Below are 57671 nucleotides of genomic sequence, written 5' to 3' on the forward strand. Positions count from 1 at the left end.
GGTTCATCGTGTTGGAGCGCGCCGCTCTTGCACGGCTGGCCGAGGTGGCAGAGGCGCGGGGCAAGGCGCTGGGGCTGGACGCTGAACAGATCGCCAAGGGGCGCACCCAGTATGATCAGGGTGGTCTTGCTGTGGCGGTGATCGAAGTCCAGAAACCGTCAGAGAAGATCCCCGCGCTGGAGCAGACCTATTCCGCTGGCGCTGTCTGTCTGGCCCTGCTGAACGCTGCCCTTGCCGCCGGATGGGGTGCGAATTGGCTCAGCGGCTGGCCCTCCCATGACCGCGGTTTCATGCGCGACGGGTTGGCCTTGGCAGACCATGAGCGTATCGCGGGCATGATCCACATCGGCACCGAAGGGGCCGTCCCGCCCGAGCGCCCCCGCCCTGACATGGACAGCATCACGACATGGCAATCGGCCTGATCTTCAACGCTTTCGGGCTGGCCGTGGGCCAGCTCAGCGACCGCCCGTTCCGGCGGGTGTTCTTCATGGGCATCGCATTGGCATTGCTGCTTTTGATTGGTGCCACGGCCGGCTTTGCATGGCTGATTGAATACATCACACCCGAAGAAGCCTGGCTGCCCGTTTTGGGAGAAGTCCGCTGGCTGGATGATCTGTTTTCATGGGGCGCGGCATTCCTGCTGGCTTTCCTGTCGATCTTTCTGATGGTGCCGGTCGCCTCGGCGATCACGTCGATGTTTCTGGATGATGTCGCCAACGCGGTAGAGGCCAAGCATTATCCCGCCCTGCCACGCCCCACGCCTGTGTCCTTTGGCGATGCGCTGCGCGATACGGTGAACTTTCTCGGCGTACTGATCGCGGCCAACCTGCTGGCGCTGATCCTCTATCTGCTGTTCACGCCGCTTGCCCCGGTCATCTTTTGGGGGCTGAACGGGTTCTTGCTGGGTCGGGAGTATTTCACCATGGCCGCCCAGCGCCGCATGAGCCGGGCGGAGGCGAAAGCCCTGCGCAGCAGACATGTCGGCACCATCTGGGTGGCGGGGGCCTTGATGGCCATTCCGCTGACAGTGCCTCTGTTAAACCTGCTGGTGCCCATCCTGGGCGCGGCGACGTTTACTCACCTGTTTCACGGCCTGACCACGCGCCAGCCCTGAACAGGCTTTCGACATCATCCACGCTGATCCAACCCGACAGGATGATCGTCGCGACGATGGCCCAGATGATAAAGGCGACAATCGTGGTCCAGAACACCTTCTTGCGGATGTGATGATGCTCGGGCGAGCCGGCATGGGTGCCCGGCACGATCTCTCCCAGATCGCCTTGGGTCTGAATGCGGATCGGCAAGGCGATGCAGAAGGTCAGCGACCAGATCACTGCAAAAAGAACAAGTCCGGAAACGACCCCCATCGCCTACACCTGTTCCAGCTCGACCAGCGCGCCGTTGAAGTCCTTGGGATGCAGGAACAACACAGGCTTGCCATGGGCGCCGATCTTCGGCTCTCCGGTGCCCAGCACACGGGCGCCGGTGGATTTCAGATGATCGCGCGCGGCAATGATGTCCTCAACCTCATAGCAGATGTGGTGAATGCCACCTGCGGGGTTCTTGTCCAGAAACCCCTGAATGGGAGAGTTTTCCCCCAAAGGATACAACAATTCGATCTTGGTATTGGGCAGCTCAATGAAAATGACCGTGACGCCGTGATCCGGCTCATCCTGCGGCGCGCCGACAGTGGCACCCAGCGCGTTGCGGTACTGGTCTGCTGCGGCCTCAAGATCAGGCACGGCAATAGCAACGTGATTCAAACGGCCAATCATCTTTCACATCTCCCTTTGATGGTCTGGGGCACCATATGGAGCGAATAAACCTTAAGAGCAATGCGGCACGTTAACGTGCTATTAGCCATCTGCCTTTAACCATGGTGTCCTAGCCAACTCTGGAGCGACCCATGGACCCCAAAGACCCACTTGCGGCAAACCTGCCGGCCCCGACTGCAACGCGGCCCCTGCTGGGCCTGACCGTTCTGGTGGTAGAGGACAGCCGCTTCGCCTGCGAAGCCTTGCGTTTGCTGTGCCTGCGGTCCGGCGCCCGGATCAGACGTGCCGATTGCCTGCGCTCCGCACGACGCCACCTGCGGGTTTACCGCCCCTCTGTGGTGATCATGGATCTTGGCCTGCCCGATGGCGACGGATGTGGGCTGATCACTGAATTGAACGAAGCCCAGCCGCGGGTTGAGGTGATCCTCGCCATCTCCGGTGATCCCGACACGGAAGCCGCAGCGCTGGCGGCTGGTGCGGATGACTTCATGGCCAAACCCATCATATCCATGGCGAATTTTCAGGAAAAGCTCCTGTCCCTCCTCCCAGAAGACCGCCGCCCACAGGGGGTGCGGGAGATATCCGATGTCCAGATTTCACCGGACCGAATCGCCTATCTGGACGATATGGCCCATGCAGCCGATATGCTGGAAGACATACAAAACGAGGCCGCCATTGATTATGTCGCCCAGTTCCTGACCGGCGTTGCACGATCGGCTGAGGATGGCGGCATGGAGCGCGCCGCACAAGCATTGGCGGCACGGCGTGCCACCGGTCAATCCGCCGGGTCAGAGACAGCCATCATCGCAGGGCTGATCCAGGAACGCCTGTCGCAACGCATGGCGATCTGAGCGGCCTTGCTCACAACGCTGGATCAGACGCGACCCGAACCAACCCGGTCAGATCCCCCAAACGCTCACGCTGCTGGCCTGCGTCATCAAAATTCGCAGGGGCCAACCATGCCAGAAACGCTTCCTTCAACGCGGGCCATTCGCGGTCGATGGCCGCGAACCACGCCGTATCCCGGTTGCGCCCCTTCACGACTGTTGCCTGCCGAAACACACCTTCAAAGCTCAACCCCAGCCGCTGCGCTGCGCGTCGGGAGGGTGTGTTGAGCGCATCACATTTCCACTCATACCGCCGATAGCCTGCATCAAACGCCCATTGCATCATCAAGAACATCGCATCTGTCGCCGCTCGGGTCTGCTGCAAGGCGGGGCTGAAATTGATATGGCCCACTTCGATTGATCCGGCTTCGGGTGCCACGCGCAGATAGCTGGCCACACCTTCCCATTGACCGCTCTGCAAGTTCCGCACCGCATAGAAGAACGGGTCTGGCTGCCCTGCATGATCCCGCACCCACCTGTGATACTGCGCAGCAGATGAGAACGGGCCGTAAGGCATGTAGTCCCACACATGGTCCTCGCCCGCGTATGTCCGGAACAGCAATGCCGCATGGGCATCTGCCGACAAGGGGGTAAGTTCGGCATATTGCCCGCGCAGCACCTCTCCTTCCGGACGGGGTGGCACCTGCCAGTCAGGGAGAAGAAAACCCACGGGGCGATCAGAAGAAAACGTGTTCATACACGCCACGTTAGGGCCAACTGCGGCGCAGGCCAAGTCAGCAATTGTACCATCCGCACCGGCGAAAAAGCCAAGAAACCGGCATCCGACTTACCCATTTCCGCCACATTCCACGGACATCCTTGACAGGTAAGAGTGCCAGACGCATGCGCCAGCGAAAGGATCAGTACCCGTGCAAAAGTTCCGCGATTTCTTCCGTGAAGACCCTGATGCCATCACCGTAGACTGGATTGTGCTGACAGCCTCCCTTGTGGGATTGGCCGTCGTTGTCGCTGCATCTTTCCAGGCTGGTTCAGACGGTCTGGCCGCGCAACTGCTGCAACAGATCGCCCCTGCTGACGGCTACTGACCCCCGCTAAAGCACGATGCCCGGATCCCTGCCCATGTCGAGGCCGGGGAAAATCATCCGCTCAAGCGTGGCTTGATCCAATCCGGTCGCTGCCCGCATCACCCATGCAGCCGGGGCGCGCACATCCGCAGTCGGCATCAGATCACGCCGATCATATAGCGCAGCCTCCGCCACACCGGGCCATTGCCCCAGCACCTGCCCCCCCCGCAGCGCGCCGCCTGCAAACAGCATCGCACCGCCTGTTCCGTGATCCGTTCCGCCTGTGCCGTTCACCGCAGCAGTGCGCCCAAACTCCGTCATGGCAAGAACGGCTGTTTTGTCCCAGATTTCAGCCCCCAAACCGTCCCGCAACCCCAGCAGGGTCTGGGACAAGGCGCGCAGGCTGCGGGGCAAGGTCCGCCGCTGAACCCGGTGGGTGTCCCACCCGCCCAGTGAAAAGGCCGCCACCCGCGATGCCCCGCGCAACCGCGCGGCCGCAAACTGTGCAATCTGGAGATGGGCGCCGCCACGGCGCGGCCCTTCAAGCCCGGCATCAGACAGCATCTGCGCCTCCGCCAGGGCCGCATGCAGCGCCGGATCCCGTTCCATCACCAGTTCAGCCAGCCGCAAAGCCTGCGGGCTGAGCCCCAGCTTCGCCTCCGGCGTCCAATTGGCAACCGGTGCTTCACCGTCCAGCACCCGCACTTCTGTCGTGCCAATGGCGTAAGCCGTCTCCGCCTCCAGCCCCGGCACCTGTTGCAGCATTCGGTTCAGCCAGCCGTCGCGCACGCCACTGTCAAGCACCTCCGTCCCCGCTTCCAGCATGTCCTGCCCGTCAAAATGGCTGCGTTTGTCACGATAGGGCGTCGACACTGCGTGCATGAAACCCAACTCCCCCGCCTGCCAAAGCGGCATCAGATCGCGCAACGCCGGGTGCAACGCGAAGTATCCATCCAGATCAATCCCGTCGCTCAGATCCATCCCTGGACGCAAGGCGGCAAAAGCCGGGTCGCCCACCGGGCGCACCACATCAAGCCCATCCATGCCCCCGCGCAGGATGATCACCACCAACCGCATGTCCCAAGGCGCCTGCGCAAAGGCCACAGGTGTGACCAACGGACTGGCGGCCAGCGAACACCCGATGATGCCTGCCCGCTGCAACACCCCACGTCTGGTGAATTTCGCTGACATACCGCCCCCTCCTACCGCCGCTGCATGGCCGGAGACGCCAGCACAAGCCCAATCGCCACGGCCCGGTTTTCCGCAGCACCCACCGCGAAGTCCAACTCGGGCGGGACCACCTCGCCCAGCGCCTTCACGACATAATCGCGGGGGTCCGGCAATTCGGACAGCAACCGCACAGGCGCGTTCACCGCCCATTCCAGCCGCGCGGCCACCCCCTGCGGCGTCACCCAGGCATCGTCTTCCTCCGGCCAGCCGTCCGGTCCGCCGGGCCTTTGATACTCAAACCCCATCACCCGCAGCGGCTTGAGGAACAGCGTGTTCAAATCGCGGGGCCGCAGGGCGGCAAACGTGGCGTCCGGCACAGCCAGAGAGCGCAACGCAGTGCTGATGAACTCCAGCGGAGGACGGATATTCACCGCCTCCGGCTGCCACGCGGCGGAATGGTCGAGCAGCGCCTCGTATGTCGCCATCAGTTCGCCACCACTGGACAGATACGCCGATGCCACATGATCAACCAGCGCGTCAGGCGGCGCGTCCGACACAAAATGCACCGCCAGCTTGCGCGCCAGATGCCGCGCCGTCGCAGGATGCACTGCCAGATCCTTCAACGCGCGGTGAATGGGTTCAATTGTACCGGTATGAGGATAAGTCACGCCCAGCACGGTCTTCGACCCCGGCTCCACCATGTTCTTGCGGAACCTGAAGCCGAAATCCCGCGTGCCACCAAGCCCCGTCAGCAGGTTGGCAAAGGCCCGCACATCCGCCTGGTCATACGGTCCTTCGACCCCCAGCGTGTGCAGTTCCAACACCTCACGCGCAAGGTTTTCGTTCAATCCGCGTTTGCGCCCCGGCCGCTGCGCTGCCGGGCTGTTCTCCCCGGCTGAGATGTTCTGATCCAGATAATGCAACATCAAGGGATGCGTGACGGCAGAGATCAGCAGATCGGAAAACCGCCCAGCAATGAAGGGGCGCACGGCTTCTTCCACATAGAGGGGTGGCGCGCCAACGGTCAGCCCGGCTTTGCCAATCGTGGTGAAATGATCCGCCCAGAACGCCGCCAGTCGCTCGTGGAAAGCCGCAGGCGTGTTGATCCGCCGCAACATCGAATGGCCGAACCATGCCAACCGGTCCAGCCGCATCTCCCGCCGCAAAGCCTTGACCTTTTGTTCCGCCGCCTTGCCTTCTTCCGTATCCGGGTTTTCCCGCGCGTATTGGCGAAACCGGCGGTTGCGCACCAATTGTTCGCGCAGATGCCGGTAGGGTGGCAGCGGATAGCGGGCGCGCATCGTATCCTGCCCGGCCACCCCGTCCAGCATCGCCGTAACCGACGCAACAGGGGCCACCACAGGGGACAACCCGTATCCAAATCGGCGCTCGGCAAAGGTTGGATCAAAGGACAAAGGGCGGCTCCACGTCAGGTGTTCACCGTCCAATCTAAGCAACAACGGCCCGGATTTCATCCCGGACCGTGTGTCAAATGCAAAGCTGCGCAGGCCAGCCCGTGGGTCAGTCCTGCGGGATTACCCGCAGACCAAGCTCCATCAACTGATCGCTTGTCGGATCGCTGGGCGCGTTCATCATCAGGTCTTCGGCGCGCTGGTTCATCGGGAAAAGGATCACCTCACGAATGTTCGCCTCATCCGCCAGCAGCATCACGATCCGGTCGATCCCAGCTGCACAACCACCGTGAGGCGGGGCGCCGTATTGGAAGGCGTTGACCATGCCGCCAAAGCGTTTCTCAACTTCTTCCTTGCCGTAGCCTGCAATTTCAAAGGCTTTGAACATGATCTCCGGCTTGTGGTTCCGAATGGCGCCCGACACCAGCTCATAGCCGTTGCAAGCCAGATCATACTGGTATCCCAGCACCTTGAGCGGATCACCTTCAAGCGCTTCCATCCCGCCCTGCGGCATGGAGAAGGGGTTGTGCTCAAAGTCAATCTTGCCGGTTTCTTCGTCCGCTTCGTAGATCGGGAAATCCACGATCCAGGCAAAGGCGAAGCGATCCTTATCGGTCAGGCCAAGTTCCTCACCAATGACATTCCGGGCGCGGCCAGCAACGCCTTCAAACGCTTTGGGTTTACCGCCGAGGAAGAACGCCGCGTCGCCGACGCCGAGGCCCAGCTGCTGGCGGATGGCTTCGGTGCGTTCTGGCCCGATGTTCTTGGCCAGCGGTCCGGCGGCTTCTTCGCCCAAAGTGATCTCACCCGCCTTGATCAGTGCGTTCACCTCTTTGACGGTGATCCCACGCGCCTGCGCGATGCTGTCGGGCGATTCCTTGCGCCAGAAGATATAGCCCATGCCGGGCAACCCTTCCTTCTGGGCGAAGGCATTCATCCGGTCGCAGAACTTGCGGCTGCCCCCCGTAGGCGCAGGGATGGCGCGCACCTCGGTGCCCTCCTGCTCCAACAGTTTGGCGAAAATCGCAAAACCGGAGCCTGCGAAATGCTCGCTCACCACCTGCATCTTGATGGGGTTTCTGAGGTCCGGCTTGTCTGAACCATACCAAAGGGCTGCATCCTTGTAGGAGATCTGCTCCCACGTCTGATCCACTTTCCGGCCTTTGCCGAATTCCTCGAAAATGCCACCAATCACCGGCTGGATCGTGTCGAACACGTCCTGCTGGGTGACAAAGGACATCTCAAGGTCGAGCTGGTAGAAATCCGTCGGCGACCGATCCGCGCGCGGGTCTTCATCGCGGAAACAGGGCGCGATCTGGAAATACTTGTCAAAGCCTGAGACCATCAGCAGTTGCTTGAACTGCTGGGGCGCCTGCGGCAGGGCATAGAACTTGCCCGGATGCAGGCGGCTTGGCACCAGAAAGTCGCGCGCCCCTTCAGGAGAGGATGCGGTGATAATCGGCGTCTGGAATTCCTTGAACCCCTGATCCCACATGCGTTTACGGATGGAGGCAACCACGTCAGAGCGCAGCACCATGTTGTCCTGCATCTTCTCCCGGCGCAAATCGAGGTAACGATAGCGCAGACGGGTTTCCTCCGGGTATTCCTGATCACCAAAGACCATCAACGGCAGTTCCGCCGCCGCACCCAACACTTCGATGTCACGGATGAAGACCTCGATCTCACCTGTCGGCAGCTTGGGGTTGATCAGGCTCTCATCGCGCGCCTTCACTTCACCATCAATGCGGATACACCATTCTGAGCGGACCTTCTCCACGTCCGCAAAGGCGGCGCTGTCGGGGTCACAGATCAACTGCGTCATGCCGTAGTGATCCCGCAGATCGATGAACAGCACCCCACCATGGTCGCGCACGCGGTGCACCCACCCGGCAAGACGCACGTTCTGTCCCTTGTTCGAAAGGTTCAGATCTGCGCAGGTAAAATCACGATAGGCGTGCATAATGGGTCCCTTCCTGGGGCGAAAAACAATGGCGCAGATACACCGTTTGCATGTGTCAAAGTCAAGGCGGTGTGATGGAAACGATTTGTCGGTTTGGTTTAGACATGGCCGATGTGGCCGGCGGCGCACACCCGCGCAAGCCAGACGGCAGCACCAGCCACGCCCCGGCCCCATAAAGCCGCGCCGCGACATCTGCCCGCGCGCCGATCACTGTCACGCTCACCGCGTTTTGCGCAACAATCGCCACATCCTCCGGCAGGGCCGCCAGAAACGCCGCATCCGGCAGCATCACAACCGCAGCCGGTGCCCGGTCTGACAGCACCATGACCGATGCCAGAACAGCGATCCAGCCACCCACCAAAGCAACAGCGCACAGAAGCGCCCTAATAATCATGGATATGCTCCACCTGTGCCGGACCTTCCCCAAACCGCCGAAGGGTTGCCAGCAGATCCGTCACCGGGACCATGAACAAATGGCGGTAGTCCTCATAGCCCTGCCTTTGGAAGCTGAACAGCGCACCGGGCATCTCCGCCTGATCGGACAGGGCGGTGAACATGATATCGTCGTTGCCCGCAATCTCGGCCAGATCAATGCCGCGTGCCGCCATCTCGACCAGCACCCGCGTCAGCGCCCGGTAACGCGGTGCCTCAACCACGATGACATCGCCGCGATGTTCAACCACGCTGAGGCCATCCAGACCATCCAGCACCGCCGCATCGGGTCCTTTGACCACCATCCGCAGGCTCAGCGCATCCCCGCCGACGCTGTCCACCGCAGCGGCGATCACTTGCGCATAGGCCGCCTTGGCCGCGTATTCTCCGCCCAGGGCAAACCGGCGTTCCAGATCACGCGGGTTGTCTGTTTGGGCTGCGCGCAAGGCTGCTGCATCTGCCGGGAAGTCGTATTTATACCACGGCACCTGCTGAAGAAACGTCGCATAGTCAGCCGCTTGCCGGGCAGAAAGCTTGTCGAGCGGGCTCAACCGCTCCCCCCTTACAAGGGTCGCAAGCCGGCCCAGTGTTTCTTCATAGAGGGCCTTCATCGCCATCTCTGCCGAAAAGCTGACGCCGATGACATAGACCAGCTCTTTGGTCGCACGATCCACCCCTCCGTGGGCCGCGGCCTGCTCTTTCAACGCACAAAGGGACGTCCAATAGGTTTTGACCGCATTGAAGTAGCCAAAATCATGGGGATCGTCTGTTTCAATAACCTCGGCATAATCGTCATAGGCGTGGACGATATGCCACTCCGGATAGGTCAGCAGCGTGCGCGCCTCCGCCCTGTGATCCTCTGGCGGCAACAACGCATCATAGGGCTGCGCAACACCGTTGCCACGGCATGCGACTTCGACCCAGGCGACCGGAGCCACCAGCACTGCACCCAACACCACGGCCAGAACAACCAGCCGCAGGATCCAGCGCAAGAGCCACCGCATCAATCCCGCTCCACCCGCACACCGGCCCAGAGCGCGAAGGCCCCAAGCGCCAGATGCGGGAGGTTGGCCAGAAAACGCACCAGCGTGAACGACATCCCTTCGGAGGCATTGGTGAAAATCCCCAGATCGAGGTAGCCATAGCCTGTAAAGAAGCCAAACACCCCATCTCCAAGATAAAGCGCCCCGAAGATCAGCAAGAACGACCGCGCGGCGCGCTGCGAGATGAGCGCCGCCGCCAAGGCCCACAGGGCAGAGGCCACGTGCAGGGAATCATCAAAGATATCAAGGGCAAAGATACCAAAGGCCAGCCCCTGCGCGTCCGTCAGCCCCGGCACGTAGTTCAGTGACGCCGCTGCCAGCAGCACCACCATATACCCCAGACAAATCTTGCGCAGCGTGGTCATAGTTTCTCCAGATAGCTGTCCCACAGATTGTTCCGGAATATAAGGTCCGGGTCCATGGCGCGCTTGGCTGACGCAAAGGCAGCCGCGCGGGGATAGGCACGTTCCAGCTGAGAGACCGTCGGATGTGGACGGTACGGCAGGTAGTAGGTTCCGCCAATGTCGATGATACCGTCAATCAACGCCCGTGTCATGCGGGCCATGTCCGCTTCAGCCCGCGCGGTCATTTCCTGAGAGAACGACATCACGGCCGCAATCCGCGGTGTTGTCGCATAGGACAGCCAGCTTTCCGCATCCGTGTTCACAAATCTGAGCGTCACGTTCAGGAACTCCTGGTACGATCCCGGAATGACCTGACGGCACAGCGTCAGGAAGTCCGCGAAGCGTTCTGGCGGCACAAAATACTCGTGCAGGATGTCCGTGCGGGTGTCGTCCCGGTCATCCAATGTCACCACGGGTTCGTTGATCACCGTGTTACGTGTCGTATCGCCACCGCCCAGCGTGGTGCCCAGATCCGTTTCAAACCACCACCGCACGGATTTCATCCGCTCATTGCCCAATTGCGCGCGGTACACATGGCGCGCAATCTTGGACATGAAGCCGGAACCCGGCGCAGGCGGCAGATCCTCCTGATCCTGCGTAGGCCGGTAGGTGATCATCAGCGCTTCACGGAAAAATGCCCCGCGCTCCACGTTCAGCCGCCCGTAGGCCATGGTCACATCCGGGTCTTCCAGCGCAGTGATGAACGCCGTGCCAAAATCCTCCGCAGGCATCTTGTCGAAGGTCGGTGCGATGCGCGCGTTCTTCTCCATCTCCACTTCAAGCGCGATGATCGCCCCGGTCAGGCCATAACCGCCCATGCTCTGGTTGAACACATCCGCGTTTTGGCTGCGGGAGCAGGTCACCAGCGAACCGTCAGGCGTGATCAAATCAATACTGCGAACCGTCGCGCCCATCGGACCAAACGGCACCGGCCAGCCATGAGCATTCACACAGAACGTCGCAGCAACGCCAAAATCGTTGTTGGATTGCATGACCTTAGGCGAATACCCGATGGGGTCGAGCGCCGCGATCACCTCTTGCCACCTTGCACCGGCGTGAACCCTGTAGGTGCCCTTGGCTGTGTCCGGCTCCACCATCGCATTGTCGAAGGTGATCGCATGACCGTCCCGTGGGATGGCCTGCCCGCCCATTGAATGGCGCGCGGCACTGACGTTCACAGGACGACCCGCCGCGCGGGCTTCCTGCATCTCTGCCCGGATTGCCGCAACCAAAGCCTCACCCGCGTCCTCTTGCAGGGTGATATGCTTGTGAACCGGTGTCGCGCTCAACAGGCTCGCGTCGTTCAGATGCCCGGCGGCAGTCGCTTGGCCGACCCTCTGTGTGCCTGCCAAAACAGGCTGTTGGCGTGCCAATCTGCTGTTGGCAAAAGCGCCTATGGCCGCTCCGCCTCCCAAAAGCGCTGCGCGTCTTGTCCAGTTTCGCATCCTGTTTCCTTCTTAACACCCACACATTGGCACGGGAGCCTCGTACATCAAAGCGCCGCTGCCCCCTACTGATGTCCCATGTCGGGAGCGCTGCGTTCCGCTGCAAGGTCAGGAAATCCAGACCACGTCCCTAGAGGTCAGCTGTCACACGCGGATGATTTTGCCGAATGGCCGTCTTTACCCAATTTGGGGGATGCTGTGACCGGATGTGAAACGCAAGATGGGCGTCATAGATATACAGGTCCTTTTCGTGGTCGACGCATTTTCAAATTCCGATGGCTTTAGCTTCACGCAAGTGCTGGCCTTCATTGGTCTTATCATATGCACGATCAGCACGGCAGTCATTCCAATAGGCCGCTGTGTTATCTCAAGCGCGGTGCATTTCTACCGCAATTCTCTGGCGGCGACACCAGTCGCCGTCAGTCTCATATCCGGCTGTTCACCAATACGCTCTTTCAGCCGACCAACATGATTTTCCTTCGGACGTTTCCGCGCAGTTTCCTTGCGAAAACACCCGATCCCGAACACGGAGAAAGCCCTTTTGACGGGCTGACCCTCCAAACGAATTGATCTCTGCTCACGGGGGTGCTGTTTCAGTATCTGCGTATCGCAATTGCGGCGATCAATCGCCCGGTTTGCTGCGTTCTCGACCAACACAGCATATTTGGCGTCAACCGCACTGTCCTCCGGCGGTCTCTTCCCCGTCAGGCAGTGTCGGCCCCGCTCTGCCTTTCCGCGGAGCGGGGACAAGCGGCTTTGGCAGATAATTCACCCATCACCTACGAAAGGACCGCTGCCAAAGGGTTGGAGTGTGGCTGCGGGATTGGTTGTCACGAGCGCGCGTAAACCAATGCCGAGTTGGTTGCACAAAGAACTGCATCTCTCTAGGTTGAAACGGCGATGATTACGTCGGCCATTGGGAAAATGTCGGTGCCGTAGCAAGCCCACGATTGCTTCTCCGGCACGGTACGCTCGCACGTTGGGCAGCAGGAAAAAGCGATGAAATTGGTAATACTTGCGGGTGGCCTCGGGACACGTATCAGCGAGGAGTCGCATCTCAGGCCCAAACCAATGATCGAAATTGGCGGGCGTCCCATCATCTGGCACATCATGAAGCACTACAGTGAGCACGGGATAGATGAATTCGTGATCTGCTGCGGCTACAAGGGCTATATGATCAAGGAGTATTTTGCGAACTACTTCCTGCACATGTCAGACGTCACCATAGATCTCGAAACCAACAAGATAGAAACGCACACTCAGCGGGCCGAGACGTGGAAAATCACCCTCGTCGACACCGGAGAGCAGACCCAGACCGGAGGGCGGATCAAGCGTGTTGCGGATCACCTGGATGGGACATTCTGCCTGACATATGGCGATGGGGTCAGCGATGTCGATCTGACGGCGTTAATCGCACACCATCGCGCGCAAGGGTCCGAAGCAACCGTAACTGCAATACAGCCCGCCGGACGTTTCGGCGGCCTTGTGATTGACGGTGAGCGGGTCTCCCGGTTTGAGGAAAAGCCTGAGGGCGATGGCCGGTGGATCAACGGTGGTTTTTTTGTCTGTGAGCCCGGCGTCCTCGACCGTATTTCAAACGACTTGACCGTGTTTGAAAAAGAGCCACTGGAATCTTTGGCGACAGAGGGCCAGCTGTCGGTTTGGAAGCACCCCGGCTATTGGCAGTCCATGGACACGTTGCGTGACAAGAACGCGCTGGAAGAGCTTTGGGCAAAAGGCCAGGCGCCGTGGAAAACCTGGGCATGAGCAGTTTCTGGAACGGCAAACGTGTTCTGGTAACGGGTCATACAGGGTTCAAAGGAAGCTGGCTTTCATTTTGGTTGAAGAGCCTCGGCGCTGATGTTGCGGGTATGGCTCTCCCCCCGAATACAAACCCCGCCCTATTCAACCAGCTTGGGATCGAAACGCTGGCCGATCACATGATTGGCGATATTCGCGACGCTGATCTGGTTGTTCGCCGTGTGGCTGAGGTGGAACCTGACGTCATATTCCACCTCGCAGCGCAGGCACTTGTCATCGAATCCTACGAAACGCCGTTAGAGACCTGGCAAACGAATGTTATGGGTTCTGCCCATATCATGCAGGCTGTCCGGCATCTGCCCGGCCGCTGCGCTGTCGTCATGGTAACCACCGACAAGGTGTACGAAAACCTCGAAGACGGACACCCATATAACGAACATCACCCGCTTGGCGGCCACGATCCCTATAGCGCCAGCAAGGCGGCGATGGAGATTGCTGTGTCGAGTTGGCGGCGCTCTTTTCTGGGCGGGACGGATATCAGGGTTGCCTCAGCAAGGGCCGGAAACGTGATTGGTGGTGGCGACTGGGCGGCGAACCGGATCGTTCCGGACATCGTGCGGGCGCTGACGCATGGGCAACAGATTGAGGTGCGCAATCCGCACGCTGTGCGCCCCTGGCAGCACGTTCTGGAACCGCTCGCCGGGTACCTTACACTCGCAGAACGGCTTTGGTCTTCGGATGATCCGGCGTATCAATCCGCTTTCAACTTTGGACCTGACCCGAAAGACACGCGGCCGGTCGGTGATCTGGTGACCGAAGCCTTGCGCCATTGGCCGGGGCACTGGACAGATGTATCACCAACGGCCCCTGTACATGAGGCGGGTCTTCTCAGCCTTGATCCCTCAAAAAGCGAAACGGTTCTCGGGGTAACGCCCCGCTGGACGTTCGAAGAAGCGATCGAAAAAACCATCAGCTGGTATCGTGCGGTCGCTGGCGGGGCATCGGCGACAGAGGTCACGGAAACCCAGCTTTCAGCCTTTGGTGCGGTATGATCTTCACGCCACTCCCCCTTACCGGTGCGTTTGAGGTTCTGTTGGAACCCCGAAAGGACGCGCGCGGCTTTTTCTCAAGGTTCTATTGTGAGGATGAGTTTTCACAGCACGGCCTCAATACAGATTGGGTGCAGATGAACCTTTCCCTCACCCGCGGGCGTGGATCGTTGCGCGGCTTGCATTTTCAGCGTGGAGCAGCCGCTGAAGTCAAACTGGTGCGTTGCCTGCGCGGACGGGTCTATGATGTCATTGTCGACCTTCGGGAAGGGTCCACCAGCTACGGCCGCCATGTCGGGGTCGAACTGGATGCGGAGCGGCGGAACTCGATCTACATCCCAGAAGGTTTTGCGCACGGCTTTCAGACACTGGAAGATGAAGCCGAACTCCAATACTTCCATTCCAAACCCTATTCACCGGGTCACGAGGGAGGCGTCAACTTGATGGACAACGACTTGGCAATCGACTGGCCCCTGCCCCCCGCCCAGATGTCTGAACGGGACGAGAACCTGCCACCCTTCAAGGAGGTCTTACCTCTATGACGCAGCTTTGCCGTCACTGCGCCGCGCCGCTGAGCATTCGGTTTCTGGACCTCGGATTCGCTCCGCCATCGAATGCGTATCTCACCCCTGAGGACCTGCAAAAACCCGAAGTGACGTTCCCGCTGCGATTGCTGGCATGCGGGACTTGCCGTCTTGTTCAAACCGAAGACTTCGCGGCGGCGGATGCTTTGTTTACAGAGGACTACGCTTACTTCTCATCAACCTCACAAGGCTGGCTGGATCACGCGGCGCGCTATGCAGATATGGCAATAGAGCGGTTTGGATTAGGGCCAAAAAGCCACGTGATGGAGGTGGCATCGAATGATGGCTATTTGCTGAAAAACTTCGTTGCCAAGGGCATCCCATGTGTCGGCGTGGAGCCAACGCAAAGCACCGCAGACGCCGCACGCGCGCAAGGCATTCCTGTTGTGCAGGACTTCTTCGGTATGGAGTTGGCTGCGACGCTGGATCAGGCAGACCTCATTGCCGGAAACAATGTCTACGCGCACGTGCCAGACATCAACGATTTCACCGCAGCCCTGAAAGCAACCTTAAAGCCGCAGGGCGTGATCACGCTTGAGTTTCCCCATCTCATGCAACTGGTGACCCTTCGACAGTTCGACACCGTGTATCACGAACATTTCTCCTATCTGTCCCTGCTTGCCGTGGACCGGATATTTGCTGCCGCCGGGCTGCGCATATTCGACGTTGAGGAATTGCCAACGCACGGCGGCAGCCTGCGCATCTTCGGATGCCACGACACGGCGGATCATGCGCAACACGGTTCCGTTGCTGCACTGATGGAGCGGGAGCGGGCAAACGGTATGGACGGTGATGACTTCTATCTGGCGTTCCAGTCGCAGGCGGATGACGTCAAGAACGACTTCCTCAGGTTTCTGTTGCAAGCCAAGGCTGAGGGCAAATCCGTAGCGGGGTACGGTGCCGCAGCCAAGGGCAACACCATCATGAACTATGCAGGCGTGCGGCCAGACCTGCTGCCGTTCATCTGTGACGCAGCCCCAGCCAAGATCGGCAAGCTGATGCCTGGCAGTCATATCCCGATACTGGCCCCTGCGGCCTTGCGGGAGAACCGCCCGGACTACCTCATCATTCTGCCATGGAACATCGCGGCGGAGGTCAAAACCCAGTGCAGCGATCTTGCCGCGCTTGGCACGCGTTTCGTGACCGCAGTACCGAAACTTCAGGTGTCGGAATGAGCCGCATTCTGATGACCGGTGCCACGGGTTTTGTTGGGTTTCCTGTGGCGCAAAAGCTTGCCGCCGAAGGGCATCCTTTGACCTGTGTGGTCCGTCCGGGAACTGAAACCCTATTGGCGGAACTGGATACGCAGATCATCCTCTGCGACGATGTATTCTCGCAATCCTCGGACTGGTGGGCCAGCACCCTGTCTGACATCGACACGCTTGTGCATCTGGCATGGTATGCGGAGCCGGGGAAATACCTCACGTCCGGGCTTAATCTGGATTGTCTGGCCGGAACGTTGTCGATGGCAAAAGGCGCCGCTGCGGCCAACCTGCGGCGCTTCGTTGGTATTGGCACCTGCTTTGAATATGACCTGAGCGCAGGCACGCTATCCGTCGAAACGCCGCTCGCCCCCAGCACGCCCTACGCAGCGGCGAAGGTTGCCGCTTTCACCATGTTGAACGCATGGTTTGCCACCACGGATGTCGCGTTCTTGTGGGCGCGTCTGTTCTACCTCTATGGCGCACGCGAAGACCAACGACGCCTCGTGCCCTATCTACATGCGCAATTAAGCAGCGGTCAGGCGGCAGAACTCACCAGTGGGCAAGCGGTGCGCGACTATCTGGATGTGGAGGAAGCAGCGGAGATTCTGGTAAGGGACATCCTTGGAAACCGCACCGGCCCGACAAACATTTGCAGCGGCAAAGGCGTCACAATCCGGGCACTCGCAGAGGAGATCGCGGACCAGTATGGCCGCCGAGACCTCCTTCAGTTTGGCGCACGCCCTGACAACCTGACCGACCCGCCGATTGTCGTCGGCCAAAGGACGGAAGAGACACCATGACACAGACTGCCAAAACCCGTTTGCTTTATGCGCAGGACGACTTCCCGGTCTTTCAAAACCGAATGTACGCCACCGCTGAGGAGGCACGCCAATGCCCGCGCGGCAACATTCGCCTGGTCGAGGACCTGACATCTGGACTGGTGCGGAACGAAGCTTTTGATCCTGACCTGGTCGACTACGATTCCGCCTACCAGAACGAACAGGCCAACAGCCTGCCATTCCGCCAGCATTTGGAATGGGCCGCTGATCTCATTTCCGAGGAAATCGGTTTGGATGATCTGGTCGAAGTTGGCTGTGGCAAGGGGACGTTTCTGGAGATGCTTGCCGCGCGCGGCGCCTCAATTACCGGGTTTGATCCAACGTATGAAGGGGATAGCCCGCTGATCCAAAGGCATTATTTCGGACCTGAACTGGGTCTGTCAGCAAAGGGCCTCGTGCTGCGCCATGTGCTGGAACACATTCCCGATCCCTATGCCTTTCTGTGCCAGTTGCGGGATGCAAATGGTGGGAGCGGATTGATCTATATTGAAGTGCCTTGCTTTGACTGGATCTGCAAAGAGCGGTCGTGGTTCGATATCTTCTACGAACATGTCAATTACTTCCGGCTGTCTGATTTCAAGAAGATGTTCGGGAAGACACCTGCCCTTGGGTGGTGTTTCGGAGGACAATACCTCTATGTCATTGGCGACCTGTCCAGTTTACGCGCGCCTGAGTATGACCCTGCGAACCCCGTGCACCTGCCCGATGACTTCACCCCATCGCTGCATGCGGGTGCCACCCCGTCGACAGATGTTGTCTGGGGCGGTGCGTCCAAGGGGGTGATCTATGCGTTGATGCGCGAACGGGCCGGAAATCCGGTTCAGGCTGTGATTGATATCAACCCGAACAAACAGGGCCAGTATCTGGCCGGTACCGGCCTGCGCGTCAGCGCGCCTGACGAAGTTCTGCCGAATGTGCCAAAATCCACAAGGATCCTTGTGATGAACCCGAATTACTGCGACGAGATCAAAAAAGCGTCGAACAACCAATTTACCTATGTCGAGGTGGGAAATGACTGAGTTCAAAAAAGAGATCGAGACCCGTATCTCGGACATGATGGAAAACAAACCGCTGAATGATCTGGCTATGTCATTTTTGCAGGCCACGACCCAGCCAAAGTACTCCTACAACTTCCACTGGCAGGACCGGCCGATCATCCAGTACCCGCAGGACATTGTTGCCATGCAGGAGCTGATCTGGAGCGTCAAACCCGATCTGATCATCGAAACCGGCATTGCCCATGGCGGATCGCTGATCTTCAGCGCGTCAATGCTCGCCCTGCTGGATATGTGTGAGGCGATTGAAGGGGGAACGACGCTTGACCCTGCCAAGTCCGCCCGAAAGGTATTGGGCATTGATATCGACATTCGTGCGCACAACCGGACCGCCATTCTGGAGCACCCCATGGCCTCTCGCATCGAGATGATTGAAGGCTCCAGCGTTGATCCCGACATTTTTGCCAAGGTCAAAGAGGCGTCGGAGGGGTATCAGCGGGTGCTCGTCTGTCTGGATTCAAACCACACCCATGATCATGTCCGAAGTGAGCTTGAGCTCTATGCGCCGCTCACATCAGTCGGAAGCTATTGCGTGGTCTTCGATACCCTGATCGAAGACATGCCCGCAGATGAATATCCCGACCGATCCTGGGGCCCCGGCAACAACCCCAAAACAGCCGTTTGGGATTATCTTGAGACCCATCCGGAGTTTGAGATCGACAAGAGCATTCCGGCAAAGCTGCTTGTCACTGTGGCCCATGATGGATTTCTCAAACGGGTCCGTTGATCAAAGCTGGCGTTTGTATCCTGTGGACCGGCGCTTGGCCAGTTTCCAGGCCGCGCGTTGTTCCATCTCGCCGGACAGAACCGCTCCGTAGTCCTCTCCCAACAGCCCATCCAGTGTTTGGGCTGCAGTTAGGATGGTGTTTTCGCCATCCCCTGCGGCGGACACTCTGAAACTGTGCAACTGCCCCCGCGCGCGAGCGAGCCGTTCAGTGAGGCTACGCTTGGATTTTGGCGGTGCAGAGAGCGCGGCGGACAATGCGTCAGATGTTCGCGTGGCGGCTGCATGATCACTCAAAATGCCGCGCAGTTGCTCTGCGAGTTGCGGATTCTTGCGCGCAGATCCAAGCACAAAGCGATACCAACTGACATAGTCAGGTTGAAACTCTTCCAGCGCATGATTGCGCCGCAACGTCTCCAGTGTTGAGAAGAAGGCCAGCGGCACCGATCCTGCATGCGGCACGACATCGCTCATGACATCTGTTTTGTTCTCTTTCGCAAATGCCTGACTGCTGCCCGTCTCTGACCGGTTCTTCTGCTCGGCCCCATGGCCACCCCCCGTGCTTGCAGGACTGTATCCATTGATGGAGAACGGGTGATCGACCCCGATAAAGTTGCCATCTTTCAAAATCGACCGATAGGTCAGATTGACGTCGGGTATCGCACTATCGAACACCGTTTGCGGGTTCATTGCAGTCTTGAGCATGTAGGCGCGTGAAAGGCAGCCGTGATAGATATCGGGTACCGGACGCAAGTTGGCCACGTCAGCTGTCAAAAGCTTGGACAGGTTGTCTGAACCTCGAAAGGGGCTCGGCAAGCCGAAGCAATTCCTGCGATACAAGCGCACCCCACCAGTTTTCTTCCCATACCCTTCGATGGGCCAACCATAGGTTGCCTTGATCCAACTCAACCCATCAGGTCTGTAGGTTTCCAGAAGCTGCCGGAGAAACCTGAACTGTTTCGGCAACATCCCGTCGTCGTCCCCGAAGAAGATCAGGTAATCTCCAGTTGCCGCTTCGAACGCATACTGAAAATTCTCCCGCATCGACAAGCGGGCGCCTGTGTTTACGTAAACCAGCCGAGGATCATCAATATCCTGAACCAGTTCTTCTGTCCCATCCGTACTGGCATTGTCGCTGACGACGATCTCAATGTCAGCGTCGTCAATCTGTAGGGCGGTCTTGATTGAATGCCGCAAGTATTGGCTGCGCTCCCGCGTTGGAATGACGATGCTGATTTTCACTTGTCTGTTTCTCTCTGTGCAGCCTGGCGCGGGGCCACTTGCTGGTGCTTCATCCAAATTAACCGATCAGCGCTGTCTCAAGCCGCTCAATCTGAACGAGTTCTAGATCAAGAACACCAAGGTTTGTAGCTTGAATAGGATAAGGAGCGTACCCGACAGACGGGTCATTGAATTGGTTGGAGAATTGGCTGGTCTTTTGACCCTTGGCACAGACAGGAACGCCCGCAGCGATTATGCTGCGGGCGGTTCTGTTACATTGGTTGCGGGAGGGCGCAACCATCTTAGCCTACTAATCATTGCACCAGATTTCTCGGCATGGCGATACGCTTCATAAATGACTGTTTTACTTGAACATTCAGGATTGGAAGTTGTTTTCGCCGCCATACCGGGTCCGAAGGAGGACCGATATGGCTCAACAACTCTACCCCTCACCCTTCTCTTTACGCCTTACATTTGAAGAGCGCGCAAAACTTGAACAAGATGCTGCTGGCCTGTCTCTCGGCGCATATGTTCGCCAGCGCTTATTCGGAAAGGATGTTTCGCCACGACATACACGTGGCAAGTTTCCGGTCAAAGACCATGAAGCGCTTGGGCGAGTTCTGGCGGCGCTTGGTGCCTCCAGAATTTCCAGCAACCTCAATCAACTTGCCCGCGCGGCACACACTGGCTCCTTGCCAATCACACCTGAGACGGAAGAAGACCTTGCTGAGGCATGCGCTGCGATAGTGGCGATCCGAGAAGAATTGCTGCGCGCACTTGGTACGCGCGCATGATTTTGAAAGCGTCACAAAGAGGCAATCCAGGCCAGTTGTCACGACACCTTTTGAACAGCCGCGACAACGAACATGTAGCGTTGCACGAAGTGCGCGGGTTCATTGCCGAAGATTTACAGCATGCACTTGAGGAAGCAGAAGCCATTTCCAAGGGCACACGGTGCAGCAAATTTCTATTTTCCTTGAGCCTAAGCCCGCCAGAGAAAGAAGACGTTTCAATCGATGCGTTTGAAGCAGCAATCGAGATGACTGAGCAACATCTAGGATTAGACAACCAACCACGCGCCATCGTTTTCCACGAAAAAGAAGGCAGACGTCACGCCCACGTAGTTTGGTCGCGCATTGATCCTGAAACGATGACGGCCCGAACCCTGCCCTTCTATAAAAACAGACTCATGGACGTGTCGCGTGAGCTCTATCTCGAAAACGGGTGGGACCTGCCAAAAGGTTTGATTGATCGATCTATGCGCAACCCACTCAACATGAGCCGCGAAGAATGGCAGCAATCCAAGCGAGCAAAGCAGGACCCACGCTTGGTAAAAGCGATGTTTGGCGACTGCTGGCAGTCTTCCGATTCAGAGAAAGCTTTGAAGGAAGCTCTTGCAGAACGCGGCTACACATTGGCGCGTGGTGATCGCAGGGGCGTTGTTGCCGTTGATTTTCGTGGTGAAGTTTTTGCCTTGGCTCGTTATGCTGGCGTCAAATCCAAAGACGTCAAAGACCGCATCAAAGAGCCTGAAAAACTGCCCTCGGTTGATCAGGCTAAAGCCAAAATTGCTGCGCGGATGACGCAGCAATTGAAGCGGTATGTGAAAGAGGCGGAATCCGGTCACAGGCGTCTTTCTCCAAGTTTGGAGATGCGATGTCAAAAGCTTGTCGAAACTCAACGTGCTGAAAGAAAAGAAATTGAAAAGAAGCACGATGCCCGCAACATCCAAGAAACGAAAGATCGCGCGGCCCGTCTTCCCAAAGGACTTGGCGGCCTATGGAGCCGCATGACTGGTAGATACGGCAAGATACGGAGGCAGAATGAATATGAAGCCTGGGAATCCCACCTTCGCGACCGTGAAGAAAAAGACGCACTGGTCTCCAAACATCTCGAAGACCGTCAGGCATTACAAAAAACCATTCTGAACGTTCGCTCTGAACGCAGCGCGGAGCTTAGCGCACTCAACGCCGAGATTGCTGCGTATTTAAAAATGGATGGCAAAGCGCCCAATGCAGGAAAGGCTTTTAAGGATACTGCGAAAGAACGTCCGGTCCGCAACGTCAGGAAGAGAAACAACACGCGCAACGACCCCGGCCATGATCTTGAGAGGTAGTCACTAATTTTTTAGGCACTTTTTCAGGCCTCTGGCCGTCTCAACTCTTTTCAACATCAGTGTTTGGTGGCTCTATGATCTCTGAGAAATAGGATAGAGATTCAGCTACTAAATCTAGGATCAAGCCGTAAGCTCTAGCGAGATCGAAACCAGCCTCCAACCCGAGGCGGCTCGCAGAACTAGCAATCAACTGTGCCTTCCTTTCGGCGGAAGTCAGATGAGAGTAGGCAATACGAAGATCGTAAAGTACATAAAATGGCAAAAGCATTTCGCTGATTTTTCCGGATGCATCGAATATCTCCAGCAAAGCCTGCAATCTCTTTAAGGAACCAGAGCCCCTCGAGGTAGCTCCAAGACCTGTCATAACTTGATTAAGTACGCTGTTGTCCAAAGCTTCAAGAAAGATGCGATTGAGGCTATCAAACACGTATCGTCGCTCTTTTTCAGTGTCGATCACAGGTGGCCTAAGGGCAGAAATCGTATCAATTAATTGTGAATCAAGATGCGCCAACTGGACGCCAAATTTCTTATTAAAGTTCCCAATAAATTTTGACCTAGCTTCTAGGACAAGCTTCTCTTTGGTTAGTTCGGTGAACTTGCATTCTATTTGACCATCATAGAAATCGCTCCCCAAAGAATGATCTGATTCCACGTTTTCAGAACGGAGATAAAACTGCTCTGCCTCAGGCAATTTGGCGACATCCCCTAACCACATAATGATCTTTCCGAAGCGGTTAATGCCAAATGGAATCGCATACTCGGCAGCATCGATCTCACCATAGGTCGGAGACGCAAAAGTAACGCGGTAATCGGGAGAGTTATCGTACTTGATCAGAACAGCGCTGTTAAAAAACAAGGGAGAAAGGAAGCCTACATCATGTTGCCGGTAGAGGCCTGGAAGATAAAAATAGTCGTCTGCATCAATGAGAAACGGAACATTTGAGAACTTATAAGTAACTTCCTTCTTATTCCGAACGGTAGTTACGCGGTCTGATCCCGCCTTGGTTGCTTGTTCATGTAAATAAATGACCGCGAACCGCGAATCATCCGGCAAATATTCCTTGTCGCAGTGTTCGCAATGCAGAGTTGGTAACCCTTTAATGCTCATATTAATGCCACTGACACTTTCGGAAAAGTGGATAAATCTCATATCCATACTTGCGCCGCAGTCTTCGCAATATAAGGACTGAGGCCTACCTCCTGATGGAAATACTTCAGACAAATCCATTAGATATACTCACTTTCAACGGGCCGACTTTGCATTCAGCAAAGGTAAAGTTGGCAGTAGCTCATCAATCGCTGCCCTGACGTCGTCAAGCATCGGCAAGGCATCTTTTTCACGCTTCCAGAGCGATGCAAAGTCGCTGGCGGTTTCTCGCGCGACATCAAGAACCATTTTCTCTGGCAGCGCAGCTTTCGCGGCAAGATGAGAAATTTCATCTTCATCAAAGGCCGCAAAATCCCGAACGCGGCTGTAGTTCAATGCGAAGCTGTCACCCTTAATGTAGGGAACTGTTGATACAAAATCATAGGCTGGCGAAAGAGCGGCGGTGCGTCGATCAGGATAGATCAGCGACCAGTTCTTGAGATGCATGTCCCCGTTGCCAATCAGCGTGCTGAACGTCAGGCGACGTATGAACTCTCGGATGTCTTCGTCCGATCCCTCCGCCGCGATGACGGCAGCAATGTTTCGCATGCTCGCTTTCTTATATTTGTCTTCGCCATAGACGCCAAAGACTTGCGCGAAGTCCTCGATATGCACACGCTCTCCGATAGGATGCCGGTCAAAGCGCTCGATTACGAAGGCCTTAGTTCCAAAGCGATCAGTGCCGTCAGGCAGATTTGCGATACTATCGATATCGACTAGATCAATACGAGGCACGTCCATGCCGAGCATGCTGGCAAGGCGCATCATCGAGAATTCATTTTCAGGAACACCCATGTATTCGCGTGAAGGCAGTTTGACGATCCAGTCACCGCCAATGCCCGAGGCCGGAATGGTCAGGCCACCGCTTGCGGCCTCAACGGCTGAGAATTTCAACTGAACACCGGCAAGAGAGAACCGAAGCATGTTGTCTTTGGATTTTGGCGCGTTTTCGCCATCCACATGCGCGGCCTCTGGTGGCCAGATTTCGCCATCCGCCGGTTTGATTGTTATCGCGCCAGGAAGGTCGCGCCCTAACGCCCAAAGCAAGAAGAATTCGCGCTCGGCATTCACCCCTGCTTGTTCTGCGAGGTACTTGCGCAAGTGCCCCTCCGGCAAGAGGTTGGAAAAGAATGGCATGACCTGTTTTTGGACAGGCTTAAATTCTGTGCGCAGTTCGCCAAACTCATCCTTGAAGAACAGGCCAAGTGTCGGGCGGTCAGGGTTCTCAATATATTCTTCGTTGAACGCGAACAGACTGCGATCCCCTGCGACGCGTGTCAGCGTGCCGATAGCCTCCCCATAAAGCTCAACATTTAGAACAGAAACATCAGCCATCACTGTCATCCTCGTCCAGGCTGTAGGCCGGTCTACTGGTTGGTTCGTTGATCATGTGTGACGGCACACTGTGCGCCAACATATTGCGGAGACGCTGAGCATCTTCGGCGATTTTTTCGAGGTTCTTTAGACCTCCAGAATTCTCGACAGCCTCAAGTGCGCTGCGCATATTCCTGATCGCGTCAGTTTCCTGCAAGATGTTGCGGAAATTGTTCATTTCTTGAAATTGTCTTTGCAGCGTTTCCATCGCAGAGCTCTCGTGCAAAGCTTTGGGCAGTGTATCAAGAGCACGTTGCGCGCGCGCGAGCTCGCGCAGTGCATCATTGTTGCTTTGAGGTTTGTGACTGCCCGTACTGCGCACAATCGATCTGACTGCCGGTGCCGATTTTCGTGGTATCATCGTCAGTTCAAGGTCAAGCGCATGGGCAAGTGACGCAAGGCTTGAGAGCCGCAAATCGACCGCGTTGCTCTCGATCTTTGAGATATGCGATTGCGGCACGCCTGAGCGAGCGCTAAGCTCTCTTTGGCTTAACCCTTTGTTTTCGCGCGCCGACTTCAGGGAAGCGGCGATGTTTTCGCTAGCGTAACTCATATTCTGATCTACTTTCACACATCAAGAACTACTCTTGATATAGAATAATGTATCATATCTTCAACACGCCAGGCAAGCTATGATCTACAAATATAGATCAACAGAAAGCCTTGATCTGCAATAATAGATCAAATTTCTGCACCTATAATGCAAAGGTGTCCCGTGCCCGAGGACACAGGACGAAACCTCGCTGGCAGGATGCGCTCTAAAAGAGCGACATCTGACGCGAGGCATCTTCGCGTTTTTTCCATGCGTCGCTATCGGCTTCATGGTCGAGCCAAGCGAGAACATAAGCTTCAGGCCCGCCATGCTCTTCGACGATTCCATCAGGCAAGAAATGCGAGCGATAGCCGGTTTCTGTGATGGGGATTTGTGCGTCATTCATGGCGGTGATCTCCAAGTGATCAAAGTCTGAATTCCAGCGACGCTTCCGAAAAACGATGCATATCGTTACGCCGCGCCAGTCGATCTGGCTGGTGATGGGGGCGCTCATGCGCGCCCCGCATCGTCAGAAGGTTCGGAGGTGTCTTCAAGAGGCGCGCGCAGAACGATGCGGCCATTGATCGGTATAGTTTCAAGTTGAAGCGTGTAGCCTTTGGCGTCTTTGTGCGACCACGCCGCTCCGACTTTGTTCCAGAAAGATTTGTCGCCTTTTTGGACGACATGCCAGGCCAGATAGTCCGGTGCCTTGTGCTCTTGGTTTTGGTTTTCGCGTGCCATGATGTTTCTCCTTTGTTTGGGTTGGCTTGCTAACGCGCTCCCAAAGACCGGATGCAAAAGATCAGATGTCATTTCCAACACGGGTGAGCGGCACGCGAACTGGTGCGGGCAGGATATTGAAAGCTGATCTGCATCCGGTCAGGGATTCCAAGCGTCTCTATGCAAGCCACCTCAGACAAAGACGTCAGAACAGCCAGCGGCAGAAAACCTATCCAAAGCACTGCGCCGCCACCAAGGGCATACAGTCCAGAACGTCCAAATTTTCCAAAGGATAGAACCAAGCGCGCAGTCGCACAGTGCCAACAGGCAACGGCATCAACAAACCCTGATCAGGCCAACCAACGCCAGCACTACCGCAAGATACCGCATCAATGACGCGCCGCGTTTTTGAGCGATCCACCAACAGCCAAGCAAAGCAGACCTACCGAACCATCAAGCGCCTTTGATGTGTGTGCGGGCCGAAAGGCCCTGAGTGGTTCGGGGCCTCCTTTTTGAGTGGAGGATCACATGAAACTCGTCTCACGATTTGAAGCAGCATCGCGCAGTACATCGGAGTTGCATGGCCTTTTCAAAGAAGCGTTCCATACTTTTGCTGCCGCGCCACGCGGCTCAGAAGATCGCCGAGCGGCTTTAAGTTCATTGGAAAATATCGAGGCCGAACTGGCATCCCGCCCGTCATATCTATGACGGGTCGGCGGCTGGGTGTCAGTGATCTGCGACTGCTTAATGCAAAGCACGGTCCAAGTCTGAGCTTGGCTCATTAGGGATACAGTCAATAACAAGGTCGCAAGCCTTTTCCCAACCCTTTTTAGTGTGCGGCTTCGGCATCCATTTCGGACGCTCACTTGGAGAGGAATCAGGGATCATTCCGTCTGCTTTTGCCGTCGCGAACGCTCTTCTCAGTTCCTCGACAGTAACATCGTCCAAGTTCTTGCCGTGGTCTCCAGCCTGTTCATGAACAAAGTCCAACCCTACCATAACAGCCACGGTTAGATATGCGCGCCGTCGAGCCACCACTTTTGAAACTTCTGAAGAGCGCTTGACGTCTTCTTCAAGGGCGCTCACCGCCTGTTTAAACTTATCAATCACACTCATAGAAACGTAACTCATTACTTTTAAAAGAAAATAAAATACCTCAAGGATTGAGACCTGTCAAAAAATCTCTTTTGAAATCATTGTCGGTTGCAAAGAGATCGGCCAAGCCATCAAGGCTTGGCCGAAAATTTTCTTCATGCAATAGCTTGCTTCGGCTCTTCCCCTTCTCCCTGAAACCCGTTCAAGAAATCCGCCGCGCGCTGCGCGTGCGCTGCCGCACTAAAGATCGCGCGCTTGTCGTCTTTCAGGACTTTGAGCCAGCTTTGAATATAGGCCGCATGATCGGTGCCAGGTTCCGGTGTCAATGCCAGATCAGCACAAAGAAAGGCTGCGCCAAGCTCTGCGACCAGTTCCTCGCGGGCATAACCTTCATCGCCCCACTTTTTATGCCCAAATTCACGGTCAAGACGGCTCTTGTGCTTCGTCCAGTGGGTCAATTCATGCGCTAACGTGGCATAATAGGCTTCAGGGCTGCGGAAACTTTCGAAAAACGGCATCTGCACATGATCGCTGCCGCCATTGTAAAATGCGCGGTTTCCGCCGTGGCGAACATCTGCGCCCGTTTTGGCAAAAAAGCCGTCCGCATGATCAATCCGCAAGACAGGATCAATGATCTTCGGCGGCTCGGCATAGTAGTGTTCTGGCAAGCCTTCGATCTGATCCACATTGAACACTGAATAGCCCTTCATGAAAGAAATTTTGCGCTCTTCCTCGCCGCCGTCGCTGGTTTCTTCGGTCTTGGTGATGGTGTTGGCATACACGACCAGATTGCCGCGCTCGCCCTTTTTGACGTGGGCGTCAAATTCCTTGGCCTGTTTGAAGGTCATCCAGTAGGGCGATGCATATCCGCCTTCCATCGCTGCACCCCACAGCATCAAAATGTTGATCCCGCTGTAAGGCAAACCGTTATGACGGAGCGGCTTGATGATCCGCCCATCTGTGTTTGCAGAGCTCCAAGGCTTCAGCCAAGTGAGCTCCCCTTGCTCCAAATCTGCAATGATCTTGTCGGTGACTTTCTGATAAATATCTTTTTTCATTGGCTTTTCCTTTCCTAGATAGCCGGTTGCGCATGCAACCGGGACTAGGCCCGCGCCAATGAGCGGGGGATGGCGGTCAAGACCCGCACGGCGTGAGGGGGATCACCCGCCCTGCACAAACGACGAAGGAGTGCGGAAGGACGGGGATACACGCCGTACGCGCCCCAAAGGGCGTTCAGGTCTTGATGGCCTGGGGGACGCAGACCCCACTTTAATTAGGGAGAAAAGTCAGCCCTTTAGGGTTGGCAGATTAATCGCAGGGAATCAAAGCCGAATGGCTGAAACCGCGTAGCGGGTACCTGACCACTCTTGGGTGGGGTGAAGATCAGATCGAAGCGCGTGGTAAAGAGCTTTTTGAATTTGCGCAGAAAATTTGGTCTTATCCCGAATTCTAACGCGCTCATCATTCGCTTGCTAAAAAATAAGTTGGTGATCGGTTAGCTAACTGATCAATGAATTCCGAGTTTGTGGAAGAAAACGCTGTTACGCATTTCTGCGTCTCGGAGGACTTTGTCCCAGCTCAGTACTTCCATATATAATCTAATGTTTCCAAACCATTGAAACCACCCCATGCCATCTGGCATCGGCGTGAATTGCTTTTCATTCTCTAGCCATTTTTTGACTTTTTCAGAGGTTTCACACATCACATATCCATAAAATGGGGTGTTATCTGCAACTTGGATAGGCCGTCCCGTGGGGGTCTTAAATTTCCCATCTCTGACGCTGTTCACATATCTTACAATCTGCTGCACTGGGTCTTCTTTTGACGAGGGATTCACAAAGTCGTCTCGACCAGGTCTTTTGAACTCAAAAACAGTGATTGGGTTGCTTGCTTCGTTGTCGCCTCTGAAGAGCACAGGGGTATCAAAAACCAATAAATCAGGACGCTCCGAACTCCCACCGTCCAGTGGTTTGTCCGAGCTCACAAAATTTGTGAAGTTCAGGCGCTCGTCTATGATCCAGAGATTGTGATCTTCTAAAGCTGTCGCTGCGGTGTCTCCCTTGCGAGGGAAAATAATATCATGAACCGTGCCCTCAGACGGATATTTTTGATCAACCGAAAGCTCAAAGCTCTTGCCAAAGAGCGTGAGCACATGCTTGCGCAAAGCAATGTAGTGGATCAAATCGTTTCGACTGGTTTTGGATATCTGATCGATTATCTTGGGTAAGCCATTGTTTAGGCCGTCCGCATCAGTTTCATTGAGCATCCGATCTACTTGCTGCCGTATAGCAACCTCCTGGCTAAATTTCTCCTTCTGAAACACCGTCTCGATCTGCTCTGGCGAAGGGTTATACGGCATTGCAGACAGCTCAATGTCCGCGGCAATTGTCCGGTGCCACGGTGCCGAAATTTCAACGTAATCCTGAACCTGCACCCGTTTCTTCTCTTGGCGCGCCGTGATCGTATCACCTAACGCATTGCGCGCGATATATGCGGCAGCCTGTTCAATCTCGGCTTGCGAAATAGCATGAAGGAGGTCATCCCCTTTAGGAAATTTGAAGTCACCACGTTCTAGCGAGACGTTCGCATCGAGGTATGTCCCAAATACATATGCTTTAACGATATAGTTGCGGTCTCGATCATCGCCTTCAGAAGATCGCTCTTCAAAAAACTCATCGGCAAATTCTGGCACAAAACTGTGAAGGGCCGTGTCCGTCACTTCTCGTCGATCCGCCACTAAGCTGACTTTACTTCTTTGGTTTCTAGGTGAAAAGAGCTTGAATACACGAACCTGAAATGTTTGTGCTTTTTCACCAGTTCCGAGGACAATCGTCCCGTCTTCAAGTGGGATCTCCTTTATGGTTGCTGCAAGTTGGTTGCTCACAAAGTCATTCAAAATGATCCGGCCAGTGCCATCTTCTTCGGCAATTCCAATCTCGGGGCATTGATATTCGGAATCAATAAAGTACGGCAATAAGCGCTCAATGAGCGATCGCGCTATTGTCGTCAATTTTCTATCAGGGAAAGCTCGCTTAGCCTTAAGCATTGTGACTCGCGACCCAATGATTCCTTCGGCGCAATCCTCAACACTCTCATTGACGATAATATCGGTCTGCTTGCCCATCTTGAAAGAGCGTTTCTTGCGGCCAGACTCATCCTCAAAGATGCTCTCGATTGTTAGATCATCGAAATATTTCAGGCAGGTGAAACGCCCAAAACCTTTACCGCCTTGAGCGATTTTGTGATCTGAATAGAGGGTATCAAACGAATCCCGATTTATGTTATTAAAACCAATTCCATTGTCGACAACAGTGAAGCTCTCGACAGATGGTTGACCGCTGCCGAGCTCCTTTTGATTGGACCGCGCCACTGAAATATCGACGCTGCCCACTGCATTTGGTCCAGCTTCAATCGCTTGAATGGCATTCACTATTGTTTCAACAAGCGGTGTATAAACATTTGTTCCTGAACGAATATTTTCGACGGCTCTTCGAACGTTGATATTACTCATTCGCACCTCTTCTAGACAATTTGGCCCGCTTAGGATCGTAAGAGTACCCAGAAATCGTCCCGTCTTTGATCTTTTCGACCGCTTCTTTGATTACAAATAGTGGCACGAGAAACCACTCGCGCGGCACAACAGGCCGCCCAAATCGATCCATGATCTCAATCTCAAGCCGCGCAGGCTCAAAAATGCGATGGATCAGGTTTTCCAGCTTTGTTCGGTTGATGTTGTAGAGCTCATATGTCGCAACGACATCGACATTTGCCATCAAAAACGTTGGTTGAAGATGTGCGCCAGCAATACGTTTTTCGACACTCATGTTCGTCACGCCGATCTTATGAACAAGCTCGCGGTTTTCGGCGACGAGTGGATGATCAGACTTGCTTCGCAACACATAAATCGTGCCGCTCGCTTCGTCGCCATCGATAGTCTGGTCAGAAAACAATGGACCAGCACTCGGCTCGGTAATCCGACGCCCAGCATCACCGTCAGCGTTCAACGCCCTTTGGAGTGAGCGCATGAGCATGTTGCTCTCGGTGCCATTGTCAAAAATGACGCGGAGCCGTGCATCAGTGCGGCCTTGATCGGTTAGGGTGGTCTCCCCCATTTCCGCAACATAGGCTTTCTGACCGCCGACAATGAAGAAGCGACCCGGTTCAATCTCAGCTTTAAGTTCAAACTTTCTGGTTTCACGAAGGCCTGTGTCGAGCTCTTTTTGAATTTTCTCAAACAACGGCTTGAAGGTTTCGAAGTCCTCGCACTTCTCGCGGTTAGCAATATTCTCAGCAGCCTTCTTTTCGGCTGTTGATCGGACATGCTTGAGCTCTGTGATTGGCGGCGCTTCCACCTCAATGCCAAGCTCAGCAAGCAAGGCATCGTCGTCGAGCTCGTCGGCATCACTTGGCTGTGTTGCTGCTGATCCGGTAAGAAGGTTTTGGTGATCAAGCGGCCCTACCAGATCGCGGCACTCTTGAAGCTCGCGGATGCGATCCAATCGTACGGCATAAAGCCGTTCAAAAATATCGCGCTCTTCACCGTACTCGGGCGCACGGCCATGTTCTTCAGTAAAGCGCTGTGTTTCTTCAAAACCAGCGATGATGCGTTCTTCGCGCGGCGTGCGAGACACCGCTTTTTTGACTTCAACGTCAACACCAAGCTCAGCTAAGAGTGCATCATCGTCTGCGGTGAACGATTTAGCCATTGGCGGCCTCCTGCTTCATACGCGCGAGGTAAGCCACACCTTCGGCCATCTTCTTTTCCCAAGCATCGGCGGATGTGATGGATGGCAAACGCCCTCTCTCTTGTTTGAACTTCACGGCACGCCGCGCCAACTCGCGCGCTTCTTCAGGTGAAAGTTGCACCTTCTTTGCAGAAATAACCGCCTGAACCTGCTTGAGACTTTCTTCGCTCATGGTCTTTGCCAAAATCGCGTAGGCCTCACTGAAAGGGTTGATCTGATCGATCAGGTCGATGTCTAACTCACGCACGTCCATCGCAAACTTCCGAACGCCATCTATCAGCGCAGTGTTACCGCTTGTCTGTGCATCATCATCGGGCGCGGAAAGAGCAATCTCCTTCGCTTTCTGGGTCAGATTAAGCGCTGCGATAGCATGTTGCCGAACAGCCTCCTGATCGTCAGCATCCAGCTCGGGGAACTTTGCACCGACGATCTTGCCCATACGCACCTGCGTCAGCTCTTCGGGCACTAGCTCTTCATCAAACAGCCCGCGCTCAATCGTCGTTTTGTCTTGAACGAAAGCTGTGATGACCTCGTTCAAATCTTCTTGGCAGATGCGTGCGGCTTCCTTGCTCTTGGGCTCGGCCAGCCCTTTTATCTCGATTTGAAACTGACCACTGTCCTCGTTGAAACCAACGTTTTCTTTCGCCGGATCGTAGCCGCCTTCACCATAGTCGAAACCCTCAACTGGCCCACTCTTCGGGCTCTTGGGTGTGAAATTGAAGCGTGGGGCAAGCACCTGCTCCATGAGAAGGCTGGCGGCAATGGCTTTGAGCGTATCGTTTACCGCCTCTGTTACAGCTTCTTCGGCTGCATCGGGCTCAGCAATGAGGTTTGTGAAACGCGCGCGTGACTTACCTTCTGCATCGCGTGTCGCGCGGCCAATGATCTGCACAATCTCTGTCAGGCTCGCACGATAACCAACCGTCAACGCGTGCTCGCACCAAATCCAGTCGAAACCTTCTTTGGCCATGCCCAGCGCAATGATGATATCCACATGGTCGCGGTTGTTCTTTTCTGCGGGGTCCTTCAAAGCCGCCGAAACCTTATCGCGTTTGACCGCCTCGTCATCCACAAGATCAGCAATCTTCAGAACGCGCCCGTCATCTGTCTTCACAAGCTGAAATCCTGTCTTTGGGTCTGTGCCCTGCCAGTCACCCAGAGCATCAATGATGTGCTCCACCTCGCGATGCTTGTCCTTGGTGCTCTCACGCGAATTCACATTGGGGATGTGCAGGATCGTCTTCTCGTTCGCATCGAGCACTTTCAGAATGTCGTCTGCATAAGAGCCGGAATAGAAGAAGTAGCCAATATCAAGCGTCTTCAGGTATTTGTAGCCGTTCAACTGCTCGTAATAGGTATAGGTGACAGTATCGAACTTGGCCTCGTCCTCGGGCGAGAGAACCGCCTCGGCGTCACCGCGAAAATATGATCCCGTCATGGCAACCATGTGCGCTTTGTCGCGCGCCATGAAGTCGCCAAGGTGCTGGCCGAGTTTATTGTCGGGATTTGCTGAGACATGGTGAAATTCGTCCACCGCGATCAACCGATCATCAAATGCCTGTACCCCAAACTTATCGACGGCGAAGCGGAAAGTGGCGTGTGTGCAAACGAGCACTTGATCATCACTTTCGAGAAACCTACCGACCGCGCCAACTTTGCCATCGTCCCCGCCAGGTGCGTTGCACAGGTTCCACTTTGGCTGAACGCTCCAGTCTGCCCAGAAGCCAAACTTGCTCAGCGGCTCATCGGCAAAACTCGATCCAATGGATTTCTCCGGCACCACCACGATTGCCTGCTTGAGCCCTTGATTTTGCAGCTTGTCCAACGCGATGAACATCAGCGCACGGCTCTTGCCCGAGGCAGGCGGCGACTTGATCAGAAGATACTGTTCGCCTCGTTTCTCATACGCGCGCTCTTGCATCGCCCGCATGCCAAGCTCGTTGGATTTGGTCGAGGCACCATTCTGGGCGTAGGTCACAGAAACTGAGGGAACGGACTTAGTCATCTTAAAAGGTCTTTCGTTGGTTAAATCTACGAAGAAAAAGGCGCGCGGTCACCAACGATATCTGGAGCCTAAAAGTTGCGTCTTCCTCTTCTGATAGTCCTGGGTGGCCACCATGTGGGTGCATGCGGCTCAGAAGGCCCTGAACATACTGAGGTTTTTGGTTATTTGCGTTCCACTCATTGTAGTCTGACAACAGAAAGTCGTTCTGCCCTAGAAAATCTCGCTTTGCCTTGCTATCGCCTGAACCGATGAAGCCAAGACTTGTGGCAATCTCATTCAAGTAGCTTTCGTAGAAGTTTCGAAGTTCCCCATTCGCAGATGACCATTCGCCTCTTTGGAAAGCGGATACAGCCTGCCGAAGATGACCTTTTGCTACGCTAAAGCTGTGGCGATCCAGTAGAGTAACAATCTCATTTTCTGCCTCGCGGAAATCCAAGCCGGGAATATTTGTCGGGAGCATACGAACAAGTGCTGAAAATTTTTGAGTCTTGGGATCACCCCAAAGGTTTTCACCTTCGACCTCGCGCTCCTCCTCGACGACTTCGAAACCATCAAATCTCAAGCCTGCAAGCAGCTTTTTCCAATCGGGCTTTTGTTTCGTATTATCAGGAGCTTGAATCGCTTTTTCGACTAAAGCACGCTCCAATGGAACAATCCCCACTTCTGTCATCACTTGGGGCTTTATGTCTGCCGCGACTTGAGCCCAACTCGCCACGCGAGCCGATTTACTAGATGAGCTGGAAAACTTTTGAATATCCCACTGGACTTCTAGAACACTCATATCGCTATGGGATTGAAAGTCAGCAATAACTTCAGTCGCTGCAACAATTGTCATTCGGTTAAACGCGTTTTCTTTGGGCTCGAACAAGGTCATGCTGCCCCCTTGGTTTTAGTCATCTTGGTGTAGAGATCGAAGAGCTTTTCCAGCCGTTCGGTGTCATTGCGGAAGCGGCGACCGATGTAGATACGTTCCAGCGTCTCGTCGTTGCGATCATGAACCGCGCGCAGGTCAGCGGGCATCTTCTCGGGGTCGTAGAGATCGGCGATGGTCGCGGGGAAATGCGCCTCGCGCGCCAGAAGGATGTCCTCGGCGCAACGGGTCAAGTCTTCCTTGTTCTTTTCAGTCAGTTTGGGGACGGGGAAAGTGTTCCAACCCATTGTGTTTGAATAGCGGAAGTCTGTCTTCATCTTCCCACAAACAGTGGCAATCCAGACCATGTGTAAATTTGATGCAATTAGCGCCATACTCCAAAGCGGTGCATCATAGATCGCAAAAGCCAGATTGCTGACAATCGACCTCCCCGGAAGAACACCAACCGGCAAGTATGGGCGCTTTTCCGAACTAACTTGTGGAATAATCATCGTCACTCTATCAGCTATGGCTTGAATCTGCCTGAAGCGATGGGGGTAAGCTGCAGCAGGTCGAGTTTCCGCAGCCTTGCTAGCAGATCGGAACTTTGCAACTTCATCAAACCTAATTTTTATCGGTGGGATATGACTGGCAATTGCCACCTCATCATCTTCAACCCACAAGCAAAACCGGCTCTTTCCCTGAATAAACTCAGCAGCTCCTAGGAAAGGCCGAATAAATCGTTCCGCCTCGGGATACGAGCTGAGAATCTGCTCACGTTCATCTTGTGACACAACGAGATGACCACCATCTGTAGGCTTATTGCCCCACACCATTGCACCACGATCTCTTGGAGTGCGGCTCACCTTCTGAACGACTACATCTGCTCCAGGAACCAGATAGGCATTGATAATCTCCGCTTCTTTTACAGCGGTCTGACCTTCTTCATCTTGGGTGAAGAGCTTCCCTGAGCCTTTAGCTTCCCGAGTAATTCCAACAATTGCAACGGTCACTCCCGCATTGTGGCTTGCTAGGTTAGTCCATTTAAAACTGGTGTGAGCAAAAAATATTCTATGCCCCGTTCGAAAAATAAGTGGCCATAACAGTGGAACCTGCTCCCCTTGGCAAATTGAGTTTGTGGAAACAAATGCGGAATCTGCCTTTGTGTTCAAACCGTAATCAGCGGCCTTCAAAAACCAACCGGCAACGTAGTCGAGAGATTTCCACCCTTTACAGCGATCTCCGAAGAGTCGCTGCATATCCGACTTTTGCTCGGGACTTTGCCAAGTAAATCCCAGGTAAGGTGGGTTACCACATATGTAGGTCTCCCCACCTTCGTTCTCAAAGTCGATCTCCGCTTGATCAACCGGCGACATGAATAGGTCATCGGCATGATGCTTTACCCCTGTACCCGTGGGCGGGCAGATGCTCAGCCAGTCGAGTCGCAGGGCGTTGCCGCAGGTGATCCAGTTCATAGCGTCAAGCGGTAGGAACTCGGCCAAAGCTTCCTTTTGACCACGATAGGTCACGTCACATTGATATTCAGCGATGATCAGCGCAAGTCGTGCAATCTCGGCAGGGAAGTCGCGTAGCTCGATCCCACGATAGTTGGTCAGCGGGATTTCCGTGCGCCGATCGGCTTCATCCCGCCGCGTGTTGATCTCGGCTTCGATGGCGCGCATTTCCTTGTAGGCGATGACAAGGAAATTGCCCGATCCACAGGCCGGATCGAACACCCTGATCTTTGCGATGCGATTGCGTAGGTTCAAAAGCTTGCGGGGATTGTCCCCCGCTTCTTCCAGCTTCTCACGCAGATCATCAAGGAAGAGCGGATTGAGCACCTTCAGGATGTTCGGCACGGATGTATAGTGCATGCCAAGCGCACCGCGCTCTTCATCATCCGCCACAGCCTGGATCATCGAGCCGAAGATGTCGGGATTGATCTTCGTCCAGTCGAGGCTGCCGATATGGATCAGGTATGAGCGCGCGATCCGGCTAAAACGTGGCACGTCCGTGGTGCCGGAAAACAGCCCGCCGTTCACGTATGGGAAGGCATTCGCCCAACGGGCAATACCAGCCGTCGTACGATCTTCGGCCTTGGTGTTCATTGCACGGAAGAGCTCGCTGATCACCTCATGGGTGTTTGACGAGTCGCGCTCGCTCATCTGTTCAATCGTCTTGGTGAACTGATCCGCGCTGGCAAAGATGTCGGTGTCTTCCGCGAAAAAGCAGAATATCAGCCGCGCCATGAAGTGGTTCATGTCGTGGCGGCGTTCGGCAGTGCCCCATTCGGGGTTGTCTTTCAGAAGCTCGACATAGAGGCGGTTGAGGCGACCCGTCGCCTTGATGTCGAATGAGCTTTCGCGGATTTGTTTGACGGTGCTGATACCCGCCAAAGGCAGGAAAAAGCCAAAGTGATCGGGGAAGTCTATGTAGGCGCAGGAAATCGTTTCGCCCGTGTTCAGGTCTTCGGCCTCAAGGTCAGCGCCGTCCGTGGCTAGTATGAATTTGGCTTTGGCTTTGGTGGTCGATGGGCTGGCCTTCAGCTCTGCGAGCGTTTGTGTGACGTCGCCTTCGTCACAAACGGCAATGTGGATGTTGTTGGTCTGAAGAACGCCTCCAAGATCGGACTTATTAGAAGCCCCGGTGCGAAGCCGTTTGAGCGTCGTGGCTTTGTTGCCGAACGCTTCGAGGAAAGCATACGGGAACTCCTGAGCGTCAAATGGCTGCTCAGCAAGTGCGGAAATGGCTTCTTCAATTTCGACGGCGTTCAAGGTTCAACGACTCCATAGCTATGGGTTGAACCTAGCAGCTAGCTTTGTTGTGTGCATCCACAGACATACAAAATCTAGCGGATATCCACACCACGCCAGAGAGGGTCTCAAGGGGCGCCTGAACGTCCTTTGATCATGGTCCAGCTTTGACAAGATGGCGTCATCCAAGCCGCGTAGAGTTGGTCTGGGTCCCAAGGGCGCGAAGCGCCTTTGGTCGATGGGTTGGTTCCAAGGAAGGGCAGCGCGACAGCTCCCTTCCTGGTCAGGATTGCAAAAGGGCAGGAACGCTCTTTGCTCTCGAAGAATTCGTCTCCATGAAGTGGTCTGGGGTCTTGGGGGCAGGAAAGCCCGCCAAGTCGATGGGGTGCAGGGGAGCGCCGAAGGCTCCCTTGCGAGTGGTGAAACGGCGATACGTTTGATGGCTCTGATTGGGTTCAATGCCTATAAGAGCCAAGGCCGGGGGGATGCAACGGGGGCGCGCAGCGGGTCCCCTTGCCAAGATGTGTTGGGATAAAAATTCTAAGGGATTTGTATTACAACACACATCTTGCGTTCGGCATAAGAGGCTAATTTTTCGCACTGCACAAAGCTATTTCCTGCATCCAAGGTTTGTCCAATAGCTTTCCATCTTTTGTCCGAAGACCCTTCAAGGGAGGTCTTCGGGCTTTTCTATAGGCCTGAAGAAGAGGCTTAGGGTTCCACCCTCAGCGCGCGCCGCATCAAAACGGATGGTCTCCCGAGGCTCGGCCAAAAGGCCTGCGCCCGCCATCAGTTTTGACGCTCTGCTTGCACACCCGTTTTCGCCAAAGGGCAAGGCTTACAGAATGTAAGCCTGAGCCAATTAGGAAGACGAAAAAGCACAAGTTGGAATTCTGGTTTCCAGCATGCGTCCAGTAAATCCACACGAGCGGCTGTTCGACTTCCAGATGTGGCACCTCCACGGCACGACCTGCACCAACCTTCTGAGGCAGCATTCCTTTTGTCACGACTCAAATCACACAGAGGCGAGCGTGAAACCGACGTGGATATTGAAAGGAAGTCTAATGCCACCTCTTAGAAACCAAACTATCTCACCAAGGCAACCTCGTGTGCCAAGAGGCGACATCCCTTGGGGTGCCGCCGTTGGTCTGCTGCTGGTGGGCGCTCTCGAAGCTTGCATGGGGATCATGCTCTACGGCGCATACTCTGAAACCATGGGCATGATGTCAGACGTCTATCTTTGCGATCTGCCCGCAATCGGCGGTATCTTTTGTTCGCTTGATGACGAAATGACAGTTTCGCATCTTCTGGCGTTCCTATTGGCCGTCTTCAGCATTGTTGTGCCAATGGGCATCTGGTCTGAAGTCATCAAGCAGCGCATCTATGAAGACCCGCAAGGCTGGCTGATTAAGCCGACAAACCGCGCATATGCGATTATCGCGCTTGCTCTCTATGCACTGGTTTTCGCGCTTGAGACCGTGAAACTCTACACACTCATTGCCCGCGAAAGCATCGGCGGTCCGTTTGCGACCAATGACACCAATGCGCTGATGTCGTTCCTTGCAGACAACCAAGGCCTCGGCATCTTCGTTGCCGCATTGGTTGCCGTTGTGAACACGGTGCTCGCGCTTCTCACTGTGCGTGCCGCCTACACCCTCAAAGAATCTATGAAAGGTTGAACCGATGAAAACCATCATCCAATCAATGGCGGCTGGCTGCATGTTTCTTGCAGCGACCGCCGCACAAGCTGATCCGCAATCGGCGGTGTTTCTCGTAATTGAAAACGGCGGCGTGGTCACAGACCGCGACGCCGCCAAGACCACAACTGACTTTGTTCTTGGTGAGATTGTCAAACTCCGCCGCCGTCGTGCGACGCGCGACACTCAAATCCACATTGTTCTAACTGCCAACCCGACCGAGGTCACTTGGTCGGGGACCGCCCAACAACTCTTCGAACAAGGTCAGACTGTGATGGATATGATCGAGTTCAAGGATACGTGCTCCGATCTCAGTTTGGCATGGGGCCAAGTAAAGCTGACAACGCGCATAACGATGCCGGACGAATACCAGCTGATCGCAATAGGCCCGATGATCCATGCAGGCTTCCCTTGTGACGAAGGCGATACGACGATTTCTTTGCCCCAGGACGTACCGACCGACTTGATGCTGGGCGAACTGGCCAGCGCGGCCAGCGTAGTTCGCCTGCTCAATGTGCATGCTGATCAGGACGAAGTTTATCTCGATTACTTGCGCGATGTTGGGCTCGTAGACCGCGCACGCAATGGCGAAGTCGACTTTGATCTCATGGATGCAGCAAGGACCCGTGCCGCACATGGCAACATTATGGGAGGTCAGTAATATGGACAAACTCAGATTGCAGATTGCCCTGTCAGTTGCCATGCAACTCGCCATGCCCGCGCAAGTGAATGGTCAAAATATCACGATCATTCCTCGCGTAGATCAAAGCACCAGCGCTGATCTGGAGCTTTCTCGGATGCTTGATTTTGAGAAAGGCGTTTCACTGAGTGTTCGAACAGACCCCAAGCTGGTTCCATCTGCACGGGTTTTGGAAATGGTCAACAGCATCGATATCCGCGATGGCGTCGGTCTAGCGATCACGCGTGGATATGACATTGACGTTGTGCACGATCTGGTCGTGGCATGGTCGGGCGGTACGGCTGAAATCACGCGCATCCAGCAAACGCCTCAGGGTCTGGTCGTCGCGGGTCTATTCAAGGATGAGCAAGGGCGCATCACTACACCGCCCGAAGGATCGCTCGCAGCCTATACCACAGGCGGGGAAAGGCTTTGCTTTGAGCAAAAGACAATCGAAGGCGTTCCTGATTTGCTTCCGATGTCTTTCGTGCTTCTTGTTGATCGCTCAGGATCGATGGCAGAAATTATGCCGGAAGTCCGTGAGGCAGCAAAGGAATTTGTCGCAGCACTCCCCGATACCGCAGAATGCTCAGTCTCAAGCTTCGCAGGAGATTGGGACTTTTCTCATAGGGGCTCTGAAGGCGCGTTGAACTGCAAGCCGGAGAACTTTGCCTTCGACAACATTCAGGCCGGCGGCACTACCAACATCTACGGCCCCTTGAGGGATGCCTATGGATGGCTCTCAGAACCGGAAAGGACAGATCACCAAAAGGCGGTAATTTTGCTCACCGACGGCAGGGCAACGGATGATGCAGCCAGTGAAAGTCAAACTTTGGCAATTAAAGATGATGCCTATACGTTCGTTTACTACATGGGCGACTCTGACGATCGTTGGCTGAGATCGCTTGCCGATAACTACTTCTCTGGCGGCGGGCGCGCATCTGCGCAACTAGAGCGCTATTTCAACGTCGTTAGCGATGCCTACAGCGCTCAGACGGTGCTTGAACTCCACACCTGTCCTGAGGTGGATACTCATGTCTCGCGCTGACAATCAGCCATCGCGGGACTGGGTTTTTGATCCAGATTTGCATGGCTCTAGCAGGTGGGCGGATGCCGCCCACCTCGCTTCTCGTGGCTACGGTCCTGAAGGTCGCCACCTTTTAGGCTTCCTTCCACCAGAACAACGTGGCGCACGATCAACCCCCATCACATACAGCGGAGACCGGCACGAACTAATCGTTGCCCCAACGCGAGGAGGCAAAGGCGTGTCAGGGGTGATTCCCCGTTTGCTGGATCACCCTGGCAGCGCGATTGTTGTCGATGTCAAAGACGGGGAACTAGCGCTAATCACAGCGCGATACCGCCAAGACGTCTTGGGGCAAAACGTTCACCTAATTGACCCTTACAATATTGTCTGTTCCAAACTCGGCATTGAGCCGTCCAAGCTGAATCCGATGCGCAGTGTCGATCTGGATGGTGATGAACCATTCGATGAAGCAATGCTGATCGCTGAATCATGCACGATTGGCGAAAATGGTGGCGATTCCTTCTGGAGCGACGAGGCCGTCGCCCTCCAATCAGGTCTTATTCTTCGCGAAGTCGAGCGTGGCGGCGACCTTAGTGATGTCCGCAAGTTGCTGAACAGTGACCCAGATGGCTTCGAAATCATACTAGATGAAATGAAAATTAGCCCATATCAGCTTGTTAGAGCTGCTGGTGCAAGATTGGCCAGCAAAGCAGACCGTGAACGAAGCAGCGTCATCTCGACTGCGCAACGGAACACCCATTTTCTCGAAAGTCACAAGCTGGCAAATTCTCTTTCTGCCAGCGATTTCGATGTCAGTAAGATCGGCACGGGTACAACGATCTATTTGATCCTGCCAGCACGACGCATCCATACCGCCAAAAGATGGCTTCGGCTTCTTGTCTCCACGCTGATTTATGAGATCACCGCCCTAGAAGACAAACCAGCGCAACCCGTGATGTTTGTGCTTGATGAACTTGCAGCACTAGACCGCCTGAAAATCGTTGAGCAGAGCTTTGGCCTAATGGCCGGTTTCGGCCTCCAACTGGTTGCAGTCGTCCAAGATTTTAGCCAACTGCGGGACGTATACGGTGAGCGGTGGCAAACTTTTGTCGCCAATGCCGCGAGCATCCAATGCTTTGGCACGAACGACGAGTTCACTGCACGATACCTGTCAGGCCTAAGCGGCCAAACAACGTCCGAAAAACTCAGCTTTGACAGTGCAAATGTTAGAGCATCCTTGTTTAGCGACCCTGAATATAGGGGACAGCTAGACACGCTATATTCGCGGCCTTTGATCACAATGGATGAGCTCATGAGCATGCATCCAGCCACTCAATTCATAAAGCTTGCCGCTGCGCACCCAGTCATTGCCTATCGGCCAGTTTACTATCTGGACCAATGCTACCGCGATAATCGCGGTCAGCCCTTATTCGATATTCACCCCAGCCGCGCGGAGGAACGGCTGGCCAAGCCTATCGATTTTGAAAAGTCCGGTGACAAATTGGGAGAGGTGTTGGCAAAGCACCTGACAGTAGGATGAAGCAATTTTTAGGAACCATAATAGTCAGCTTATTTCTAGTCGCATTTTGTTGGGGGTGCAGCGCAATGATACTTGGCCATTACGGCCTGCGCCTTCCTATGCCGTTCAGATGGCTGGGTTCAGCCACTTGGCAAGCTGGCCCACTTTTAACGCTCTGTTTGGCCGCATTTGCATGGTCGCGCGCATCAAGATGGCGGCGTCTTGAGGCGATGAGAGATCAGTGGCCAGGCGGTGCGGCGGGTCACTTGGCAAGGGGCGAGCTTGCGGTAACGCCGCCACAACGCGACGCAAGCTTCTTGGAGCGGGTTTGCAGAACAGCTTTTTTGCTGGGGATCGTGGCAATCCCATATTGGCTAGGCGCTAACCAGCCAGAGGGAACTGCCTTCGTATTGCTGGCAGCACTCTTCATAACGGTCAAAGCACTCAGATCGGCTAAGTGAGCTCGCCCTCTTGATTGATCAGGCGGCAATACAGCTCGATTATCCGCAATCGCTCGATTTTATTGCTGAAGTGTTTTGGCTCGGTTCCGTCGCTCTTAGCTTTCAGGAAATTTCGCATCCAGCGATTTGAGTGATCGACAAATACCTCTGGAATATCCGGTGTAGGGTATTCTAACCCATCGTTAAAAAAGAGCATCCCGTGAAAATCATAGATCAGCTCAAGGGCACTTAACCAGGCTTTGCTACTACCGAGGTCTTCATTTGCTTCTCTGGCAGGAAGCCAAACGTGTTCTCGATAAAAAGACCTCAAGACAAGTTTGTGATCTGGAGCCACAAAGATTGCGATTTGTTCTTCCTTCATTGGAACCTCCCCCGCTATCCGGATCGCCGCGCGTACTGCGGCATGAGACAATAAGGGCACCAATACCTACAGTCAGTCAACCTATTGTTTTTATTTATCTTTTCCCAGAAACGCCCATGAAATCCCAAAAAATGCTGCGCTGTATATGGTGCGCTACGGCTCCGAAGGTACTAAATACGGCAAAGCAGCAAACTGACCATTCGAAACTGGGAAAAATCGCCACCCAATTTTGGGATTTTATGGCATTGCAGGGAAAATGTCGGTCAGATACCAAGTATTGTTAGTAATTTGTTGTTTCACACTAGATGCTGGCCTAGGAACGCTTTCTAAACTTTAGAAACGACCGGAGTGACATCAGTTCTTGATGCTGCGCAACATAGTGTGCCCAATTAAGGCTTTGGTACCATATATTGAATCTCGACTACTTTTCAAAAAATCAATCCGGATTTCGCAACCTAAGACATCCGCGATTCTATAGTTCGTATCGGTATCCAAGCTGGGCTCTCCGCATACTATCCGCCCGCCAAATTAATGAGGCCTTACTCATTTTTCATCTGTTCTAGCGTCATGCTGGTAGTTTGGTGCTGAAAGAGTAAAACACTTCCAACCGTTATGCTTTCCGAAACACATGCGTAATACTTCCAACAAATTTCCAGAGATTGCACCCCAAGTTTCCAGATGGTTGATCCGCGCCGTTAGCCAGCAAAGCATGAGCAAAATATGGTGGAGCCAATCACTGGAAGGGCTCCACCATGACCAATATTGCAGACGCTTCAAACAACCAGATTCAAGCCGTTTTTTGCGCTCTGAGCGTTCAGCGTGGTACAATAGAACTAACAAGGACGAAAAGTTATCCACATACTTTTCAGTTCGCCACATTCGAAAAGATAGTCAATTATGTCTGATCGCCGCTCCAATAGCTGGCGAGATGCACTGCGTGGAAACCGCTCCATTTCGTCAAAAAATCAATTACGAGAACTTGTTAGGTATCTCGCCCGACGTGCTGCCGAAGATGATTTTGAAAGCTTGCTTCAGCGTCAAAGACGCAAGAAACTAAGGGAACAACAGACAAGAGATTGAAATGCCCATGACCAGAGTCGCCATCTACGCACGCTACTCAAGCGATCTTCAAAGCCAAGCCTCAATCGAAGATCAGATCAGGCTATGCGAAGAACGAGTGCGCGCGTCTGGCGGCACGGTTGTTCAAAGCTACACCGACCATGCCGTTTCAGGGGCTTCCCTGATGCGCCCTGGCATCCAGATGCTCATGCAAGACGCTGCCGCAGGCAAGTTCGACGAAGTGGTCGCTGAGGCACTGGACCGAATTTCCCGCGATCAAGAAGACATTGCTGCGGTGTTCAAGCGTCTGAGCTTTGCGGGCATCAAAATTAACACGCTCTCTGAGGGCGAGATTTCTCAGCTACATATTGGCCTCAAAGGCACGATGAACGCGCTTTTCCTGAAAGACCTCGCTGACAAGACCCGTCGCGGATTGCGCGGCAGAGTCGAGAAAGGCCGCTCAGGGGGTGGCAAATGCTACGGTTATGGCGTGGTTGCCGGAGAAGAGCGCGGCAAACGGGTTGTCAATGAAGCGGATGCGGCAGTGGTTCGGCGCATCTTTGAAGATTACGCATCAGGTAAATCCCCCAAGGCAATCGCTTTCCAGCTTAACGAAGAGGGCATTGCAGGGCCTAGCGGCAAAGGATGGGGGCAAAGTACCATCAACGGCAACCGACAGCGCGGTACGGGTTTATTGAACAATGAGCTCTATGTTGGGCGTCTGGTTTGGAACCGCTTGCGTTATATGAAAGACCCTGAAACCGGCAAGCGTGTCTCAAAGCTCAACCCTGAAGATGAGTGGATCACACAAGAGGTGCCAGAGCTACGCATCATTGACGAACCTCTTTGGGCGAAGGTCAAAGAACGCCAAGCCTCGCTCAACAAGCCTGGAAAACCATTTTGGGCTAAGCAGCGCCCTTGAAACTTGTTTTCTGGCCTCGTTAAGTGCGGCGAGTGCGGTGGCGGTTACTCGATGATCTCGCAAACGCACATGGGCTGCTCTAGCGCCCGTAACAAAGGCATCTGCTCCAACCGGATGGGCATCCACCGTGAGAAACTCGAAGCTGACGTTCTCAGCGCCCTTGAAGAGCACTTGATGGACCCAGAGCTCTGCGCTGTATTTTGTGAAGAGTATACAAAACACATGAACAAGCTCCGCAGCGAACATGACGCCGCGTTGAATCAGTTCAGGGCAGAACACGAACGGACAAAGAATAAGCTGTCGCAAATGGTTGACGCCATCTGTGACGGCGCGCCTGTCGCGCCCATCAAGGACAGAATGCACGCTTTGGAAAATCGCAGGGTGGAACTTGAAGCCTTGTTGGAGGACGTTGAGGAATCGCCTCCGCTCCTACATCCAAACATGTCGCACAGATATCGTGTCCAAGTGGGGCAACTGATAGAAACATTGAATTCGCAAGAGCATCGCGCCGAAGCGATTGATGCTGTTCGATCCCTCATCGAGAAGATCGTCCTGACACCTGACGAAAGCGAAAACCGTCTGGTGTCTGATCTTTACGGCAGTCTGGCTGGAATACTGGCTCTGTCAGACGAAACGAAGTCCAAATCGCAACTAACTAACGCTGCACTCGAAGCGCACAAGGGCGCACTAGGCCTTGTCCAAAACGACGAAAGCGCCCCAGAGGGCGCTTCGCAGGTTAAGTTGGTTGCGGGAGTAGGATTTGAACCTACGACCTTCAGGTTATGAGCCTGACGAGCTACCGGGCTGCTCCATCCCGCGCCAAATCGGTTCGTGTGGTGTATGCCGAGTCGCGCAGGACTGCAAGGGGATCTGGGGCGCGGTTGTAAGAAATTTGTTACGATCCCGCACCGTCCTCGGGGGCCCAAATGCGGCAACCCGCGCGGTCACTGGACGACGCGGTATGAAATCTCTTCAGGGATCACCAGCCGGGTATCGCCGGTAAAGAAATCAGGCGTGGGCGTCCGGCGGGACGGTCGGCAGGAGACCGGGGTCCCCGCATAATAGCGCAGCGCTGCGGGGAAGACCGTGACTGATTTTGTGCCCTCCCCCTTCTTGCGGGACACATTAACCTGACGACCAGCATTGGGCGTTCCGGCGAGGTCCGTCCAGCCCCTGAGCCCCCTGCGCACAACAGCACCTTGGGCGGTGACAACACGCGAGCGGCTGGCAAACTCCTCCCCTATACTCCTTCCGTAGCTCTGACCGGCAAAGGTCTCATTGGCGACGGCAACGCAAACATAGGCGCGGCCTTCGCGCCGGACGACTCTGTGGAAGGTGACAAGTGAATAATAGCTGTCGCGGCCCAACTTGATACTGTTGCCCCAAGTCGTTCGCTGGAAACTACCGTCAAGCGCAACAGTGATGCGTGGTTGGGCATGGGCCAAGCCAGCCAAGAGGCACAACGAAAGGGCAAGTAGAAGTCTCATACCCAACCATAGGGCGAGCGGGACCAATGAGGCAATAATTATTGATTGTGCGGATGAGATCGAAAGAGAGATACGGGTTCCAGAGGACTTGTTAGGTTTGGCGATGACCTACTCTCCCACGTCTTAAGACGCAGTACCATCGGCGCTAAGGCACTTAACGGCTGGGTTCGGGATGGGACCAGGTGTTTTGCTCTCGCTATGATCACCAAACCAAACAAATCCTCTGGATGTCCAAGTCACGCACAGTAACGTGCTGTGTATGCTTTTGATTGTGTCCGTAGGGTGGGTTCAAACCCACCTTACTGTATAGAAGTCTCGCTTCTACTGGATCAAATCAAGCCTATCGAGCAATTAGTACCAGTCAACTGAACGTGTTACCACGCTTACATCTCTGGCCTATCGACGAGGTGGTCTACCTCGGCTCTCAGGGATACCTTGTTTTGAGGGGGGCTTCCCGCTTAGATGCCTTCAGCGGTTATCCTGTCCGATCATAGCTACCCTGCACTGCTGCTGGCGCAACAACAGGTCCACCAGTGGATCGTTCACCCCGGTCCTCTCGTACTAGGGGCAACTCCTCTCAAGTATCCTACACCCACGGAAGATAGGGACCGAACTGTCTCACGACGTTCTAAACCCAGCTCACGTACCTCTTTAAACGGCGAACAGCCGTACCCTTGGGACCTGCTCCAGCCCCAGGATGAGATGAGCCGACATCGAGGTGCCAAACACTGCCGTCGATATGGACTCTTGGGCAGTATCAGCCTGTTATCCCCGGCGTACCTTTTATCCGTTGAGCGATGGCCCTCCCACTTGGGACCACCGGATCACTATGGCCGTCTTTCGACTCTGCTCGACTTGTCAGTCTCGCAGTCAGGCTGGCTTCTGCCATTGCACTCAACGAGCGATTTCCGACCGCTCTGAGCCAACCTTCGCGCGCCTCCGTTACGATTTAGGAGGCGACCGCCCCAGTCAAACTACCCGCCACACAGGGTCCCGGATCCGGATAACGGACCGCGGTTAGACATCAAGCAGAACAAGGGTGGTATCTCAAGGGAGGCTCCACCGAAACTGGCGTTCCGGTTTCAAAGCCCACCACCTATCCTGCACATGTTCGGCCTAATGCCAGTGTGAAGCTGTAGTAAAGGTGCACGGGGTCTTTCCGTCTAACCGCGGGAAACCTGCATCTTGACAGGTAATTCAATTTCGCTGAGTCTATGTTGGAGACAGCGGGGAAGTCGTTACGCCATTCGTGCAGGTCGGAACTTACCCGACAAGGAATTTCGCTACCTTAGGACCGTTATAGTTACGGCCGCCGTTTACCTGGGCTTCAATTCAAGGCTCTCACCTCTCCTTTTAACCTTCAGGCACCGGGCAGGCGTCAGACCCTATACGTCGTCTTGCGACTTCGCAGAGCCCTGTGTTTTTAATAAACAGTCGCCACCCCCTGGTTTGTGCCCCCAGCCCCTAGTTGCCTAGGAACCGGGCCTCCTTCTCGCGAACTTACGGAGGTATTTTGCCGAGTTCCTTCAACATAGTTCTCTCAAGCGCCTTGGTATTCTCTACCAGTCCACCTGTGTCGGTTTAGGGTACGATCTAGCGATGGAGCTATTTCCAGGAACCTCTAAGCAGCCCATTCAATCCAATAAGGATGAACTACCCTCGAGATTCGTCACTTCCATCTGGCCCAGGAATATTAACCTGGTTCCCATCGACTACGCCTTTCGGCCTCGCCTTAGGGGTCGGCTTACCCTGCTCAGATTAGCTTTAAGCAGGAACCCTTGGACTTTCGGCGAGAGTGTCTCTCACACTCTTTGTCGCTACTCATGTCATCATTCTCACTAGTGATCTCTCCACCGGATCGCTCACGCGCCAGCTTCACAGAAAACTCCGCGTCTCCAATACACCCTAAGGTGTGAAGGAGACATGGAATTATGTCACACTACGCTCTGCTACCATGCAATAAATGCATCCTCAGCTTCGGCTCATGGCTTGAGCCCCGTTACATCTTCGCCGCAAGACAACTTATTTAGACCAGTGAGCTGTTACGCTATCTTTAAAGGATGGCTGCTTCTAAGCCAACCTCCTGGTTGTTTTGGTCGTCTCACCTGCTTTCCCACTTAGCCATGAATTAGGGGCCTTAGCTGGAGGTCAGGGTTGTTTCCCTCTTCACGACGGACGTTAGCATTCGCCGTGTGTCTGCCATCTAGTACTCCTCGGTATTCGGAGTTTGGTTAGGATCAGTAAGCCTGTGGGGCCCCATTACCCATCCAGTGCTCTACCCCCGAGGGTATTCGGATGACGCTCTACCTAAATAGATTTCGCAGAGAACCAGCTATCTCCGAGTTTGATTGGCCTTTCACCCCTAGGCACAACTCATCCCGACCTTTTTCAACAGGTGTGGGTTCGGTCCTCCAGTAAGTGTTACCTTACCTTCAACCTGGTCATGCCTAGATCACTCGGTTTCGGGTCTGATCCCACAAACTCAACGCCCTATTAAGACTCGCTTTCGCTGCGCCTACACCTAACGGCTTAAGCTTGCTTGTGAGACCAAGTCGATGACCCATTATACAAAAGGTACGCTGTCAGGGCGCAAGGCCCCTCCAACTGATTGTAGGCGTTCGGTTTCAGGTACTGTTTCACTCCCCTCGTCGGGGTGCTTTTCACCTTTCCCTCACGGTACTGGTTCACTATCGGTCAGTAAGGAGTACTTAGCCTTCGAAGGTGGTCCTCCGATCTTCAGACAGAATTTCACGTGTTCCGCCCTACTTAATACGTCCTCTCATGCTTCTTATACGGGACTATCACCCACTCTGGTTGCGCATTCCAACGCATTCTAACCACAATTGAGGCTCGGCTGGTCCCCGTTCGCTCGCCGCTACTAGGGGAGTATCAATTGATTTCCTTTCCTCCGGGTACTTAGATGTTTCAGTTCCCCGGGTTTGCTTTTCTAAACCTATGTATTCAGTCTAGAAATACCTGTTTTACCGCATTATTGAGCACCGCCGAAGCGGGTAACAATAACACAGTATCAGGTGGGTTGCCCCATTCAGAAATCTATGGATCAAAGCCTATTCTCGGCTCCCCATAGCTTATCGCAGAGTATCACGTCTTTCATCGCCTCTTACTGCCAAGGCATTCACCAAACGCCCTTTTCGCGCTTGATTTGATCCAGAAAAAGCAAGACTTGCGTCCTGCGCGATCCACAGAAGCTGGTAAGAAACTGTAGACCCTTATCCTGGTTCAAAAGCATACTTTTTCCCGCCCACTCTCTAAGAGTGGACAACGAGACATGCGATTAGCTGCCAGCCGTGCGGGCAAGCAGCGTCATGTCTCTGGTTAGTGTACTTGACTTGGACAACGCTGTTCTTTTTCAGCAGGCATACGTAATCTTGGCCGAGGAAACAGCCGCCAAAACGCTTGCATCAGACCCGAAGGCCCTCAGCACCAAACTGAGATCGTCGCCTAACGCGGCGGGATCAAACAGTGTTGATTGTTACTTTGAGATTGCTCTCAAAATAACTGTATCTCTCTAAACGATGTCAATTCGGTCGACTTCTGAAAGAAGTCTGACCAAGACGTCCGATTGGACGAGTAAAAACGCCAGGGCGCTCTTACTGATCTAATCAGTGTCTATTCTATTATGTGGCAACACCCGGCGTATCCGGGACGACCTGAACACGAAGTATGGTGGAGCCTAGCGGGATCGAACCGCTGACCTCCTGAATGCAAATCAGGCGCTCTCCCAGCTGAGCTAAGGCCCCATCACGTTTCCCCTGGCATCCAGAAGAAATCATGGTGGGTCGAGGAGGACTTGAACCTCCGACCTCACGCTTATCAGGCGTGCGCTCTAACCACCTGAGCTACCGACCCATACGGGTGGTAACCCCGTGTTCTATTCCTGAAGAGATATGAGGACGGCTCGGTCCGTAGGTGACATCCGAAGATGTCCCTAAATATGGTCAGTTTTGTTTACTGACCTGCTAAGTGTTCAATGTGTGGTGGGATAAATCCCACCCTAAGTATGAACATCCTTAGAAAGGAGGTGATCCAGCCGCAGGTTCCCCTACGGCTACCTTGTTACGACTTCACCCCAGTCGCTGATCCTACCGTGGCCGCCTGCCCCCCGAAGGTTAGCGCAGCGTCGTCGGGTAGAACCAACTCCCATGGTGTGACGGGCGGTGTGTACAAGGCCCGGGAACGTATTCACCGCGTCATGCTGTTACGCGATTACTAGCGATTCCGACTTCATGGGGTCGAGTTGCAGACCCCAATCCGAACTGAGATAGCTTTTGGGGATTAACCCATTGTCACTACCATTGTAGCACGTGTGTAGCCCAACCCGTAAGGGCCATGAGGACTTGACGTCATCCACACCTTCCTCCCGCTTATCACGGGCAGTTTCTTTAGAGTGCCCAGCCGAACTGCTGGCAACTAAAGATGTGGGTTGCGCTCGTTGCCGGACTTAACCGAACATCTCACGACACGAGCTGACGACAGCCATGCAGCACCTGTCACTGCGTCCCCGAAGGGAACTATCCATCTCTGGATATAGCACAGGATGTCAAGGGTTGGTAAGGTTCTGCGCGTTGCTTCGAATTAAACCACATGCTCCACCGCTTGTGCGGGCCCCCGTCAATTCCTTTGAGTTTTAATCTTGCGACCGTACTCCCCAGGCGGAATGCTTAATCCGTTAGGTGTGTCACCGAACAGTATACTGCCCGACGACTGGCATTCATCGTTTACGGTGTGGACTACCAGGGTATCTAATCCTGTTTGCTCCCCACACTTTCGTACCTCAGCGTCAGTATCGAGCCAGTGAGCCGCCTTCGCCACTGGTGTTCCTCCAAATATCTACGAATTTCACCTCTACACTTGGAATTCCACTCACCTCTCTCGAACTCAAGACCAGGAGTTTAGGAGGCAGTTCCGAGGTTGAGCCTCGGGATTTCACCCCCTACTTTCTGATCCGCCTACGTACGCTTTACGCCCAGTAATTCCGAACAACGCTAACCCCCTCCGTATTACCGCGGCTGCTGGCACGGAGTTAGCCGGGGTTTCTTTACCAGGTACTGTCATTATCATCCCTGGCGAAAGAGCTTTACGACCCTAGGGCCTTCATCACTCACGCGGCATGGCTAGATCAGGCTTTCGCCCATTGTCTAAGATTCCCCACTGCTGCCTCCCGTAGGAGTCTGGGCCGTGTCTCAGTCCCAGTGTTGCTGATCATCCTCTAAAACCAGCTATAGATCGTAGACTTGGTAGGCCATTACCCCACCAACTATCTAATCTAACGCGGGCTAATCCTTCTCCGATAAATCTTTCCCCCGAAGGGCGTATACGGTATTACTCATCGTTTCCAATGGCTATTCCGTAGAGAAGGGCATATTCCCACGCGTTACTAACCCGTCCGCCGCTCACCCGAAGGTGCGCTCGACTTGCATGTGTTAGGCCTGCCGCCAGCGTTCGTTCTGAGCCAGGATCAAACTCTCAAGTTGAAAAGCTGTTACCAGCTTATCCTTGACGTCGAACCTCTGCACATCGTTCAACATGCCTTACTGAAACATGCTGAACATCTTTTCTGTTTGTTGTGCTTTCAGTTATCAAAGTAACCAGAAGCCGTCCAAACAGTGAAGCTGACACTCCATCATCGGCCGAAGCCTAAGAGCGCGATATACAGACGTTGATCCATCGAATGAACCAAACCGCCCACATATCTCTTCAGATACTATCAATTTCAAAGAGCGTAGAGACAAAAGAGACTGGATGCGCCCTGAACTTTGGCGCGCCCCGCCCTAATACCTCTGGTATTTTATCGTTCCGCCTTCTGACCGTCTGTCTGCGTTTCCGCTTCCGTGTGGCCCGTCTGGCGCCCCGTTGGTGCATCTCTGCGCCGCCGGTGAGGGGGGTTCTACGGTTAGTACGGGGTACCCGCAACCCCTTTTTTCAAGAAATATGCATTTTTTGTAACGCAGATGGAAATACGCTTATTTTCAATGGCTTAATCGAGAACATTTTTGCAGATCAACCGGATTTGGGTGTATTTGGCTGGTGAACGCACGCTCTGTGTGGTCCGCCGTTCTCTATATATAGCGTTATCCACAAGCTTACCCCCAAACGGCGGCAAGACTCACTCTGTTTGCGCGAACATTTTTGGCCCGATTCATGCGGTTCACCTCCGACTCGCAGCGAGTCACCTGCCCGATTCCCCTCGGAGTCGGCGATTCACCCGCACAAGACCACCGATTCCGCCTTTATCCTGCCCCACAGAGGTGATTCACTTTCCACAGACTGCTGCTTTTCTCATCAGGATGCCTCAAACCGATGCGCCGATTCCTCATACGCCTGCTGATTGTCCTGCTGATCGCGGTCATTATCACGCTGATCGCCTTCCGCCTGAGCGCTGTCTGGCGCGAAACAGGAACCAAGCTGATTCCGCCATCCGAAGGCACGATGATCAGCACGCCATTGGGTACACTCTATACACTCACCCGCGGTCCGGCTGATGGCACGCCCCTCCTCCTCGCCCACGGCACAGCGGCGTGGTCCGGCTTCTGGGCGCCACAGGTCGCTGCACTGGCAGAGGACGGTTTTCGGGCCACTGCATTTGACCTTCCCCCTTTCGGCTACTCAGACCGTGCAGCAGATGGGGACTATACCCGGACCCGACAGGCAGACCGCATTTTGGCCCTGACCCGCACCTTTCCGAACCGCCCCATTATGATCGCCCATTCCTTCGGTGCCGCCGCCGCAACCGAAGCGGTGCTGCGCGAACCGGATGCCTTCGCCGGTCTCATCATCATCGCCGGGGCCTTGGCCATGGCGGAAACGCCGACCCAAGCCAAACTACCGCTGCCCCTGCGCCCCCGGATCTTGCGGGAAACCGCGCTCTCCCTGACGGCCACCAATCCGATGGCCACCGAAATGCTGTTGCGCGGGCTTCTCTATAACAAGGACGCCGCAACTGATCAGATCATCCGCACCCTGCAAGCGCCGCAGAGACGCGCTGGCACAACAGCGGCCTATGCTGACTGGCTCCCTGCCCTTTTGGCCCCGCGTGCAGACGCCCTCAGTCGAACAGCGGCAAACTACGCTGACCTGCCGCTGCCCGTCCGGATCATCTGGGGGGATCAGGATACCGTCACACCACCGGCGCAGGGCGAAGCTCTGGCCAAAGCCATCGGGCAGCAACCTGTCATATATATAGAGAACGTCGGACACATCCCGCACATCGAAGCGCCTGACGTCTTTATGACCAGCCTGCGCGCTGTACTGAAAGAGATGCGTCAGGCGCGCTGAGCCACTTTGCGCGCAGGCAGGCGCAGGGCCAGAAGGAACAGGATCGCACCCATGTAAAGGATCGGCTCCATCTGGAAGCCTTTCACCAGCCACAGGAAATGCACCCCACCCGCCAGCACCGCGATATACGTGAGCTTGTGCAGCTTGCGCCACGCCACCGCCCCCATCTTGCGCAGGGACAGGTTGTTGGACGTGGCGGCCAGCGGAAGCAGCATCAGGAAACCCGCCATGCCAACGGTGATGTAGGGACGTTTCCAGATGTCCGCCCACATCTGCCCCCACAGCAGGCTCATATCCAGCACAACCCAGACCAGCAGGTGCAGCGCCACATAGGTAAAGGCCAGCACACCAATCATCCGGCGGAACTTGATCAGGTTCAGCCCCAGATACCGCCGCAGTGACGTGATGGTCAGACCCGCAATGAGCAATTGCAGCGCAATCAGGCCAAGCTCATGCTCCAGCTCCTTGATCGGCTCGCGGCCCAAAGCGCCCGTTTGCGCCAGATACAGCAACCACGGCACCGGCAGCAGTCCCAGTATATAGAGCGGCCACGTCGGCACCTTGCGTGCAACACCATTGATCCGATCGACAACGCTCACGTCATGCCTCGTTTTCTTTGAAAGAAAACGGACGGAAACTTTCAAAGTTTCCGCCGCTTTTGGACCCAGTATCGTACATCAAAAGAACTTGGACAGATCCATACCCGCGTAGAGATCGCCAACCTCATCCGCATATCCATTCAGCATCAGCGTCGGAACACGCTTGGAAAACAGCCCGCCGCCCACGACGCGCTCAGACGCCTGCGACCAGCGCGGGTGATCCACCTCCGGGTTCACATTACTATAGAACCCGTATTCACGCGCATTGGCCTGGTTCCAGCTGGTGGGCGGCTCCTTGTCCGTCAGGGTGATCCGCACCACGGACTTGATCGACTTGAACCCGTATTTCCAGGGCACCACCAGCCGCAGCGGCGCGCCGTTCTGGTTCGGGATGTCCTTGCCGTAGATCCCCGTCGCCATCATCGTCAGCGGGTGCATCGCCTCATCCAGCCGCAGCCCTTCGACGTAAGGCCAGTCCAGCACAGGATACCGCACACCGGGCATCTCATCCGGGCGCAGTGCCGTCTCAAACGCCACGTACTTGGCGTCCGACTGCACACCCGCCATCGCCAGCAGATCGGCCAGCTCAAACCCGTTCCACGGGATCACCATCGACCAAGCCTCGACACAGCGGAAGCGGTAGATGCGCTCCTCAATGGTCATCGCCTTCATGATGTCCTCAAAAGCATAGTCACCGGGTTTGTCGACCAATCCGTCGATCTTCACGCTCCAGGGCGCGGTGGTGAGCAGATGCGCGTTCTGCGCCGGATCGCTCTTGCCGGTCCCGAATTCGTAATAGTTGTTGTATTGGGTGATGTCCTCATAGCTGGACGGCTCCAACCCTTCGGCGGCTTCCAACGCACCACCGATGCTGCCCAGACCCAGCGCGGCCGCACCACCCGCCATCAACTGACGCCGGTTGAGAAAGACATTCTCCGGGGTGACGTCATTTTCGCTCAGCGTGTTTTTCCAGCGTCTGGCCATCAGGTCTCTCCATACTCTTTGCTGACACACAGCTAAGACGGCAACCGCCAAGGTCCAAACGCTTTCCGCCTTCATTTCAGCCGTCACACCGAAATGTCAGATATCGCAAGGTCGGTGAAACACGCCAAACGCCTATTTTCATTCACGAAAACACACAGATCCTCACGCAGCCGTGACTGGAAACGGAACAGAGCGCCGGCTTAGGCCGCGGGTTTTTCAGGTCAACGCGAAGCATCCGCGCATGGGCGGAAAACCCCGGCTGAACCAAATGCGATCTGAGGCGTACTCTATTCAATGTCACTGACGACATTGTCTTAACTCAATCAGGAGAAACCCATGTTTCGCAAGACTTCAATCGCTCTGACAACCGCCGCCGCCCTGTTCGGGACCACCGCTTTCGCAGGCGCAACCAAAGATATCGTGGACACCGCATCCGAAGCAGGCAGCTTTGGTACCCTGCTGGCCGCCGCTGAAGCCGCAGGTCTGGTCGATACACTGAAAGGCGAAGGTCCCTTCACCGTCTTCGCACCCACCGACGAAGCCTTTGCTGCCTTGCCAGAAGGCACGGTTGAAGAACTCTTGAAGCCAGAGAACAAGGATCAGCTGGCAGCCATCCTGACCTATCACGTCGTCCCCGGCAAAGTGATGTCCACTGACCTCACAGACGACATGGAAGCCGCAACCGTGCAGGGCGACACCGTGATGATCGACCTTGATGACGGCGTCAAAGTGGACGCGGCCAACGTCACAACGGCGGACATCGAGACATCCAACGGCGTCATCCACGTCATTGACGCGGTGATCATGCCAAACAGCTAAGACCGCCTGCTTTTTGAAGCCTACCGCCCGCCGGGTTATTCCGGCGGGTTTTCTGCACCCGAAGCCGCGCCCCGCGTCAGGGCAAAGTAGATACTGTCAAACCAGTCGTCCCCGATCTGGATCGTCCGCTCGGCCCGCCCGGTCTCAACAAACCCCAGCTTTGTCAGCAGCCCGATGGAAGCCACGTTCCGAGGGTCCACGTCTGCGATGATGCTGTCGAACCCCAGAACGTCAAACCCGTGCCGGATCAGCGCGCCGAGAATTTCAGCCCCATATCCCTGACGCCAATACGCCGCATGCAGGATGAATCCGATCTCGTTGCCTTCCCAGAACCCGGCGGTTCCGACGGCACGGCCCTCATGGTCTATGACAAAGTAACGGTCCTGATCCGCGATCTGCCGGATCCCGGCGACAAGCGCCTCAGTCTCCTGAACCATGACATGCGGCGCGCTGCTCCAGTACTGCATTACCTCTGCCTGTCCAAAGACCTCGAACAGCGGCCCCGCATCTTCGGTCCGCGCGCCCCGCAATACCAGTCGTTCTGTCTTGATCACCACATGGCCTTTCCTGTCACCGCACGGCACAATCGCCCCAACAAAGGAGACATCATCATGCGTGCGATTTTCCCGCAAGGGTCCGAAGCCAGCGCAACCGCGCTCAAACTCTCACCCGGTGTCCTGTCGAACGGCCACATCTTTGTCACCGGCATGACCGGCAGCCTCGCGGATGGCACCATGCCCGATGATCCGGCCAGGCAGTTCCGCAGCGCCTTCGACAAGATCCGCGCGGTTCTACAGGCAGCAGACACAGACACCCACGCCATTGTCGAAATGACCAGCTATCATGTCGGCATCCAGGACCACTTCGACCTCTTCAACGAGGTGCGCTGCGTCTATGTCTCTGACCCGTTCCCGGCATGGACCGCCGTTGAGGTCGCAGCCCTGCGCCGCCCCGGCGCCTTGGCTGAGGTGCGCGTGGTCGCAGCTGTTCAGGCCTGACGGACCAAAAAGCTCCGGCAATCCGGACCATCCCGATCCCCCCTCGCAGGAGAAAGACATGAGCGGTGAAACGAACCTCGACACCTTGATGAAATCCCTGACCGCTGTTCTGGTCGACGGCGTCTATGTCTTTGCCACAATACCCGCAGGCCAGATCCCGCAAGGCCTGACACCTCGGATGGTCTTTGAAGAAGCCGAAGGCACAACGCTGATCCTCCTCAGGTCAGAGGCGGAACAAGCGGGGCTGGCGTATGAATTCCCCTGCCGCATGATCACGCTGAACATCCATTCATCCCTTGAGGCCGTGGGGTTCATCGCGCGCATTGCCACGGAACTGGCCCGCCACGGGATGGGCGTGAACCCTGTTTCCGGGTTCTTTCATGACCACCTGTTTGTGCCCGATGGGCGCGCGCAGGATGCGCTGGGGATATTGGA

General features: G+C 55.1%; 53 protein-coding genes, 3 tRNA genes and 3 rRNA genes (2 of these 59 only partly in view). 25 read left to right on the plus strand and 34 right to left on the minus strand.

All coding sequences use genetic code 11. The features are described from left to right. Together Q1A91_RS04125 and Q1A91_RS04130 are read left to right on the plus strand one after the other, a co-directional pair. Positions 1-422, plus strand: partial view of a nitroreductase family protein gene (locus Q1A91_RS04125; protein WP_299873218.1) — the 3' portion only. It extends 157 nt beyond the left edge of the window; the window shows 422 of its 579 coding nt (coding positions 158-579); the start codon falls outside the window, past its left edge; the stop codon is at positions 420-422. Next, positions 407-1114, plus strand: coding sequence for an EI24 domain-containing protein (locus Q1A91_RS04130; RefSeq protein ID WP_299873221.1), 708 nt, complete (start codon positions 407-409; stop codon positions 1112-1114). Before Q1A91_RS04125 ends, Q1A91_RS04130 begins: the two co-directional genes overlap by 16 nt. On the opposite strand, the gene Q1A91_RS04135 is transcribed toward Q1A91_RS04130, so the two are convergent. Beyond that, entirely contained in the window at positions 1074-1367 is a 294-nt protein-coding gene (locus tag Q1A91_RS04135) for a DUF1467 family protein (RefSeq protein WP_299873224.1), read from the minus strand. The genes Q1A91_RS04130 and Q1A91_RS04135 overlap by 41 nt on opposite strands. A gap of 3 nt (positions 1368-1370) precedes the next feature. Further along, a complete protein-coding gene (gene mce, locus Q1A91_RS04140) occupies positions 1371-1775 on the minus strand; it encodes a methylmalonyl-CoA epimerase (protein WP_299873227.1) in 405 nt (134 codons plus the stop codon). 131 nt (positions 1776-1906) lie between these two features. Here mce and Q1A91_RS04145 point away from each other — a divergent pair, with 131 nt between their 5' ends. Further along, positions 1907-2626 carry a response regulator gene (locus tag Q1A91_RS04145; protein WP_299873230.1) on the plus strand — a complete coding sequence of 240 codons (720 nt, stop codon included), beginning with the start codon at positions 1907-1909 and terminating at the stop codon, positions 2624-2626. 10 nt (positions 2627-2636) lie between these two features. Here Q1A91_RS04145 and Q1A91_RS04150 read toward each other — a convergent pair whose 3' ends face one another. Continuing rightward, entirely contained in the window at positions 2637-3359 is a 723-nt protein-coding gene (locus Q1A91_RS04150; protein ID WP_299873233.1) for a GNAT family protein, read from the minus strand. 172 nt (positions 3360-3531) lie between these two features. Between Q1A91_RS04150 and Q1A91_RS04155 the strand changes: the two genes are divergently transcribed. Continuing rightward, positions 3532-3708: a hypothetical protein gene (locus tag Q1A91_RS04155; protein WP_299873236.1), complete on the plus strand. Its 177-nt coding sequence runs from the start codon at positions 3532-3534 to the stop codon at positions 3706-3708. Positions 3709-3714: 6 nt separating this feature from the next. On the opposite strand, the gene Q1A91_RS04160 is transcribed toward Q1A91_RS04155, so the two are convergent. The 7 genes from Q1A91_RS04160 to Q1A91_RS04190 all read right to left on the minus strand — a co-directional run bounded on the left by Q1A91_RS04160 (position 3715) and on the right by Q1A91_RS04190 (position 11460). Continuing rightward, positions 3715-4878, minus strand: coding sequence for a DUF1501 domain-containing protein (locus tag Q1A91_RS04160; RefSeq protein WP_299873238.1), 1164 nt, complete (start codon positions 4876-4878; stop codon positions 3715-3717). Between the two features lie 11 nt (positions 4879-4889). Next, complete coding sequence (locus tag Q1A91_RS04165; protein ID WP_299873241.1) at positions 4890-6314, minus strand: DUF1800 domain-containing protein; 1425 nt, start codon at positions 6312-6314, stop codon at positions 4890-4892. 64 nt (positions 6315-6378) lie between these two features. Next, entirely contained in the window at positions 6379-8229 is a 1851-nt protein-coding gene (gene aspS, locus Q1A91_RS04170; protein ID WP_299873243.1) for an aspartate--tRNA ligase, read from the minus strand. Between the two features lie 61 nt (positions 8230-8290). Continuing rightward, entirely contained in the window at positions 8291-8623 is a 333-nt protein-coding gene (locus tag Q1A91_RS04175; RefSeq protein WP_299873245.1) for a hypothetical protein, read from the minus strand. Next, the gene (locus Q1A91_RS04180) at positions 8613-9665 is read right to left on the minus strand and encodes a hypothetical protein (RefSeq protein WP_299873248.1); all 1053 of its coding nucleotides are present in this window, start codon (positions 9663-9665) and stop codon (positions 8613-8615) included. The genes Q1A91_RS04175 and Q1A91_RS04180 overlap by 11 nt, the downstream gene beginning before the upstream one ends. Beyond that, positions 9665-10069, minus strand: a complete 405-nt coding sequence (locus Q1A91_RS04185) for a hypothetical protein (RefSeq protein ID WP_299873250.1) — start codon at positions 10067-10069, stop codon at positions 9665-9667. The genes Q1A91_RS04180 and Q1A91_RS04185 overlap by 1 nt, the downstream gene beginning before the upstream one ends. Then, a complete protein-coding gene (locus Q1A91_RS04190) occupies positions 10066-11460 on the minus strand; it encodes an FAD-dependent oxidoreductase (protein WP_367278636.1) in 1395 nt (464 codons plus the stop codon). The genes Q1A91_RS04185 and Q1A91_RS04190 overlap by 4 nt, the downstream gene beginning before the upstream one ends. A 1092-nt stretch (positions 11461-12552) precedes the next feature. Between Q1A91_RS04190 and rfbF the strand changes: the two genes are divergently transcribed. From rfbF to Q1A91_RS04225, 7 genes are read left to right on the plus strand one after another with little or no spacing between them, the layout of a single operon-like run. After that, on the plus strand, positions 12553-13320 hold the full coding sequence (gene rfbF, locus Q1A91_RS04195; RefSeq protein WP_299873256.1) for a glucose-1-phosphate cytidylyltransferase: 768 nt from the start codon (positions 12553-12555) through the stop codon (positions 13318-13320). After that, positions 13317-14366 (plus strand): CDP-glucose 4,6-dehydratase, encoded by a 1050-nt coding sequence (gene rfbG, locus Q1A91_RS04200; RefSeq protein WP_299873258.1) that lies wholly within the window; start codon positions 13317-13319, stop codon positions 14364-14366. The genes rfbF and rfbG overlap by 4 nt, the downstream gene beginning before the upstream one ends. Next, positions 14363-14905: a dTDP-4-dehydrorhamnose 3,5-epimerase gene (gene rfbC / locus Q1A91_RS04205; RefSeq protein WP_299873261.1), complete on the plus strand. Its 543-nt coding sequence runs from the start codon at positions 14363-14365 to the stop codon at positions 14903-14905. Before rfbG ends, rfbC begins: the two co-directional genes overlap by 4 nt. Continuing rightward, positions 14902-16122 carry a class I SAM-dependent methyltransferase gene (locus tag Q1A91_RS04210; protein WP_299873264.1) on the plus strand — a complete coding sequence of 407 codons (1221 nt, stop codon included), beginning with the start codon at positions 14902-14904 and terminating at the stop codon, positions 16120-16122. Before rfbC ends, Q1A91_RS04210 begins: the two co-directional genes overlap by 4 nt. Next, a complete protein-coding gene (locus Q1A91_RS04215; protein WP_299873267.1) occupies positions 16119-16952 on the plus strand; it encodes an NAD(P)-dependent oxidoreductase in 834 nt (277 codons plus the stop codon). The genes Q1A91_RS04210 and Q1A91_RS04215 overlap by 4 nt, the downstream gene beginning before the upstream one ends. Then, entirely contained in the window at positions 16949-18010 is a 1062-nt protein-coding gene (locus Q1A91_RS04220; protein ID WP_299873270.1) for a class I SAM-dependent methyltransferase, read from the plus strand. The genes Q1A91_RS04215 and Q1A91_RS04220 overlap by 4 nt, the downstream gene beginning before the upstream one ends. Beyond that, on the plus strand, positions 18003-18773 hold the full coding sequence (locus Q1A91_RS04225) for a cephalosporin hydroxylase family protein (RefSeq protein ID WP_299873273.1): 771 nt from the start codon (positions 18003-18005) through the stop codon (positions 18771-18773). The genes Q1A91_RS04220 and Q1A91_RS04225 overlap by 8 nt, the downstream gene beginning before the upstream one ends. Here the strand turns inward: Q1A91_RS04225 and Q1A91_RS04230 are convergent, their stop codons facing one another. After that, positions 18774-20012 (minus strand): glycosyltransferase family 2 protein, encoded by a 1239-nt coding sequence (locus Q1A91_RS04230; RefSeq protein WP_299873276.1) that lies wholly within the window; start codon positions 20010-20012, stop codon positions 18774-18776. Between the two features lie 407 nt (positions 20013-20419). On the opposite strand from Q1A91_RS04230, the gene mobC reads away from it, so the two are divergent. Next, complete coding sequence (gene mobC / locus Q1A91_RS04235; RefSeq protein WP_008182257.1) at positions 20420-20785, plus strand: plasmid mobilization relaxosome protein MobC; 366 nt, start codon at positions 20420-20422, stop codon at positions 20783-20785. Continuing rightward, entirely contained in the window at positions 20782-22107 is a 1326-nt protein-coding gene (locus Q1A91_RS04240; RefSeq protein WP_299873285.1) for a relaxase/mobilization nuclease domain-containing protein, read from the plus strand. Before mobC ends, Q1A91_RS04240 begins: the two co-directional genes overlap by 4 nt. A 40-nt stretch (positions 22108-22147) precedes the next feature. On the opposite strand, the gene Q1A91_RS04245 is transcribed toward Q1A91_RS04240, so the two are convergent. The 5 genes from Q1A91_RS04245 to Q1A91_RS04265 all read right to left on the minus strand — a co-directional run bounded on the left by Q1A91_RS04245 (position 22148) and on the right by Q1A91_RS04265 (position 25901). After that, positions 22148-23335 carry a hypothetical protein gene (locus Q1A91_RS04245; protein WP_299873288.1) on the minus strand — a complete coding sequence of 396 codons (1188 nt, stop codon included), beginning with the start codon at positions 23333-23335 and terminating at the stop codon, positions 22148-22150. A 15-nt stretch (positions 23336-23350) separates the two neighbouring features. Then, complete coding sequence (locus tag Q1A91_RS04250) at positions 23351-24592, minus strand: type II toxin-antitoxin system HipA family toxin (RefSeq protein WP_367278643.1); 1242 nt, start codon at positions 24590-24592, stop codon at positions 23351-23353. Next, the gene (locus Q1A91_RS04255; RefSeq protein ID WP_299873292.1) at positions 24582-25181 is read right to left on the minus strand and encodes a helix-turn-helix transcriptional regulator; all 600 of its coding nucleotides are present in this window, start codon (positions 25179-25181) and stop codon (positions 24582-24584) included. The genes Q1A91_RS04250 and Q1A91_RS04255 overlap by 11 nt, the downstream gene beginning before the upstream one ends. A 205-nt stretch (positions 25182-25386) precedes the next feature. Then, complete coding sequence (locus Q1A91_RS04260; RefSeq protein WP_299873294.1) at positions 25387-25674, minus strand: hypothetical protein; 288 nt, start codon at positions 25672-25674, stop codon at positions 25387-25389. After that, positions 25671-25901 carry a hypothetical protein gene (locus Q1A91_RS04265; protein ID WP_299873296.1) on the minus strand — a complete coding sequence of 77 codons (231 nt, stop codon included), beginning with the start codon at positions 25899-25901 and terminating at the stop codon, positions 25671-25673. The genes Q1A91_RS04260 and Q1A91_RS04265 overlap by 4 nt, the downstream gene beginning before the upstream one ends. A gap of 507 nt (positions 25902-26408) precedes the next feature. On the opposite strand from Q1A91_RS04265, the gene Q1A91_RS04270 reads away from it, so the two are divergent. Beyond that, a complete protein-coding gene (locus Q1A91_RS04270; RefSeq protein ID WP_299873298.1) occupies positions 26409-26588 on the plus strand; it encodes a hypothetical protein in 180 nt (59 codons plus the stop codon). 36 nt (positions 26589-26624) lie between these two features. Here Q1A91_RS04270 and Q1A91_RS04275 read toward each other — a convergent pair whose 3' ends face one another. From Q1A91_RS04275 to Q1A91_RS04305, 7 genes are all read right to left on the minus strand, one after another. Next, positions 26625-26996, minus strand: a complete 372-nt coding sequence (locus Q1A91_RS04275) for a hypothetical protein (protein ID WP_299873300.1) — start codon at positions 26994-26996, stop codon at positions 26625-26627. 134 nt (positions 26997-27130) lie between these two features. Further along, positions 27131-28033 carry a zincin-like metallopeptidase domain-containing protein gene (locus tag Q1A91_RS04280; RefSeq protein WP_299873303.1) on the minus strand — a complete coding sequence of 301 codons (903 nt, stop codon included), beginning with the start codon at positions 28031-28033 and terminating at the stop codon, positions 27131-27133. A 449-nt stretch (positions 28034-28482) separates the two neighbouring features. After that, positions 28483-30486, minus strand: coding sequence for an ATP-binding protein (locus tag Q1A91_RS04285; protein WP_299873305.1), 2004 nt, complete (start codon positions 30484-30486; stop codon positions 28483-28485). Continuing rightward, positions 30479-31681: a GIY-YIG nuclease family protein gene (locus Q1A91_RS04290; protein WP_299873308.1), complete on the minus strand. Its 1203-nt coding sequence runs from the start codon at positions 31679-31681 to the stop codon at positions 30479-30481. Before Q1A91_RS04290 ends, Q1A91_RS04285 begins: the two co-directional genes overlap by 8 nt. Next, a complete protein-coding gene (locus Q1A91_RS04295) occupies positions 31674-33725 on the minus strand; it encodes a DEAD/DEAH box helicase (protein ID WP_299873310.1) in 2052 nt (683 codons plus the stop codon). Before Q1A91_RS04295 ends, Q1A91_RS04290 begins: the two co-directional genes overlap by 8 nt. A gap of 1 nt (position 33726) precedes the next feature. Further along, on the minus strand, positions 33727-34599 hold the full coding sequence (locus Q1A91_RS04300) for a hypothetical protein (RefSeq protein ID WP_299873313.1): 873 nt from the start codon (positions 34597-34599) through the stop codon (positions 33727-33729). Further along, entirely contained in the window at positions 34596-37349 is a 2754-nt protein-coding gene (locus tag Q1A91_RS04305) for a DNA methyltransferase (RefSeq protein WP_299873314.1), read from the minus strand. Before Q1A91_RS04305 ends, Q1A91_RS04300 begins: the two co-directional genes overlap by 4 nt. Positions 37350-38392: 1043 nt before the next feature. Here Q1A91_RS04305 and Q1A91_RS04310 point away from each other — a divergent pair. From Q1A91_RS04310 to Q1A91_RS04325, 4 genes are read left to right on the plus strand one after another with little or no spacing between them, the layout of a single operon-like run. After that, positions 38393-39007: a hypothetical protein gene (locus Q1A91_RS04310; RefSeq protein ID WP_299873317.1), complete on the plus strand. Its 615-nt coding sequence runs from the start codon at positions 38393-38395 to the stop codon at positions 39005-39007. A 4-nt stretch (positions 39008-39011) separates the two neighbouring features. Then, positions 39012-39686, plus strand: coding sequence for a hypothetical protein (locus tag Q1A91_RS04315; RefSeq protein WP_299873319.1), 675 nt, complete (start codon positions 39012-39014; stop codon positions 39684-39686). Beyond that, positions 39661-40752, plus strand: coding sequence for a vWA domain-containing protein (locus tag Q1A91_RS04320; RefSeq protein ID WP_299873322.1), 1092 nt, complete (start codon positions 39661-39663; stop codon positions 40750-40752). Before Q1A91_RS04315 ends, Q1A91_RS04320 begins: the two co-directional genes overlap by 26 nt. Continuing rightward, a complete protein-coding gene (locus Q1A91_RS04325) occupies positions 40739-42271 on the plus strand; it encodes a type IV secretory system conjugative DNA transfer family protein (RefSeq protein ID WP_299873324.1) in 1533 nt (510 codons plus the stop codon). Before Q1A91_RS04320 ends, Q1A91_RS04325 begins: the two co-directional genes overlap by 14 nt. 432 nt (positions 42272-42703) lie before the next feature. On the opposite strand, the gene Q1A91_RS04330 is transcribed toward Q1A91_RS04325, so the two are convergent. Next, on the minus strand, positions 42704-43072 hold the full coding sequence (locus Q1A91_RS04330; RefSeq protein WP_299873327.1) for a hypothetical protein: 369 nt from the start codon (positions 43070-43072) through the stop codon (positions 42704-42706). A 628-nt stretch (positions 43073-43700) separates the two neighbouring features. Here Q1A91_RS04330 and Q1A91_RS04335 point away from each other — a divergent pair. The 3 genes from Q1A91_RS04335 to Q1A91_RS23690 are packed head-to-tail and all read left to right on the plus strand — an operon-like array spanning position 43701 to position 45839. Next, positions 43701-44129, plus strand: a complete 429-nt coding sequence (locus Q1A91_RS04335; protein ID WP_299873329.1) for a hypothetical protein — start codon at positions 43701-43703, stop codon at positions 44127-44129. Between the two features lie 30 nt (positions 44130-44159). Further along, a complete protein-coding gene (locus Q1A91_RS23685; RefSeq protein ID WP_367278637.1) occupies positions 44160-45053 on the plus strand; it encodes a recombinase family protein in 894 nt (297 codons plus the stop codon). Positions 45054-45056: 3 nt separating this feature from the next. After that, a complete protein-coding gene (locus Q1A91_RS23690) occupies positions 45057-45839 on the plus strand; it encodes a zinc ribbon domain-containing protein (protein ID WP_367278644.1) in 783 nt (260 codons plus the stop codon). Here Q1A91_RS23690 and Q1A91_RS04345 read toward each other — a convergent pair. The 7 genes from Q1A91_RS04345 to Q1A91_RS04375 form a co-directional block, all read right to left on the minus strand. Continuing rightward, positions 45796-45872 (minus strand) — tRNA-Met (locus Q1A91_RS04345). The two genes, Q1A91_RS23690 and Q1A91_RS04345, sit on opposite strands and share 44 nt — an antisense overlap. A 125-nt stretch (positions 45873-45997) precedes the next feature. Continuing rightward, complete coding sequence (locus Q1A91_RS04350) at positions 45998-46540, minus strand: hypothetical protein (RefSeq protein ID WP_299873332.1); 543 nt, start codon at positions 46538-46540, stop codon at positions 45998-46000. 95 nt (positions 46541-46635) lie between these two features. After that, positions 46636-46750 (minus strand): 5S ribosomal RNA (rrf, locus tag Q1A91_RS04355). A 120-nt stretch (positions 46751-46870) separates the two neighbouring features. Next, positions 46871-49704: ribosomal RNA gene (locus Q1A91_RS04360) — 23S ribosomal RNA — on the minus strand. Positions 49705-50225: 521 nt separating this feature from the next. Then, a tRNA-Ala gene (locus Q1A91_RS04365) sits at positions 50226-50301 on the minus strand. A 32-nt stretch (positions 50302-50333) separates the two neighbouring features. Further along, a tRNA-Ile gene (locus tag Q1A91_RS04370) sits at positions 50334-50410 on the minus strand. A gap of 165 nt (positions 50411-50575) precedes the next feature. Continuing rightward, a 16S ribosomal RNA gene (locus Q1A91_RS04375) occupies positions 50576-52035 on the minus strand. The 16S, 23S and 5S rRNA genes sit together here with 2 tRNA genes alongside, the layout of an rRNA operon. Before the next feature lie 826 nt (positions 52036-52861). Here Q1A91_RS04375 and Q1A91_RS04380 point away from each other — a divergent pair. After that, positions 52862-53836, plus strand: coding sequence for an alpha/beta fold hydrolase (locus Q1A91_RS04380; RefSeq protein ID WP_299873335.1), 975 nt, complete (start codon positions 52862-52864; stop codon positions 53834-53836). On the opposite strand, the gene msrQ is transcribed toward Q1A91_RS04380, so the two are convergent. Both msrQ and msrP read right to left on the minus strand, forming a co-directional pair. Then, entirely contained in the window at positions 53824-54435 is a 612-nt protein-coding gene (msrQ, locus tag Q1A91_RS04385; protein ID WP_299873338.1) for a protein-methionine-sulfoxide reductase heme-binding subunit MsrQ, read from the minus strand. The genes Q1A91_RS04380 and msrQ overlap by 13 nt on opposite strands. Before the next feature lie 78 nt (positions 54436-54513). After that, on the minus strand, positions 54514-55419 hold the full coding sequence (gene msrP, locus Q1A91_RS04390; RefSeq protein WP_299873342.1) for a protein-methionine-sulfoxide reductase catalytic subunit MsrP: 906 nt from the start codon (positions 55417-55419) through the stop codon (positions 54514-54516). A gap of 336 nt (positions 55420-55755) precedes the next feature. Between msrP and Q1A91_RS04395 the strand changes: the two genes are divergently transcribed. Next, positions 55756-56238, plus strand: coding sequence for a fasciclin domain-containing protein (locus Q1A91_RS04395; protein ID WP_299873347.1), 483 nt, complete (start codon positions 55756-55758; stop codon positions 56236-56238). Between the two features lie 35 nt (positions 56239-56273). On the opposite strand, the gene Q1A91_RS04400 is transcribed toward Q1A91_RS04395, so the two are convergent. Beyond that, positions 56274-56795 carry a GNAT family N-acetyltransferase gene (locus Q1A91_RS04400; protein WP_299873350.1) on the minus strand — a complete coding sequence of 174 codons (522 nt, stop codon included), beginning with the start codon at positions 56793-56795 and terminating at the stop codon, positions 56274-56276. 54 nt (positions 56796-56849) lie between these two features. Here Q1A91_RS04400 and Q1A91_RS04405 point away from each other — a divergent pair, with 54 nt between their 5' ends. Then, on the plus strand, positions 56850-57236 hold the full coding sequence (locus Q1A91_RS04405; RefSeq protein ID WP_299873352.1) for a RidA family protein: 387 nt from the start codon (positions 56850-56852) through the stop codon (positions 57234-57236). A 58-nt stretch (positions 57237-57294) separates the two neighbouring features. Beyond that, positions 57295-57671 carry the 5' portion of an ACT domain-containing protein gene (locus Q1A91_RS04410; protein WP_299873355.1) on the plus strand. It continues 25 nt past the right edge of the window, so only the first 377 of its 402 coding nucleotides appear in the window; the start codon lies at positions 57295-57297; its stop codon lies off the right edge, out of view.

This window comes from uncultured Sulfitobacter sp., from assembly GCF_947500075.1.
GTDB lineage: Bacteria > Pseudomonadota > Alphaproteobacteria > Rhodobacterales > Rhodobacteraceae > Sulfitobacter.

What these genes read in the sequence shown, in the direction of transcription:
- Q1A91_RS04280 (WP_299873303.1), bottom strand. Translation starts at nt 28,033, where the DNA reads ATGAAAAAAGATATTTATCAGAAAGTCACCGACAAGATCATTGCAGAT.
- Q1A91_RS04335 (WP_299873329.1), top strand. Translation starts at nt 43,701, where the DNA reads ATGCGTAATACTTCCAACAAATTTCCAGAGATTGCACCCCAAGTTTCC.
- Q1A91_RS04285 (WP_299873305.1), bottom strand. Translation starts at nt 30,486, where the DNA reads ATGAGTAATATCAACGTTCGAAGAGCCGTCGAAAATATTCGTTCAGGA.
- Q1A91_RS23685 (WP_367278637.1), top strand. Translation starts at nt 44,160, where the DNA reads ATGACCAGAGTCGCCATCTACGCACGCTACTCAAGCGATCTTCAAAGC.
- Q1A91_RS04210 (WP_299873264.1), top strand. Translation starts at nt 14,902, where the DNA reads ATGACGCAGCTTTGCCGTCACTGCGCCGCGCCGCTGAGCATTCGGTTT.
- Q1A91_RS04325 (WP_299873324.1), top strand. Translation starts at nt 40,739, where the DNA reads ATGTCTCGCGCTGACAATCAGCCATCGCGGGACTGGGTTTTTGATCCA.
- Q1A91_RS04180 (WP_299873248.1), bottom strand. Translation starts at nt 9,665, where the DNA reads ATGCGGTGGCTCTTGCGCTGGATCCTGCGGCTGGTTGTTCTGGCCGTG.
- Q1A91_RS04175 (WP_299873245.1), bottom strand. Translation starts at nt 8,623, where the DNA reads ATGATTATTAGGGCGCTTCTGTGCGCTGTTGCTTTGGTGGGTGGCTGG.
- Q1A91_RS04315 (WP_299873319.1), top strand. Translation starts at nt 39,012, where the DNA reads ATGAAAACCATCATCCAATCAATGGCGGCTGGCTGCATGTTTCTTGCA.
- Q1A91_RS04160 (WP_299873238.1), bottom strand. Translation starts at nt 4,878, where the DNA reads ATGTCAGCGAAATTCACCAGACGTGGGGTGTTGCAGCGGGCAGGCATC.
- mobC (WP_008182257.1), top strand. Translation starts at nt 20,420, where the DNA reads ATGGCTCAACAACTCTACCCCTCACCCTTCTCTTTACGCCTTACATTT.
- Q1A91_RS04225 (WP_299873273.1), top strand. Translation starts at nt 18,003, where the DNA reads ATGACTGAGTTCAAAAAAGAGATCGAGACCCGTATCTCGGACATGATG.
- msrP (WP_299873342.1), bottom strand. Translation starts at nt 55,419, where the DNA reads ATGGCCAGACGCTGGAAAAACACGCTGAGCGAAAATGACGTCACCCCG.
- Q1A91_RS04300 (WP_299873313.1), bottom strand. Translation starts at nt 34,599, where the DNA reads ATGACCTTGTTCGAGCCCAAAGAAAACGCGTTTAACCGAATGACAATT.
- Q1A91_RS04185 (WP_299873250.1), bottom strand. Translation starts at nt 10,069, where the DNA reads ATGACCACGCTGCGCAAGATTTGTCTGGGGTATATGGTGGTGCTGCTG.
- Q1A91_RS04145 (WP_299873230.1), top strand. Translation starts at nt 1,907, where the DNA reads ATGGACCCCAAAGACCCACTTGCGGCAAACCTGCCGGCCCCGACTGCA.
- Q1A91_RS04215 (WP_299873267.1), top strand. Translation starts at nt 16,119, where the DNA reads ATGAGCCGCATTCTGATGACCGGTGCCACGGGTTTTGTTGGGTTTCCT.
- mce (WP_299873227.1), bottom strand. Translation starts at nt 1,775, where the DNA reads ATGATTGGCCGTTTGAATCACGTTGCTATTGCCGTGCCTGATCTTGAG.
- Q1A91_RS04130 (WP_299873221.1), top strand. Translation starts at nt 407, where the DNA reads ATGGCAATCGGCCTGATCTTCAACGCTTTCGGGCTGGCCGTGGGCCAG.
- Q1A91_RS04255 (WP_299873292.1), bottom strand. Translation starts at nt 25,181, where the DNA reads ATGAGTTACGCTAGCGAAAACATCGCCGCTTCCCTGAAGTCGGCGCGC.
- Q1A91_RS04350 (WP_299873332.1), bottom strand. Translation starts at nt 46,540, where the DNA reads ATGAGACTTCTACTTGCCCTTTCGTTGTGCCTCTTGGCTGGCTTGGCC.
- Q1A91_RS04380 (WP_299873335.1), top strand. Translation starts at nt 52,862, where the DNA reads ATGCGCCGATTCCTCATACGCCTGCTGATTGTCCTGCTGATCGCGGTC.
- rfbG (WP_299873258.1), top strand. Translation starts at nt 13,317, where the DNA reads ATGAGCAGTTTCTGGAACGGCAAACGTGTTCTGGTAACGGGTCATACA.
- Q1A91_RS04290 (WP_299873308.1), bottom strand. Translation starts at nt 31,681, where the DNA reads ATGGCTAAATCGTTCACCGCAGACGATGATGCACTCTTAGCTGAGCTT.
- Q1A91_RS04265 (WP_299873296.1), bottom strand. Translation starts at nt 25,901, where the DNA reads ATGGCACGCGAAAACCAAAACCAAGAGCACAAGGCACCGGACTATCTG.
- Q1A91_RS04245 (WP_299873288.1), bottom strand. Translation starts at nt 23,335, where the DNA reads ATGGATTTGTCTGAAGTATTTCCATCAGGAGGTAGGCCTCAGTCCTTA.
- aspS (WP_299873243.1), bottom strand. Translation starts at nt 8,229, where the DNA reads ATGCACGCCTATCGTGATTTTACCTGCGCAGATCTGAACCTTTCGAAC.
- Q1A91_RS04310 (WP_299873317.1), top strand. Translation starts at nt 38,393, where the DNA reads ATGCCACCTCTTAGAAACCAAACTATCTCACCAAGGCAACCTCGTGTG.
- Q1A91_RS04320 (WP_299873322.1), top strand. Translation starts at nt 39,661, where the DNA reads ATGGCAACATTATGGGAGGTCAGTAATATGGACAAACTCAGATTGCAG.
- Q1A91_RS04150 (WP_299873233.1), bottom strand. Translation starts at nt 3,359, where the DNA reads ATGAACACGTTTTCTTCTGATCGCCCCGTGGGTTTTCTTCTCCCTGAC.
- Q1A91_RS04330 (WP_299873327.1), bottom strand. Translation starts at nt 43,072, where the DNA reads ATGAAGGAAGAACAAATCGCAATCTTTGTGGCTCCAGATCACAAACTT.
- Q1A91_RS04220 (WP_299873270.1), top strand. Translation starts at nt 16,949, where the DNA reads ATGACACAGACTGCCAAAACCCGTTTGCTTTATGCGCAGGACGACTTC.
- Q1A91_RS04275 (WP_299873300.1), bottom strand. Translation starts at nt 26,996, where the DNA reads ATGAGTGTGATTGATAAGTTTAAACAGGCGGTGAGCGCCCTTGAAGAA.
- Q1A91_RS04135 (WP_299873224.1), bottom strand. Translation starts at nt 1,367, where the DNA reads ATGGGGGTCGTTTCCGGACTTGTTCTTTTTGCAGTGATCTGGTCGCTG.
- rfbF (WP_299873256.1), top strand. Translation starts at nt 12,553, where the DNA reads ATGAAATTGGTAATACTTGCGGGTGGCCTCGGGACACGTATCAGCGAG.
- Q1A91_RS04295 (WP_299873310.1), bottom strand. Translation starts at nt 33,725, where the DNA reads ATGACTAAGTCCGTTCCCTCAGTTTCTGTGACCTACGCCCAGAATGGT.
- Q1A91_RS04395 (WP_299873347.1), top strand. Translation starts at nt 55,756, where the DNA reads ATGTTTCGCAAGACTTCAATCGCTCTGACAACCGCCGCCGCCCTGTTC.
- Q1A91_RS04240 (WP_299873285.1), top strand. Translation starts at nt 20,782, where the DNA reads ATGATTTTGAAAGCGTCACAAAGAGGCAATCCAGGCCAGTTGTCACGA.
- Q1A91_RS04270 (WP_299873298.1), top strand. Translation starts at nt 26,409, where the DNA reads ATGAAACTCGTCTCACGATTTGAAGCAGCATCGCGCAGTACATCGGAG.
- Q1A91_RS04260 (WP_299873294.1), bottom strand. Translation starts at nt 25,674, where the DNA reads ATGAGCGCCCCCATCACCAGCCAGATCGACTGGCGCGGCGTAACGATA.
- rfbC (WP_299873261.1), top strand. Translation starts at nt 14,363, where the DNA reads ATGATCTTCACGCCACTCCCCCTTACCGGTGCGTTTGAGGTTCTGTTG.
- Q1A91_RS04405 (WP_299873352.1), top strand. Translation starts at nt 56,850, where the DNA reads ATGCGTGCGATTTTCCCGCAAGGGTCCGAAGCCAGCGCAACCGCGCTC.